Here is a 57,671-nt window from a genome sequence, read left to right on the forward strand (position 1 = left end):
TGAAAGTGGAATTGTGTCAGTAACAACCAATTCATCAATTACAGATTTGCTTAAATTTTCGAGTGCTTTACCTGATAGTACAGGGTGCGTTGCATAAGCAACCACTTTACGAGCACCAAAAGTTTTTAGTGCATCGGCAGCTTTACACAAAGTACCAGCTGTATCAACCATGTCATCGACAATCACACAGTCACGATCACGTACATCACCAATCAAATGCATCACTTGTGATTCATTCGCTTTTTGACGACGTTTATCAATAATTGCAAGGTCGATATCCCCCATTTGTTTTGCAACAGCACGTGCACGAACTACACCACCAACGTCAGGTGAAACCACCATTAGGTTGTGATGTTGTTGTTGACGTAGGTCAGCAAGCAAAGCAGGCGTACCATAGATGTTATCTACAGGAATATCAAAGAAACCTTGGATTTGGTCAGCATGCAAATCGATCATTACAACACGGTCAATACCAACAGTGGTGAGCATGTCTGCTACAACTTTTGCAGTAATTGGAACACGAGTTGAACGAGGACGACGGTCTTGGCGTGCATAACCGAAGTATGGAATTACAGCAGTAATACGACCAGCACTTGCACGACGCAAAGCATCTGCCATTACTAAGATTTCCATAAGGTTATCATTCGTAGGGGCACAAGTGGGCTGTACGATAAACACGTCTTTACCACGCACATTTTCAGTAATTTCGACAGTGATTTCACCATCAGAAAATTTACCTACAGCAGCAGCTCCCAAAGGGATGTGCAAATGGCTAACGACTTTTTGGGCGAATTGTGGATGCGCAGTTCCACTAAAAACGACAAGATTGGGCATGAAGCACCCTTGGCGGTTGGCAGATTTGAATTAGATGGCAGGGGCGGCTGGATTCGAACCAACGGATGCCGAGATCAAAACCCGGTGCCTTACCACTTGGCGACGCCCCTAATGCGGCAGAATTTTAGTGTTTTTGCATGTCTCTGTCAAGGTAAATCAACATTAAATACAAATTACTATGTTCTGTCTTTTTTGAGAAAATGGCAGGGGCGGCTGGATTCGAACCAACGGATGCCGAGATCAAAACCCGGTGCCTTACCACTTGGCGACGCCCCTAATTTGATGTTGTATTTAATGGCAGGGGCGGCTGGATTCGAACCAACGGATGCCGAGATCAAAACCCGGTGCCTTACCACTTGGCGACGCCCCTAAAATACAACGATCTACAGATGAAAAATGATGGCAGGGGCGGCTGGATTCGAACCAACGGATGCCGAGATCAAAACCCGGTGCCTTACCACTTGGCGACGCCCCTATCATTACACTGTAAAATGAGTGAGTGGTGATTCATTCAAACTGTTGACCAAATAGGCTTTACAGGGTGAATACTTTAAAACATCATCAATCTTCATTTGTTCAGTGACTTCAACAAAAACACAAGCACCTGTACCTGTAAGCTTTGCTGTACCGAACTGATCTAAATACTGCATTGCTTCATCAACTTCAGGATATAAATTTCTTGCCAGTGGCTCAAAATCATTTCTAAAATTGGATGGCTTTAGCTGATAGGCGCAAAATTTAGTAGGCTTCGTATCTCTTGTCAATGTTTTTTGCGAAAAAAGTCGTTGAGTGCTGATAAAACAATCAGGTTTTAACACAATGTATTGTTTTTGATCTAAGTCTATGAATGTTAAGTGTTCACCTATACCTTCAGCCCAAGCATTACGACCATGAACAAAGATTGGAACATCTGCCCCCAATTTCACCCCAAGCTCAGCCAGTTGCTCAGTATTTAAACCGCACTGCCAAAGTTGATTGACCACGATCAATGTAGTGGCAGCATTGGAAGAACCACCACCTAGACCTGCACCCATTGGAATATTCTTTTCGATACGAATTTTTAAACCAGATGGCTGTGTGGCATAAGGTTTTAAAATTTGAACCGCTTTATAAATCAGATTATGTTCCAAATCGACGTTACTAAAACCTTCAAGACTGATTTCTGGTTGAGAATGTTCTGTTTGGGTGAATTCTAACCAGTCATACAAATCAATCAGCTGAAAAATACTTTGCAACTCGTGATAGCCATTTTCACGGCGACCTGTGATATGCAAAAACAAATTCAATTTTGCTGGAGAGGGAACACGAATCATAGATTTCATTGTCTAAGGTAAAGATTTAGCGGTTTTGAATCACCATTGTAATACGATTTTCCTGACCAGATTCAAGTTGTTGTTTTAAAATCAGCTTGTTGGGCAAGCTTGCTTGATTATTATAACTAAAATCTACAGTCCAGCCATCTTCAATGATTTGAGCAATACGTTGAGTATTGTCTCTTGTGATTTGTGCATTTTCAGTGGCAGGGTAGGCTTGAACCCAATCGACAATATGCGTAATAGGTGCATTCCAGCCTGTGGCTTTTTCAAGCAGTTCTTCTGGTGTTTCAGCCGAAATTGACCCTGTTTTAGCGCTGTTTAGAGTAACTTCCCCAGATTTTCCTTCAATAATGGTTTTGCCAATGCCTAAGATCCCATTCAATTGGATGTTAAAATCTTGTTGGTCTTGCGTCCATGTATAGAACGCACTGCCAGACTGTTTAGGTGTTTTTACCCCAATTTTCCCTTCAAGATTAAATTGATTTGACGGTTTTTGCTGAGGCGCTGTGGCATCAGTGGGTGCCGTAAGCGTTGGTGTGGTTGGTGCAGGCTTTACGACTTGCTGACAACCCGTGATTGTAAAAACGGTTGCTGCAGTTAGGCTACAAAAGATCTGTGGAATGTGACGCATACAAGTCATTAACTCTTTTTAATATGTTGCGGTAATATTAATGAATCTAATTGATTTAATTGAGGATCATTTGGGTGATTTTGTTTGAGTTGTTGTAACACTTCATTAAATTGAGCTAACGCACCTTGCATATACAAGGATTTTGCATATCGAATACCGATGTTTACACTATGACTCAAATTATAAGCTTTCGATAAAATGTTTGAGGCAGCATCAAAATCATTTTGCAAGAATGTGATATATCCCAGCGTATCTAAAATCGAGGCTTGATCTGGTGCAGAGTCTAAGGCATGTTCAGCATACTTTCGCGCTTCATCTAAACGTCTATTTTGTAGTGCAAGCGTATAGGCATAAGCATTTAAATAAGCAGGATTATTGGGCTCTAAAGTTAAAAGTTGTTTCAGTGCTTTATCAAGTAAATCACGATCCTCAAATGGATCAAGAAGCAGTATTTCTGAATAGAGAATTTCAGGATCATCAGGCAAGTTCTTCACTGCTTCAGTGAGTAATCTCAATGCTGCTTTTTTATTGCCCATGCGTTTTAAAATCTCAGCTTGAGCCTGATATAAGAAACTTGCATGTTGTGGATAATTGACACGTTCTTGGGTTAAAAACCGCAAAGCATCATTCATCTTGTCTTGTCTTTCAAAAATCGAGACCAGATTACGGCGTGAAACCGTATATAAGTTCCCATCAACCAGACGATAATAGGCTTTTGCCGTTTCATCATTTTGCTTTCGTTCAGCATTTACTGCCAAATAAAAATAAGCTTCATTTTGATAACGTGACGAATAACGTAATTCCACCAAATATTGTTCAGCTTGATCTAGCTTTTTTAAATCAATCGCAGTTAAACCTGCGATAAATAGGGCTTCTTCAGCATCCGGCCAAGTTTGGATAATAGATTCTAATTTAGTTAAGGCCAATTCAGATTGATGAATCTTGATCAAATATTTAACTTCAGCTAGACGGATATCATAGTTATATTTGTTTTTACGACTACTTCGATCATACCATTTTAAAGTCGCTTCTTGGTCACCCAAAGCCTCTAATAAATTGGCTTTCATCAAAATAAAGCCAGTCACTTTTGAACGTTTTCTTAATGCTTTATTGACAGTTTTTAGCGCTTGCTCGATTTCATCGTTTTGCGCTTCCAAACCTGCAATTAGAATAAGCACAGAAGGGTTATTTTTTTCTTTACTTGCTCTCAGTGTACTGAGCAGATTTTGACGATCTACTTCTGATTCTGGTGCAATTCCTTCTAAAATCTTTTCTAAATCAGCGTTAGGGTCAATGTTGAGAATACTGTCTAGGGTTTCTGCAGCAAGTTCGTATTCATGTGATTTGAGCGCAATATGTGCCAAGTAAAATTTTGCAGGAACATCTTCAGGTTCTTGTACAACCCAATGGGTGGCAATGTCTAAAGCGGCTTTTAAATCATTTTGTTCAATTGCAACATTCAAGGCACGTTGCTTAATGGTGGTTGAATTACTACGAATTGCGAGCACAGTATAATTGTGTAAAGCAGTTGCTGTATCATTATAAGCCAATGAAAATTCAGCAATAATACTTTGTTTTAATGCATTAGTATTATATTTCGCATGATAAAATTCTCCAGATGCTCTAATATGAGCACTAGAAGCCATGCTACCAACCAGTAAGAATGTGGTAGAATATTGCTTAATTGTCATGCCGCTTAAGCGGTTGTTTATTTGACGCAATTTTTCCGAATCCAAGTATGCTTTTTATGACACCGTTATTGCACAATAGCACAAATTTAACGAAATGATGATCTGATATGTCTTTCTTTGCATTGGGTGTCAACCATCAAACTGCCTCTGTTGAGCTACGTGAGCAAATCGCTTTTAATCCAGAACGATTAAAAGATTTATTTGCTGTAGAAAGCCTTCGCCAGAATTTGAATGATATGGTGGTGGTCTCAACATGTAATCGTACTGAAGTCTATGCCATGGCTGAAAATGCCGATATGGTATTAAATTGGCTCGCCCAAACCAATGGTATTGATGTAAAGCAATTGTCAAATCATGTATATCGTTATGAAAATACCGATGCTGTTTCGCACTTGATGCGAGTCGCAAGTGGTTTAGATTCGTTGATGCTAGGTGAGCCACAAATTCTTGGGCAGGTTAAAACAGCACTATCAATCTCAAAAGATGCTGAAATCGTCTCGCAAAACCTAAATCAAATATTTGAATATGCATTTTATGCAGCCAAACGGGTACGTTCTGAAACTGCAGTGGGTAGCCATGCTGTTTCGATGGGATATGCAGTTGCTCAACTTGCATTGCAAGTGTTTAGTAAGCCTGAACAGCTTACAGTCATGGTGGTTGCCGCAGGTGAAATGAACAGCTTGGTGGCGAAACATTTGGCTGAAATGGGTGTTGCAAAAATCCTGATTTGTAATCGAAGCCGTGAACGGGCAGAAAAATTAGCACAAGAAATAGCACATCGTGTTGAAGTAGAAATTATTCCATTTGATGAATTAACTTCGAATCTCTATCGTGCGGATGTAATTTCGAGTTGTACAGGCAGTTTGCATCAAGTCATTGCTTATGCAGATGTGAAGTTTGCTTTAAAAAAACGTCGTTATCAACAAATGCTTATGGTCGACTTAGCTGTACCTCGTGATATAGATCCAAAAGTTGAAAGTTTGGATGGTGTGTATTTATACGGTGTGGATGATCTACAAAGTGTAATTGATGAAAATTTAGCACAACGACGTCAAGCTGCGGTTGAAGCTGAAGTCATGGTTAATCAACTGGTGACCCAGTTGGTGACTCAGCAAAAAGTAAAAGAAGCGGGGAGTACAATTCAACAATTTCGTGAACACGGTGAAGAACAACGTCAGATGGAATTGTCGCATGCTTTAGAACGTATTCAGGCAGGTGAGGATACTCAACATGTACTTGAGGATTTTGCGCATCGTTTGACCCAAAAGTTATTGCATCCTTCTTCAATTTTATTACGCAATGCGGCGCAAGATGAAGATCCATCACATTTTGAGTGGATGAAAGAAAATATTCAGGATATTTTTGAACAAGAAAGAAAACCAAAAGCGAAGTGATTATTTTTTAAAATAATGTGATTTAATGTTTTTGCTTCGCCAGCTATTATTGGTGTATCTATTCGTGCGATCAAATTAGAATAATGTAATTAAGGTAATTAAAATGCTTAAAACTTTATATATTCATATTATTGTGTTTGTCAGTAGAATACTTTTCAAAGCCTGTAAAAGACAGTGATGTATTATTGAACCAAGCAATTAAGGATCTACATCGCCTCTCTATTTCGGGTGGAGTTATGGGGGTAATTGATTCAGTTGATCGATGCTATAAAAATCTCAAAAAACTAAACTATATAGCTTTTATCTAGATTATTCAGGGCGGTTATTGGATGCACTTATGGTCGAAAGTATAAATGCACACTCAGACTCTAATTTCCCTACTACCGTGTTGTTTAGTGATGAAAACTTTCAAAAACGTATATTTATAAACCTATATAAGCCTCATGACTCCTCAATGGAAGAGGCCAATAGCCATATGAATTTTTTGTATTACAAAATACTCGATAAGCTCAATGAAGCGTTTATTAAAAATTAATGATGTACCAGCTTTAAACTAATTTGTTTAGTCAGTTCATTGAGTTGTTTACGTAAATTACGTGATTCACTTAACGAAGTTGGGGCTTTAAGCTTTAATTTTAAATATTTCTCTTGCAAGGCTAAAGAGTAATCTGAAGCCAATTTATCTGCCATTTCAGGCGCTTCAGCCAAAGCCTGAATATTAGTGCGTTGGATGATTTCAGATAATTCCAAATGATAAGCGCCACATGCACCTAAAATATAATAGGTTGCAAGTTCTTGATCGTCTGGTAGCTCGTCAAAGACACGGTCAAATACGGCTAAGATCTGCGCCAATAGTTCATCTGGATGAATCAATGCGCGTAATACTTCAAAATGAATATACAAAAATGGGTGTTGCATCAAAATCGCAACAGCAAAGTCTTCATCTTTAGTACGAATATTAAATGACAATGAGGCATCTAAGCTGACTTGAGGTTGCCATTTTCGATTAAAACCTAATTTTTCTTTAAAGAATTGTCTTAATAAATAGCGATAAGAACCTTGCTTAGGCAGTAATTCCGTTAGTTGATTGAGTTCAGCCATCACCTGACTTTTGCCTTCAGGTGTAGCAACATCATAATTTTGACTTAACAATGCAAAGACAAAATCTGATAATAATGGGGATTGTTGCCATATACGTTGAAAAGTTTCAAAACCCTCTTTACGAATCAACGAATCTGGATCATGCTCTTTGGGTAGAACAAAGAATTTAAGTTCACGACCATCATTTAATAATGGCAGGGCAATTTCTAAGGTTCGACGTGCTGCTTTTTGTCCCGCGGCATCACCATCAAATGCAATTGTGATCTGATTGTTCTGCTTAAATAAAATATTTAAGTGATCAGCATTGCTGGCTGTACCTAATGTTGCTGTTGCCCCAGAAATCCCATTCTGTTGTAAGGCGATCACATCCATATAGCCTTCTACCATGAGCCAATTTTGCGCACGGTCTTTACGCCCTTCATACAAGCCGTAAAGGAGTTGATTTTTGTGGAAAACTTCAGAATCAGGTGAGTTAATATATTTCGGTTTGATTTCATCATTCAATGCGCGACCACCGAAACCGACAACACGACCTTTGTTGTCTCGAATTGGGAAAATCACCCGATCACGCAACAAATCGAAGTCACGACCACTATCACTGGTACGAATTAACCCCAGCAGTTTTAAACCTTCAATATCTTGTGGAAAGGCTTTTTCCAAATGTTGCCAATCTTCTGGTGCATAGCCTAAACGCCAATATTGGATGGTTTCGCTACTTAAGCCACGATGTTTAAAATAATTCTGCGCGACTTTACTGTTTGGCAATTGCCGTTCATAAAATTGTGCAATATTTTCTAGAAGATCATAAAGGTTACCATCTTGAGGGATTTGGTTAAAACCAGTTGGATCAAATTGGGTTGGATCGAAATGCTCTGGATCTGGATATTGGCTAAAAGCTTCGAAAGGATCAACTTCAAGTGGCTGAACAGAATCTATTTTTTGCTCAGCGGGTTTAGAATCTACTAATTTATCTTCTATAGCCTTCACTGCTGGTTTAGGCTTGGATACTTCACGCTTATACGACAGCTTTTTATTGTCATGATTGTCTTTGGGAAGTTCGACACCTGCATGGCTGGAGAGTTCTTTCATGACATCGACAAAGTTTCGATTATCAATATCCATTAAGAAGCGAATGGCATTGCCATTTGCCTGACAACCAAAGCAGTGATAATACTGTTTATCACGGTAAACATGAAAAGAGGGGGACTTTTCCTGATGAAAAGGGCAACAGCCTGAATAGGTGCGACCAGTTTTTTTCAATTTCACACGTTGACCAATCAGATCGACAATATCTGTGCGATCCAAAACTTGATCTATCGTGTGCTGAGGAATAGCCATAAATTTAATGTCATGTATCGTTTAAACTAATTTAAAGTTTAACGTAGTTTTGCTTCTAAAAATATCGATGAATAAAAAAGACGGGTAAAAACCCGTCTTGATTTGTCGCAATCAATATTTATTTACGTTGTCCATCATACAAACTTTCATCTGCGCGTGCGGGTTCTTTAGATACTTCACGATTTGGACGGTCAAGTAAGCCAAAACTCACTTTATTCAACAAGCTTGATTTTTGTTCTGCTTGATCAGACGTTTCAGAACTCGCTTCTTGTGATACTTCTGCTTTATCACCACGACCTAAAATACCTAATGTTGCACGGTTCCACCAGCTGGCTTCTTTACGTGCTGCGCGTATATTCACTTCACCATTTGATTTAACAAGGTTCGGGTAGTTTTGCTTAAGCACGCCAATGTACTGTTGTGATGTTTCTTTATCGCCCAACTTATCATAACCATATGCCATAGTTGCTAAGGCTTCAGGAACTTGAGGGGTTTGAGGATAGTGTTCAATCACCCATTGTGAACGTTCAATCGCAGCCAAATATGCTTTACGTTTAATATTGAAACGTGCAGTATTCATTTCACTTTCAGCCAATTCTTGACCGATGTATTTCATTCGCTGTGCGGCATCAACTGAATACTGGCTTGAAGGGTAGCGACGAATTAAGTCGACAAAATTTTGATAGGCAATTTTTAAATAACCTACATCACGATGCGCTTGTTTTAATGAGGTATAGCGAAGCAAACTGTCATAGTTTTGCTCCATATTGGCTACACCACGGACATAGTAGGCATAGTCTAAATTCGGATGTTGAGGATTTAAACGGATAAAACGATCTGCCAGTGCAATTGTACCTTCATAATCTTTTTGCTTAAATTTTGTGTAAAGCAATTCAAGCTGAGCTTGTTGTGCATATTGCCCAGTCGGAAAATAAGTATCCATTGCTTCTAACGCTTTTGCAGCATCGCCATATTGCCCACGGTCTAATGATTTTATCGCATTATTGTAATAAGTCTGCTCATTTGATTTCGGGCCTGTATCAACAACATCCTTCTTCGGATTGCTGCTACAGCCGACAAATGCAGTTGCTAAGCCTACAGTTAAAGCAAGCATTGTGACTTTATAACGTGGTAGCGACATAAAAATTCCTCTGTTTATACGGGCAATAGGCTACAATTGCGCTATTAAACCACTTTTGTCCGAATGAGCAAATGACTTCAGCACACTCTTCTAATTCTAATTTCCCAGAAAACGATTTCAATTTACTTGAAGATTCTGAGGATGCAGATAATCATAATTCTGCACCAACTGCAACACGTTTATCGTTGCAATTTCAACTGGATGAAAGCTATTTAGGGCAACGTATTGACCAAGTCGCAGCACTGGTTTGGAACGAGTTTTCTCGTGAAAAACTCAAGCAGTGGATGAAAGAAGGTCATTTGTTGGTAAATGGTAACATTGTCAAGCCTAAGTATAAATGTGAAGGCAATGAACTTCTATGTTTAGATGTTGAGTTAGAAGCACAAACTTCTGCACAACCTGAAAATATACCTTTAAATATTGTTTATGAAGATGACGATATTATGGTCATCAATAAACCAGTAGGTATGGTTGTACACCCTGGGGCTGGTAATCCAAATGGTACTCTAGTCAATGCCTTGCTTTATCATTATCCAAAATCTGCCGAATTAACTCGCGCGGGTTTAGTGCATCGTATAGATAAAGATACCAGCGGCTTATTAGTTGTTGCTAAAAATCTGGAAGCTCAATTTTCTTTAAGTAAGCAATTGGCTAAAAAAACAGTTTACCGTGTATATGACTTGATTTGTTATGGTCATATTATTGCAGGTGGTACGATTGATGAACCGATTAAGCGCCATCCTGTAGATCGTGTAAAAATGGCTATTTTACCAGGTGGCCGTGATGCAGTGACGCATTACAATGTTAAAGAACGTTTTCAAAATTTTACCCGTGTACAGGCGCAACTTGAAACAGGGCGTACTCATCAAATCCGTATTCATTTCACCTATATTGGTTATCCATTGGTGGGTGATCCAGTATATGTTAGCCGTGTTAAAGTTCCAGCAGGCGCTTCTGAAAAACTGAGCAGTGCATTGCGTAATTTTAAACGCCAAGCTTTACATGCGTCTAAATTGGGCTTAGTTCATCCACGTACAAAAGAAGAAATGATGTTTGAAGCACCATGGTCAGATGATTTCGTTGAGTTGGTAGAAGTTCTACGTTCTGAAAATCAAGCGTATTGATTGATTTGTATTATAAAGCTGCTCAATGAGAGCAGTTTTATAAAGTTATTGGGTAACCACAACTATCTTTTGTCCTGTTGAAAAAATCGGCGTATATTTTGATTGATCCCTTACTCATTCTGATGACATTATTCTGTTTTGATAGGCAGAGTTGACCTGAAAATCTTCGAAAATAGAAGTGATTCGACTATGAAATCTTTTGCTTAAGTAATCTTTTGCAAGGTAATGATGTTGCGACATACGCTAAGTTATTTTATTTATAATAAGTTCGATTGAGGTGGTATTTTGATTAAAATAAAGACCAAAATTTTGTAGTGATATCCCTCAATAGGCATTTCATAACCACTCAAGCGTTTCTATTTTTAAAGTATCCAGAAGGATTGACGTAATGGATATAAATACTACAACTTATTAATATCCATGTTTAATTCAAGTCGAATAAGACATTAGGATCTAATTTTTTAGGGATTACCCGCTATTCAAGTTTTAATTGATATTGTTAATTTTGATTAAAGAAATAATAGTAAATTTGGTTGAAATTTTTAGCTTTACTAATCAATTAAATTAATTAAAGTATTGATCAAGGGTTGATTGAATTTGTTATAGTTATAGAGTCGTGAAATGATTTAAGTAGGAAATGTGCCAGATGCAATTTGTTCAAGGATTACCTCAAGGTGTATATGTCGGACAGACACATATACAGCACCCAAAGGCTTTGCCATCTGTACAGCCTGAACTTGAAGGTTTTAATTTGGCATTGCATGTAAATGATGATCCTAAACGTGTACAACAGCATCGTATGATTTTATTAGATGAATTTGCTGAATGGGGTGTCAATAAAATCACGTGGATGACTCAGACTCACAGTACAATTTGTCATACTGTCAATGAAGAAATGACCTTTACAGCGTTGGTCGGTGACGGATTAGTTACACAGAATCAAGGGCATGCTTTGATGATGATGACCGCTGATTGTTTGCCTGTTGTATTAGGCAATAAGATGGGTACTGAAGTTGCAAACTTACATGCAGGTTGGAGAGGGTTAGCTGGAGGGATTATTGAAAATACAATTGCCAATATGAAATCTCAACCTACCTGGGCTTGGTTAGGTGCAGCGATTAGTCAAGCTTGTTTTGAAATTGGTATAGAAGTAAAAACTGCTTTTTGCTCTAAATATGCTGAATTAGAAACAGCATTTATAAAGAGTGAGCAACAAGGTAAGTATTACGCTGATTTATATGCGATTGCACGTTACATTCTCAAACAGCATGGGGTCGATGTGATTACAGGCGGGGACCAATGTTCTTATCGACAAGATCAAGATTTCTATTCTTACCGCCGTCATGCAAAAACAGGTCGTATGGCAACTTTTGTATTTATTCATAATTAATTCTTTATTTTTAAATAGATTTATTGCAGTTTAAAAAATCTATTAATGCGTTTTCTGAACATTACAAGAATTGTTTAAAATTGAATAGATGTTAAACTTGAGCAAATTTGTTTGTTTTCAATTGATATGTCTTTATCTGCTAAATCTATCGCGATCGTTTACCACAGCCCATTTGGTCATACTGCAAAAGTTGCGAGTTATATTGCACAAGGCGCAGTAAAGATTGGTGTAACTGTCCATACCATGGATATTGAGCATATTGACTGGGATATTTTGGATCAGGCGAATGCTATTATTTTTGGTTCACCTACATATATGGGAAGTGTTACAGGTCCATTTAAAATGTTTATGGACTCGACATCTAAACGTTGGAAAAATCGTGATTGGCAGGGCAAGCTTGCTGCCGCATTTACCAATTCAGGTGGTTTAAGTGGAGATAAGCTTTCCGTCTTACAACAAATTAATATTTTTGCTATGCAACATGGCATGTTATGGTCTGGATTGCCTTTAATGCCTACAGGTGTGAAGCCTACAGATTTAAATCGTATGGCGGGTTACTTAGGGTTAATGACACAATCAGATAATGCACCTGTTGAAATTACACCGCCCTCAGGTGACTTGCAAACTGCAATATGGTTTGGAGAATATATAGCATTACTCATAAATAAAATTGCGGTATAATGATGCATTGTAATTACATAAAAAAACAAAAAAATCATAAATAAAAATCCTTTAGAATCATTGTGAAAGTTAGCTGATATAGAAAAATACTGGATTCATTGAGTTATTGACTGTGTTAAGCCTATTTTTTACTATCATTTTCATATAGTTTTGACCAATAATAAAAAATTGAGCATATGATATGGATATTAAGGCTAGAAAAATTATTAAAATCATGAAGATGATTTTAATAAATGGTCTGTTGGTTACTCCGATTTATTGTTTTGCAAACACTTTGCAGTCTGAAGGATTAACCGAATTAACAGACAAGGAGCTTTCTAAAGTCAGTGGTCAGGCATTGATGAGTTTGAGTTATATTGCACCCAATGACTCGGTGAATAAGATGCAAGGACTAGGAGTTGGTTTTTATAAACTGGGCCTTGAAGCTGATCTTGAACTGAATGCCAATATTAAAAAACTACAATTGGGTTGTGGGGGCGCAAATGGTGCAGGTGGATGTGATATTGATATTGATAATTTGAGCCTTTCTGGTCTAGCAGATACCCGTGAAGGTCGTGTAGGTTCAAGTGCAAAACTGACTAATCCATTTATAGAATTTGCGATTAAAAATCCTGATACTGCTTCGACAAGAGAAGTGGTGGGTTTACGCTTAAGTGCTGAAAAAGCATTGGGTTTGTTAACAGCAGGTACTGAAAATTCAAACTCACCAAATGGTATTAATAGTCTAAGTGGTGCTTTAAAAATTAAAGCAACAACAGGCATTGCTAATACAACTGCAAGGAATTTACAATATGCTGATACAGATATGTCTATTAAAGGTAATATCAAACTAGGCATTCTTCCAACAGCAAGTTTTCAGACAAATGACTATAATCTAGGGCTACAATCTACTGGCGCTACATTAGCAATTAATGGGAAAACTTTATACGGAAATCGTATGAATAGTGCCCTTTTAACTGGAACAGCTAAAATTGATGAGCTATTTTTCAATGGTTCAATTAAGCCAATTCTTGCAGGTATTGATTTATCTTTTTTAACATTAAATGCCAGTGGGAGTATTTCTGGTTTAACTGCAAATTTAGATATTAATCAAAGCTTAGGATACATTCACAAGCTACAATTGAATAATCCATTTTCTTTATCATTACAGCAACAATCAGTGTGGTGGCCAAACGCGGAAATTGCAGCACAAAGAGGATGGTGGCTAGCAATTGAAGATGAAATTGATATTGGCAAAGTGACACCATCGAATACAATTGATGTGACGAATGATGTTTTGAAACAAGTTGTACCTAGTTTAAATGAATACCTTGCTAAATCTGAGAATACAGTGAAATGTCCTGGTGTAATAGGTTTATCTTGTATTGCGAGTGAGGTAGCAATTGGGGAAATTAATTTGTCGGGCTCAAATCCATTATATTTTCCGATTAAAGATTTGAAATTGGCAACTCAGGATTTTGCTCCTAACTGTTATGGTTCTTTAAAATTTTGTTAAAAGACTGCTGCAAGAAAAAACCTCCATTTGGAGGTTTTTTATATTAATAAGGCATTATTTATGCATGATTCTCGATTTATCACGTTGCCAATCACGATCTTTTTCAGTTGCACGTTTGTCATGTAACTGCTTACCTTTTACCAAAGCAATCTCCAGTTTTGCCAAATGACCTTTCCAGTAACATGCTAAAGGGACACAGGTATAACCTTTTTGATTGACAGCACCAAGTAACTTTTCAAGTTCACGACGCGAGAGCAACAGTTTACGCGTGCGTGTTGCTTCAGGGACTACATGAGTAGATGCTGAAAGTAAAGGTTGAATTTGAGCACCGAAGAGAAATGCCTCGTTATTTTTAAAGGTGATATAGCTTTCAGTAATGGTCATCCGTCCAGCACGTAATGACTTGACTTCCCAACCTTGTAAAGAAAGCCCAGCTTCAAATTTTTCTTCAATAAAATAATCGTGGCGTGCACGTTTATTTTGTGCAATCGTCCCACTATTATTTTTTTTAACGACAATGTTTTTCGACATAATACAAATATTCCAAGAATAGCCTTATTTTGCCTCAAACTTGGCTTCAGGTGAAGTCATTTCACAATTAAACCCCAAGCTAAATCAAAAGAGGTTATTCGCTAATATTTAAGTTTTTGATAAACTATAGCCCTACATAACAAACTAGAGTACAAATGGATGTCTAAAACTCGTGTCATCTATCCAGGAACTTTTGATCCAATTACCAATGGCCATGTTGACTTAGTCGCACGTGCTTCAAGAATGTTTGATGAAGTTGTGGTCGCAATTGCAATTGGACATCATAAAAACCCAGTCTTTAGTTTGGAAGAACGTGTAGAGTTAGCAAAGATATCCCTCAAACATTTACCCAATGTTGAGTTTGTCGGTTTTGATGGGTTATTGGTAAATTTTGCACGTGAACAACATGCTACAGCAGTGTTACGTGGCTTAAGGGCTGTTTCAGATTTCGAATACGAATTTCAACTTGCGAATATGAATCGTCAGCTTGATCATGATTTTGAAACAGTATTTTTAACACCATCAGAGCAATTTTCATTTATTTCTTCGACGATGGTTCGAGAAATAGCACGATTGAAAGGTGATGTGGCAAAGTTTGTTCCTCAATGCGTTGTCGAAGCCTTCCATCGTAAACATCAACAAGGTTGGTAGTGTGTCTTTAATTATCACTGATGAATGTATCAATTGTGATGTATGCGAGCCTGTATGTCCAAATGATGCCATTTTTATGGGGGAGGAGATTTATGAAATCCATCCGAACCTATGTACAGAATGCGTTGGGCATTTTGATCAACCACAGTGCGCGCTTTTCTGTCCAGTCGACTGTATTCCGCTCGATCCGAACCATGTAGAGAGCCAAGAAGATTTGATGGAAAAGTATAAAAAACTAATTGCTCAAAAAAGCGCAAGCAATTAGCCAAGAAATTTGTTAGGATACGCCCCGAAGTGAGCCAGACGATCGCTGCTGTGGAGATCTCCGTGATTGAAGCAGGGGAGGAAAGTCCGGGCTTCATAGGGCAAGGTGCCAGGTAACGCCTGGGCGGTGTGAACCGACGGAAAGTGCAGCAGAGAGTAGACCGCCTTCAATATCGTTTCTTTTCGGAGAAATGGAAGGTAAGGGTGAAAGGGTGCGGTAAGAGCGCACCGCATGGCTGGTAACAGTTTATGGCATGGTAAACCCCACCGGAAGCAAGACCAAATAGGGATCCTATAGGCATGGCCCATGCTGGATCCGGGTAGGTCGCTTGAGCGTATGAGTAATCATGCGCCTAGAGGAATGATCGTTCTAGACAGAACCCGGCTTATCGGCTCACTTCGATGAATTTTATTTTAATTAGTGCTTGACGTAATATTGTTTACAGCAGATAATGCGCGCACAGTTTTAGGCTATGTAGCTCAGTTGGTTAGAGCACCGCACTCATAATGCGGGGGTCACAGGTTCAAGTCCCGTCATAGCCACCATTTTTATAGACCATGTTTCCAAAAACGTGGTCTTTTTTTATCTTCCAGATTTAAACTTTACAAATGGGACTTGGTTTTGTTAAAAACCAAGGTTCAATCCCGTACTATCTCCAATATAGGTTAGGCTACTTTTATGTGTCTTTTTATAATCATAAAGTGTTGTTTTTGATAATTTGGCCAAACCAAATTGATAAGAAAAGTTAAATTGCACCTGATTGATCTTGTATTGCGTTAAAACTTCAGCGTGTTGTCGATCAATTTTTTCTAGCAATGTTTCAGCGCTATCAATGTTATCCAGATAATCTGGCTGATTTACATTTAAAATTAAAACCTGATTTGTGGATTCAGCCTCTCCGATGAAGGTATGACGACTTTCAACTTGAGCATTTTTAATGTCATGGGAGATTAAAGTAAAATCATTGGCTGACATTGCTTTGGTTTGGAAATAACCCCATAAATTGACGGAAAAAATAACAATTGTTAGCAGCGCAATGATGTAGTAATGAATATTCCATACAGCTTGACGTGGAATATTGGATTGAGCGTTTCTGAGTATTTGAGTTTCACTGAGTAGATCGTGAAGAGATTGTTGGCTATTTCCATTAAAAATTGCCAAATAGAAGCAGGCAAAAACGATACTTTGAAAAAAAGCCACAAGCAGACTGAGTAAAAGATGCTGAGTTGAATATGTTTGTAAATAACCTGCAAAGCAAAATGGAATGATAAAGATGCTTGATCTAACTAGAGAGCGCACAAATGGAATTGAAGCACCATTTAAGTCTTTTACCCTAATTTTACAAAGGATTTTCCCAATGGTTTTACCATTTCCTATCTGACTGTTAAAAGCAGCAAAATAAAATAGACAGAGGAGCGTGCCTATACATTGGAAAATAAAAGGAGAATTTTCAAAATAGGGGTACAGTATTTTGCCCGTCACTAAACAGGCTACGCCGACGGTAATACAGTCGATGATAAATGCGAATAATCGAGGAAATATAGGGGCGGCTTTTTGAGTTTCAGTAGTAATTTTAGACATGGGTTTGGTTTAATTAAGTTTATGAAAATATTAATAATTAATGTAAATTTAACGTATTATAGGGTTTTTAATGAAAAATAACCAGAAAAATATTACTGAGCTATCACGCTTTTTAGCAAGATGTATTGAACTTTGAGTTATATTTTAAATTAGCAATTTATAGTTGATTTACAAATTTAAGGCATAAAAAAACCAGCTTATCGCTGGGTTCTTTATTGCACCATTTTAATAAGACTTAAAATGGTGCCCGAGGCCAGACTCGAACTGGCACGCTTTGTGGGCGGGGGATTTTAAATCCCCTGTGTCTACCGATTTCACCACTCGGGCATGTGCGCAATAATAAAGGACAGTTTTTCTCTTGGCAAGCGTATTTATGTCGATTTGCTTTCTTTTCAATCAATTCATGTGCTTATGTTTGAAAATAAAGCATTTTAAGCCGTTAAATGAGTATTTTGTCATGATTTTTTCATCAATTTGAGATTAAAGCGAAATATTAAGCCTTTAAATTGATTGGATAAAAAAACTTAGAGGAAATCAACTTCAATGCCAAACTCAATTTCACGCCGTGAACTTATTCAAAAGTCATTAGCCAGTTTTGGGGCATTATCTATACCAGTGTCGTTGACTGCTTGTGGCAGTGATAATAACGATTCAACATCTCCTACAATAAAAGTTGAATTTTTGCATGGTGTTGCCAGTGGAGACCCGTTAAAAGATCGTGTGATTTTGTGGACACGTATTACGCCACAGGATACGTCTTTGCGTTTAGAAGTGGTTTGGGAAATTGCCACAGACGATAAATTTACTCAAGTGATCAATACTGGAAAAGTACAAACAGCATCAGCTCAGGATTTTACTGTTAAGGTCGATGCAGACAAGCTTAAGTCTGGGCAAACTTATTATTATCGTTTTAAATTTGGTTCGGTGATTTCGCCAGTAGGACGTACCAAAACATTACCTGAAACTGCCAGTTCTGTGCAGTTTGCGGTGTGTTCATGTTCAAATTATCCTGCTGGCTATTTTTATGTATATAAAGAAATGGCAAAACAAGAGGTCGATGCGATTATCCATTTGGGGGATTACATCTATGAATATGGTAAAGATGGGTATGCCACAGAAGAGGCGGTAAGGCTGGGTCGTACACTGGCTGCAGACAATGATAAAGAAATTATCAAGTTGGACGATTACCGTAAGCGTTATGCTCTTTACCATACTGACAACGATCTACAGGCTGCGCATGCACGACATCCTTTTATCGTGATTTGGGACGACCATGAACTGGCAAACGATGCATGGAAAGAGGGTGCAGAGAATCATCAAGCCAATGAGGGAAATTTCTTAGACCGTAAATTGGCAGCTTTACAGGCTTATTTTGAATGGATGCCGATTCGTCCTGTATCTGCAACAGATCATTTAAATATTTATCGCCAGTTTGATTTTGGTTCATTGGTACAATTAACTATGTTGGATACGCGTATTTTGGCACGCGACAAACAACTCAATTATGCCAACTATATGACGGCTTCTGGTTTAGATATTGCTAAATTTCAGACAGATTTAACCAGTACTACGCGTACACTAATGGGGTATACCCAGCGTGAGTGGCTACAAAAGAAACTGGCACAATCTACAGCTACTTGGAATGTGTTGGGGCAGCAAGTTTTGATGGCAAAAATGTTAATTCCTGCAGAATTGCTATTGTCATTATCTGCAATTACCAGTGGAAATGTTACTGCCGAAACTTTAGCAAAAATGAATCAACAGATCATCGAGTTAGTTACTTTAAAAGTCCGTTTGAAAGGTGGTGATCCAACATTAACTGCTGCAGAAAAAGCCCGTGTGACCACAGTTGCACCCTATAATTTGGATGCTTGGGATGGCTACTATGCAGAACGTGAAATTTTATATGGCACACTCAAAGCATTAAATAAGAAAGTTGTAGTGTTGGCTGGGGATACGCATAATGCATGGTCTGCTGACTTGCATACTCAAACGGGTGATTTTGTTGGGGTTGAATTGGCAACCAGTTCGGTCTCTTCACCAGGGATGGAAAAGTATTTAAGTATTCCTTTGGCACAGCTACAACAATTTGAAATGGCATTCACCACGCTCATTGATGAATTGAATTACACCAATTTAAATCAGCGTGGTTACTTAAAAGTCAGCTTTACAGCACAGCAAGTGCAAGCGGATTGGATTTTCGTAAATAACATCAAGGAAAAAACCTATTCAGTGGATACGGCTCGTGCCCATCAAGTGGTTTTAAATAACAATTTGGTTGATGTAAAGACTATTCAGAAAAGTGCATAAATTTTCTAGCCTAAAAAAGCCGAGTTTAGATCGCTCGGCTTTTTAACGTGATAGATGGATTACATCATACTGTCCATATAGGCATCTAAATCTTCATATTTATAGGTTTTACACATTTCATTTTCATATTTTAATAGTTCTAAATGTAACTCTAAAAACTTCACTAAACGCTTTTGATAAAATTGATATTTCTCAGAATCTTTAGTCAAGAATCGCATTTTGAATTTTGCTTTTTTAGCCTGTTTATAAGCCCATAAACAGGTTTTTCGAATTTGTTGTAATTGATAATATTCGGTGTCTTTGGTGCTATCTCTAAATAAATTTTCTTTATAAAATTTGACAAAACCAAAGCTCATTGCAAAGAAAAATAACAGACCTTGCAGCAGGGTACTTTCTATAAAATAAAGATTGAGTGCTTGGAGGACGATCAGTACCGCAAGCTTAAGCGGAATATTATTGAGTTGTTGGTATAAATGAGTCGAACTGTGTTTTATTTGTTTGATAATGATGGGAACAATAATCATAAAAAATAACATAATCGCTAAAGCGGCAATGCCATTGGCTTGAAAGCTATCGAATTTAGGAAAATGATTTGCAATATACTGACCTAAACTAAAGTAGATGCTGCAAAAAATCATAATCGACAAAATCCAAGGAATAAACTCCTTTGCTTCATCTAAAAGCCCTTTGGTTTTAATTTGACTATAAAATAGAAAGTTGCGCTTAAATGCTTGTGGGTATTGTTGTTGTAATTGATTTAAATAGAGGGAAACTTGCTTGTTTTGAATCATATAGGCTTCGCTTATCTAAATTTCACTTTGGATATTAACATAAAAAACAATATAAAATTTTAGGCATAAAAAAACCAGCTTATCGCTGGGTTCTTTATTGCACCATTTTAACAAGAATTAAAATGGTGCCCGAGGCCAGACTCGAACTGGCACGCTTTGTGGGCGGGGGATTTTAAATCCCCTGTGTCTACCGATTTCACCACTCGGGCTTTACAAGATTGGAGGCGGAGGTCGGAATCGAACCGGCGTACACGGAGTTGCAGTCCGCTGCATGACCACTCTGCCACCCCGCCATGTCTTGGTGATGCACATATTAGCAATCTTTGAAAAAAAAACAATACTATAATTCATGCATATGCACATAAATTCAGCATATGGAAGAAAATTGTCTAAATAATCATGTATTATTTGCAAAATTGATTCATATCTACTTTGGAGATGTGCCGTGGCATTGGTATTGGATGGTCGCGCATTAGCGAAACAAATTGAAGCAGACTTGTTGACTCGTGTTGAAGCTATAAAAGCAAAAACAGGTCGTACCCCAATTTTAGCGACTATTTTAGTGGGTGATGATGGTGCATCTGCGACATACGTACGCATGAAAGGAAATGCTTGCCGTCGTGTTGGTATGGATTCTTTAAAAGTAGAGTTAGGTAAAGAAACCACGACTGAACAATTGTTAGCTGAAATTGAAAAATTAAACGACAATCCTGATGTTCACGGGATTTTGCTACAACATCCTGTGCCTGAACAAATTGATGAGCGTGCTTGTTTTGATGCCATTTCACTTGAGAAAGATGTAGATGGCGTAACTTGCTTAGGTTTCGGCCGTATGGCAATGGGTGAGGTTGCTTATGGTTCGGCAACACCTGCAGGTATCATGACAATTCTTGAAGAAAATAAGATTGAAATCGCGGGCAAACATGCTGTTGTGGTGGGGCGTTCGGCTATTTTAGGTAAACCGATGGCAATGATGCTACTTCAAGCCAATGCAACAGTTACAATCTGTCATTCTCGCACACAAAATCTTGCTGAATTGGTAAAACAAGCGGATATTGTTGTTGGTGCAGTCGGTAAAGCTGAATTAATCCAAAAAGATTGGATTAAGCAAGGTGCTGTTGTGGTTGATGCCGGTTTCCATCCTCGTGAAGGTGGTGGTGTGGGTGATATCCAATTGGTTGGTATTGAAGAGGTAGCTGCAGCTTATACGCCAGTTCCAGGTGGCGTAGGCCCGATGACGATCACAACGTTGATTCGTCAAACTGTGGAAGCTGCTGAAAAGGCGTTAACTTAAGTTCTAATTTATTCTGAGTACAGTGAAAGCCATGCATTCACTGTGCTTAAATCTAGCCTACATTTACACAGCGATATTTATTTTTCAGTAAAAGTAGGCAACATTGTCATTGGCTTAACGCGTTTAAGATGTACTTTTAAGTATTTATATTCGAGATTCAATAAGAAGTATTGTCTCAAACCTTAGCACATGACGTTACTGTCTATCGAATATGAGGAAGAAGCTGTATTTCCTCAATATCAAAATAATAATTTTGGTCATATTTTGCATGAGCTGTACTTATCAATTTCCTAAAGCCCCACAACATTTACTTGATGCTTTGCATGAAGTAATTCCTCAATGCGAATTATTGGCGCAGCAGTTGCCTGAAAGCCCAATTTCGTTATGGTTGATTCCACCTGTTTTTCCAACAGATCGTTTGGATGATGAGGTGATTCGCCGTATTTGGAATGATACACCGTATTGGATTTTTTGCTGGGCTTCAGGTTTAGCAATGGCACAATGGCTGATTGCAGAGCCACAGCATGTAAAAGATAAAATAGTGCTGGATTTTGGTGCTGGATCAGGCGTCGTTGCAATTGCAGCCAAAATGGCAGGTGCAAAACGTGTCATCTGTTGCGATATCGACCCAATTAGTTTGGATGCTTGTCGCGAAAATGCTTTGCTTAATGATGTAGAGCTTGAATATCTAGATGATTTATATAAATCAGAACAGGTTGATGTCTTATTAGCAGCAGATGTTTTATATGATCAATCTAACCGTTTCTTTTTAGATGAGTTTTTAAAATTTTCAACAGAAGTATGGGTGGCAGATAGCCGAGTGAAAAACTTTAGTCATCCAAATTACCAAAAATTGGATGAACGAAGCGCCACCACTTGGCCTGATTTAGATGAAGCCAAAGAATTCAGAAATGTGAGTTTTTATAAGACGCTATGACAGCGTCTTATTTTATTCTGTGATTTACACCTATCTAAAATCAAGAACAGGTATAACGTACAACATGTAAAGTGCTTGGACGGGTATCTAATGCTTGGCGTGTTGCATAATCTTCACTGTTATTTAGACTTGGTGTATTAGAAAGCCCAAATGATGTACGGCTATGTCCAAGTTGAACGCCAGCCTGATCTTTTGCTATTTGCGGATTGATAATTTCATTGGTGCTTAATACAGAAATTTTATAGTTTTTGTTTGCACCCAAAACTTTTTGACATGCACGCTGTAATTTATCAGCATCCAAATCACGATCTGCACGACCTGAAAGGGTGTATGCCAGTGTTGCACTATCTGCTGTTTGATTTTCAATCTGATAACCTGTTACGCCATTGTATTGACGAGGGGTTGTTTGACATGCAGATAAAGCTAAAACGATTAATCCTAAACCTGCATAAGTGATTTTTTTCATCTTTTAAAGTCCTAGCTTTTTGAATTATTTTTAGTATGCCATAGCTTTGCAATTTTCACGATAAGTGAATTGCGTAAATAAAACAGCTTTTTCATGTAAATAAAAAAGCTGTTTTAAATGAATTAGATTGCAAACTATAGTTTGAATTAATCATCCGTAATCAGGCTATGTTTTTTGCTATCTTTCATAAAAACATAGGTGATTAGAGATAAACTGATCATAAAGGTAATGTAATAGAAGAAATAGTTTTCATGCCCAGCATTTTTAAAGCTTAACGCAACTAATTCAGCCGTACCACCAAACACAGTGTTGGCAAGTGCATAAGGTAAGGCTACACCTAAAGCACGAATATGCGGTGGAAATAATTCAGCTTTTACAACCGCATTAATGGCTGTATATCCAGTTACAATGACCATACCACTCATACATAAGAAGAAAGCCGTTTTAGGATCCGTTGTCGAGCCTAAACTATTGAAAATAGGAACGGTAAATAACACACCGAGTACACCAAAAGTGATCATAATCGGTTTACGACCAATTTTGTCAGAAAGTGCACCCACTGCAGGCTGAATCAACATAAAAATAAAGATTGCGGCTGTGGTAATTTCAGTTGCGGTGGTTTTTTCAAAGCCAGAAGTGTTAACTAAATATTTTTGTAAATAAGTCGTAAATGTATTGAAAGCTAAGGTGCCGCCCGCAGTTAGCATAATCACTGTAAATGCTTGTTTAGGATACTTGGTGAATAAAGCCAAAGCACCAGATGTTTCACCGCCATTTTTTGCTTGTTGTTGCGCTTGTTTAGATGATTCTGTTTCAACGAGACCACGACGAATCCAGAACACAACAATTGCGAGTAATGCACCAATAAAGAAAGGAACACGCCATCCCCAAGCATGTAAGGATTCTTCAGAAAGATTATGTTGCAGGATAATCAGTACGCAGAGTGCAAGTAATTGACCTGAGATCAGAGTAACATATTGGAAACTTGAGAAAAAGCCACGATGATTTTTACCCGCCATTTCAGTTAAATAGGTGGCACTTGAGCCATACTCACCACCAACACTTAAACCTTGTAATAAACGCGCAAATAAAAGCAGTGCAGGAGCAAACATCCCAACTGAATCATAAGATGGCGCACAAGCAATGATTAATGAGCCAATACACATCAATGAAACAGAAAGTGTTAAGCCGGCTTTGCGACCTTTACGGTCAGCATAAATGCCCATGATCCATGCACCGATCGGACGCATTAAAAAGCCTAAAGCGAAAACTGCAGCAGCTTGGAGAAGTTTGACGGTTTCATTACCTTCAGGAAAGAACACAGGCGCAAAATAGAGGGTAAATGCGGCATATACATACCAATCATACCATTCGACTAAATTACCAGCTGAGCCACCTAGTATAGATTTGAAACGAGTTTTTCTATCAAGTTGCGAAGTGGCAGCTTGAGGAGATGAATTGGACAAGGCAATTCTCCAAAAGAATATGCAAAATACAGCCTGTTTAACTTTCATTTTGGATGAAAATCAAAGAAGAAAATCAAACAGAGAGAATTTAAGTAAGTATGACGAGGGGATACAAATAATTACAATGGTCGTTATACGCTTGAATGAAAGCAGACCTTATTAGACTTTGGTCTTAGCTGTGTTGAGAGCTCATTATTGTTCCAAGATGAGAAATTCTATAAATAAATGAATATTTTTTTAAAACAGGCATTTAATTTTAAATATTTTATAAATTATAAGAATTTATCTCAAAGTTAAAGCCTATTTATTTGCGTCTAAATGTATGGAATATAAACAATTTAGTAAGCTGAGTTGGATGAATTTAAGAATTTAATCTAGTCGTACAGTAAGTAGTCATGCTATTTATAGTAGCTAAATGTTCATTTTTGAAAATAAAACAATAAGGTTTCACATCTATGGACTTAATGATTCGACAACAGCAAACATTAGCATTGGTTAAGGCTCGGGGCTACATCAGTATTGATGAGATTGCACAGCATTTTGCAGTTACCCCGCAAACTGTACGGCGAGATATCAATCAATTGGCAGATGCCGGACTATTACGTCGTTATCACGGTGGTGCTGCAGTAGACTCAAGCGTTACCAATACAGCATATAGTCAACGGATCAGCCATAATTTAGCTGCAAAACAGCGCATTGCAACAGCTGTTGCAAAAGCAATTCCAGATCATGCATCTTTGTTTATCAATATTGGTACAACGACCGAAGCTATTGCCCATGCTTTATTGCAACATCGCGGTTTAAAAGTGATTACCAATAATTTAAATGTGGCAAAAATTTTGAGTATTAACGATGATTTTGAAGTGCTGATCGCCAGTGGGAAAGTGCGCCCTGATGGAGGCGTGATTGGGCAAGCCACCTCCGAATTTTTTAAGCAGTTTAAAGTTGATTATGCCTTGATTGGTATCAGTGGAATTGATGAAGATGGAACGATGCTCGATTTCGATTTTCAAGAAGTGTCAGTCTCGCAAGAAATTATTCTAGGTGCTCGGCAGGTATTTTTAGCAGCAGATGAGAGCAAGTTCGGTCGCCATGCAATGATGCGCTTAGGCCATCTTTCTGAAATAGATCGGCTTTTTACCAATAAAACCCCCACTGAAAATTATTTAAAACAAATTCATGCAGCAGAAGTAGCTTTAACTGTGGTTTAGGCTAAGTTTTAAACCCATAGTGAAAACATGATAAACGTGAAATTGATCATTTTTTGATAGACATTGATTAAAAAACTATCTATTATTTTCTTAAATGAAAACAAATGAAAATATATTTTCAAAAATGATTGTGAATATATGCAAATGATCAAAGGTGGTGGCGTTTATGACACAAATCAATGAGCAACAAGCTTACTATGATATTGCTGTAATTGGTGGTGGAATAAATGGTGTTGGTATTGCCAATGATGCTGCTGGGCGTGGTTTATCTGTGTTCTTGTGTGAAAAAGATGATTTAGCCAGCCATACTTCGTCTGCAAGCAGCAAGTTGATTCATGGTGGTCTGCGTTATTTGGAACATAAAGAATTTCGTTTAGTCCGAGAGGCTTTAGCGGAGCGAGAAGTCTTACTAGCAAAGGCACCACATATCATTCGCCCTATGCGTTTTATCATGCCACATCAGCCTCATTTACGTCCTGCTTGGCTGATTCGTACGGGTCTGTTTTTATATGATCATTTGGGTAAAAGAGAGAAGCTTGCAGGTTCACATTTGGTTGAGTTTGACCCTAATACCAGCCCACTAAAAACAGCGTTCAAACGGGGTTTTGAATACTCAGATTGTGCTGTAGATGATTCACGCTTAGTGATTTTAAATGCAATGCAAGCACGTGAGAAAAATGCCACTGTGGTGACCCAAACACGCTGTATTTCAGCACAACGAGAACATGGCTTGTGGACTATTCAGTTTGAAAATGAACAGGGTATTTATCACATACAAGCGAAGGCTTTGGTCAATGCTGCAGGACCTTGGGTTGCACAATTCATTAAGCAAGAGCTTCAGTTAAAATCACAATATGGGATTCGTTTAATTCAAGGCAGTCATATTATTGTGCCGAAAATCTATGACGGTGATAAAGCCTTTATTATGCAAAATGATGATCAACGTATCGTGTTTGCAATTCCTTATCTCAATCAATACACCATGATTGGCACAACTGACCGTGAATATTTAGCAGATCCGAATAATGTTGAAATTAGTCAGCAAGAGATTGATTATCTGCTTGATGTATCCAATGATCATTTTAAAGTGCAACTAACTCAAGCCGATATTATTCAGACATTCTCAGGGGTACGCCCGTTGTGTGATGATGAGTCTGATAATCCAGCAGCAATTACCCGTGATTACACTTTGGCTTTATCGCAAGATCATGAAAATGATGCACCATTACTTTCTGTGTTTGGTGGGAAGTTAACCACCTATAGACGCTTGGCTGAATCTGCAATGGAGCATTTGCAGAAGTTTTTCCCTAAAGCTGGAAAACCTTGGACTGGAAAATCCTTGTTGCCAGGTGCTGAGAATTTAATTTCTGTTGATGGGTTGGTTTTAGAAATTCAAAATAAAATCAAAGGGCTTGATCATGAAACTTCAAGCCGCTGGGCACATGCCTATGGAACCTATACATGGAAATTTTTAAATCATTCGACATCTGTTCATGAACTTGGTCAAGATTTTGGACATGGTTTATATGCCCAAGAGGTTGATTATTTGGTTGATCATGAGTGGGCGATCACCAGTCAGGATATTTTAAAGCGCCGTACCAAGTTATATTTAAAATTTACAGAAACTGAAATTCAAGTACTGGATGAATATTTGCTTGAATTGCATGAACGCCGCGTACAGAGAAATGTTGCCTAAGCAAAAATGGAAATATATTGCTTTGCTGAGGATGTGTTATGACCAATCAAAGGTATATAAAACGCGTCGGGTTTCAGGTTGGTAATACAATAAAATCGAATCTGCACCATGTGAACAATATTCCCAACCTGCAACAGCTGCAATAAAATAATAACGATTGCCATCGCGGTCAGAAATATGAACTTCTTGATCATCACGGTCTGCGTTGATGTAGCGTAAATCAAAATGTTGATCAATCGGATAAGTCCAGTTTCCACCGCCACATTCGCCGCCTAATTGGTCAAGCAAGGTTGTTGGAGAATTATTTTGATATTCAATGCGGGATGTTGAAATGATTTTTCCAGTTTCGGCAAAGCGCTGTTTAAGCTGCAAGTAATCTTCATGCATTTCTTTGTGATGGGTTTTTAGATCAGCCTCGCAATCAGGATTTTCTAAAGCAAAATATCTTTTGTTTGCTAACCATTCATATTGATTTTGTTGATTTAATTGCATAATGAACCAATTTTCATTGGCAAAAGTATCTGAAAATTCTGTGGTATCACTTCCGATATAGCCTTCATAAGGTTCAATAGCATTCAGCAAATGAATTTTTCCTTGCCATGCAGTATTTATTGCGGATAAATCAATTGAAATAAGCGGAAGTAAATGCTGTGCTAGAAATAGACTTGAAGGGGCGAAGACGACTTCATGGTCAGGTAACAATGTTAGATAAGGTTGAGCTGTGGTGATGTTTTTAATAGGTGTCATTACGCTTATTTTTAGATCATTGAATGATTAGATTAAATCATAAAAAAGACCGAACTCGTCGGCCTTTTTGCTCGGTTTAGTCAGTTAGCCATAAAGCGCCTAATTTTTCATCCCACTCACTTGGGGTGATGACCATACGACCTGCATTGGGGGTTAAGGTAATCTCACTGAAGAAAACATCGTCTTGAGATAATAAGAAATCAATTCGGCTATAACCATATTTAAAACAAAGATCTTCTGACAATTGAAGCATTTTATTTAATTTTTGCGGTCGTGCTAAACAGCTTGGCGTATTGTTTTTTAGATCAACGGTAAAGGGTTGCAGAATCCAAGATGTGTCATACATATTTGAATAATCTATACCTTTGCTATCTTGTACATCGACTTCGAGATATCGAGGCTGACCTTCAAAACAATGAACACGACATGTTGTAATGGTGAACTTATTGTTTTGATCAGTAAATAAATCAATATGTTGTTCGGCCAAAATTAAAGGAACAATATCTTTGTAATGCCATTCTCGTTTTCTAAAATACATATTTTGTTTAAGGTGGTGATTGAGTTTGTGCTGCGCTTTTTTGATATCAAATTGCGCTTTATCGTTACAGACAATCGCACTGCCACTGTCATGATTGCATTTTAAAACAAACTTGTTGGGAAGTTGATTAAAGTCAATTTCCTCAAAGCATTTATATACGCCAATCAGTGGAACGAAATGGGAACAACAAATTTTATCTGAAATGATTTCTCGTACTGCAAATTTATCCGCTAATTTTGTATGTAAGGGTACTCTTTCATAGATCATTCTGGCGGTGACTTTTTCATTGAAACTTTTAGGCTGATCAAAGTTCGGGGTATAACCCAATTTAGCAATAAATCTTTTGGTGAGATAGCGTCTATCTGAGACAAATTTGGCTCTAATCACTTTTGCCGAATAAATAATATTTTCAATCATGATTAAAAAAATCAATAAAATAATGAATGTTTGAATTATAGAGAAAATATGAATTTTGTATATGGAAATAGTAATCATTTATATTTTTATTACATAATTGTAATGAATATCTAAACAATAAAGTGAAAAGAATCACTTTAATAACAAAAAGACCGCTATATGGCGGTCTTTTTGTATCACTTAATCAGAGGACTAAGCAGATTTCTTAACAGCTTCTAAAAGCTCATTTTGACGAGTTTTAAGTGCAGCTGGTAAACGTTCACCAAGTTTATCAAATAACTCAGTGTGGCTTTCAATTTCTTTGATCCACTGATCTTTGTCTTGAGAAGTCACAAGATTAAATTGGTCTTTAGTGAAGTCAGAACCTGTCCAGTTCAATTGCTCATAGGTTGGAACAAAACCAATTGGTGTTTCTACTGCTTCAGCACGACCTTCACAACGGTCAATGATCCACTCAAGCACACGCATGTTTTGACCAAAACCAGGCCAAACAAAGTTGCCTTCAGCATCACGACGGAACCAGTTTACGTTATAAATACCTGGAAGTTTATTGCCCGCAGCTTTTGCTTTAGCACCAACTTCTTCGCCCATTTCTAACCAATGAGAGAAATAGTCAGCCATGTTGTAGCCAGCAAATGGAAGCATGGCAAATGGGTCACGGCGTACAACACCTTGTTGACCTACTGCAGCTGCAGTTGTTTCAGAACCCATTGTTGCTGCTTTATAAACACCATCAACCCAGTCAAAAGCTTCTGAGATTAAAGGTACTGTATCTGCGCGACGACCACCGAAGATGAATGCAGAAATTGGTACGCCAGCTGGATTTTCCCAGTCAGCATCAATAGAAGGGCATTGACCCGCTGCAACTGTGAAGCGAGCATTTGGATGCGCTGCTTTTTCACCAGCAACATGTGGTTGGCCTTTCCAGTTGGTTAAATTAGCAGGCGCTTCTTTGGTTAGACCTTCCCACCATACGTCACCGTCATTTGTTACAGCAACGTTTGTATAGATGACATCTTTGTGAAGTGTCGCCATGCAGTTTGGATTTGTTTTGATGTTTGTACCAGGTGCTACACCAAAGAAACCAGCTTCAGGGTTGATTGCATATAAGCGACCATCTTCACCTGGCTTGATCCAAGCAATATCGTCACCTACAGTTTCAATTTTCCAACCTTCATAACCCGCTGGTGGAATCAACATCGCGAAGTTGGTTTTACCACATGCAGATGGGAATGCCGCTGCAATGTAATGTTTCTCACCTTGTGGATTGGTCACACCAAGGATCAACATGTGTTCAGCTAACCAGCCTTGTTGACGACCCATAGATGAAGCAATACGTAAAGCAAGGCATTTTTTACCCAATAATGCGTTACCGCCGTATCCTGAACCGTAAGACCAGATCTCACGAGTTTCTGGATAATGCACGATATATTTTTCAGGGTTACAAGGCCATGCAACATCTTTTTGACCTTCAGCCAACGGAGCGCCAACAGTATGTACGCAAGGAACATAATCGCCATCTGTACCCAGTACATCATAAACAGCTTTACCCATACGAGCCATTTTACGCATACTTACAGCAACATAAGGAGAATCTGTAATTTCGATACCGATGTGAGCAATGTGAGAACCTAATGGCCCCATAGAGAATGGAACCACGTACATTGTACGTCCTTGCATTGCACCATCAAACAAACCGTTAAGGCGAGTACGCATCTCAGCAGGAGCTTCCCAGTTGTTTGTCGCACCAGCATCTTCTTGTTTTTCAGAGCAGATGTATGTACGACCTTCAACACGCGCTACGTCAGACGGATCAGAATTCGCTAAATAAGAACCAGGATGTTTTTCTTGGTTCAACGCTTGCATAGTGCCGTTAGCGATCATCAAGTCGATGTAACGTTGATTCTCTTCTTCGCTTCCGTCACACCATTCAATTTTTGCAGGTTTAGTTAATTTAGCAATTTCTTCAACCCATGCAATGAGCTTGGGATGACGAACGAATTCTGGTGCGTTCACTTGGGTCATGGTGAGGCCTATCTAAAATATGTACAATTTTGTGTACAAATAATAATCTGAATGAAGGGATACTACATTCAAATTTAAGTATGAAAAAAAGTGGTGGTATTAAAACATATATTCATAAAAAAAATAAGACTAAAGGCTTAAAAGATACCAATGCTTGAGTTTTTACTAAGTGTTTGATTTTTATTGTCTAACATTGATTATTGTTTGATTTTTATTAGTATTTTAAAACGGAATGTAGGGTATTTTAATTGTAAATAATAATAGTTTACAATAAGTTGAAATTATAAGATTTACTAAATTAATTATTGATTTAATAAATGGACATAATTCGAATTTTACATAAAGGTGCTTTTATTTGTTTAGAAAATCGACGAAATTAGTGCAAATACTTCAAAATAATCAAGCTTATGGACACAGAACTCAAGCCTCTTTCAATGATTTACAATGAAAAGTCAGGTTTTCATGCCAATCAGAAAGATGATATTTATGAAAAACTCATGACCATCTGGACTTCACATGGTTTTGAAATTCAAGTTTTTGATATCAGTTCAGAGCCTGATATAAAAACCCTGATGCAAAAAATCATTCAACGTCATGCACAGTACTCAGATTGCGGTGTCATTGTCGCTGCAGGTGGTGATGGTACGTTGAATGCAGTCGCCTCGCAAATGTTAAATCAAAAAATTCCTATGGGAATACTACCTTTGGGTACTTTTAATTATGTGGCGCGTGTTCTACATATTCCCCTGAATATTTTGGAGGCAGCAAATGTGATCGCCACAGGGGAGCCGCGTGCATCACATGTGGCCTGTATCAACGATCAAATTTATCTAAATAATGCCAGTTTAGGTTTATATCCTTTATTTATTAAAAAACGTGAAGAATATAATCGTAAGTTTGGACGCTTTCCTTTAAATGCTTACACGTCTGGTTTGGATGTACTGATCCGTGACCGTAAAGAACTCAAATTAGAGATCGAAGTAGATGGACAAAAGTATCCTGTAAAAACACCACTGATTTTTTTTGGTAATAATCAACTGCAATTAAAAGAATTGAATTTAAAAATTTCAAAATGTGCAGAGGTGGGTGAGATTGCCGGTGTGGTGATCGCCAAAGGAGATAAAGCCACTTTATTTAAAACCTTGTTTCAAACCATTCGTGGAAAATTGGAAAACGCTTCCGATGTGTATAGTTTTGGTGCACAAAAAGTCATTGTTTATTCAAAAAAGCCTAAACTGACCGTTGCTGTCGATGGAGAAATTGTTTCAATGACGACCCCATTAACCTTACACGTAGAAAAAAATGCTTTAAAAATTATGGTGCCGCATGTTATTGCATCTGTCTGATCTACATTTTGGTACTGAGCGTCCAGAGTGTATACGAGCGATTCAAAAGTTTTGTGCTGTGCATAAACCAGAAGTGGTTGTGGTGAGCGGTGATTTAACTCAACGTGCTAAATTTAAAGAGTTCTATGCATGTAAACAGTTTTTAGAATCGCTAAAAATCCCTTATTTTGTGGTGCCTGGCAATCATGATATTCCTTTATATCATGTCTGGAATCGTGCCTTTAGACCATTTGGCTTATATCAACTGTTCTTTGGTAGTTTAGAACGCACTTTATTTACAGAGCATTTTTATTTAATTGGCATGAACAGTATTCGTCGGCGTTATCATACACGCGGGCATATCTCATTTGAGCAAATTCAAAATGTAAATCAGTTGTTGGTCAATGCACCGAAAAATAAATTAAAAATAATTGTTAGTCACCAACCTTTTTATACTTCAAATGAAGATCATCACTTAAAAGATTGTCCTGCTTTAGGGCAGTTTGCCATTAAAGAATGGGGACAACATCAACTGTATGCTTTATTACATGGTCATTTACATTTAGTTGCGGTCTATGATTTGAATCAAGCCTTTGCGCTAAATTTAAAGCAACCGGTTTATGAAGTTCATGCGGGTACAGCAGTTTCTCGACGCTTACATAAAAATATGCCAAACAGTTTTAATGTGATTCATCAAAATGGTGAGTTTGAGCATTATTTTTTTGATGAGCAATTACAAGATTTTATTGCGAAAAATGAGCTGAAAAATTCTGAATCAGAGCTGATTTGATACAAAAGAAGAAAAAACGTACAAATTAAATAAATTTTTTTTCATTTTCCCCTTGAAGCGTTTATTTCCATCCCCACAAATGTGACATACAAATATTTTGTCGATGACCTAGGAATAAGAAGTCATCTTCGCTGAGTAATCAATGACATTTAAAATGTCTATGGAGTTAGAAATGAGCAAGATTCGTCCTTTACATGACAACGTTGTTATTCGCCGTGTTGAAAAAGAAACTAAAACAGCAGGTGGTTTAATTTTAAGTACTTCAGCAGCTGAACAACCTGCTCAAGGTGAAATCCTTGCTGTAGGTAATGGCAAAATCACTGATAATGGCGTACGCGCTTTAGACGTGAAAGTGGGCGATAACGTATTATTTGGTGCTTACGCAGGTACTAAAGTTAAAGTTGATGGTGAAGAACTTCTTGTGATGAAAGAGTCTGATATTTTAGCGGTATTGGAAGGTTAATCTTCTGCCGTTCAAATGAGTTTTCATCCAAAACATATTGGTCAAAATTTAAAATTTATAAAGATATCTGGAGTTTAGTATGTCAGCTAAAGACGTAAAATTTGGTGATTCAGCGCGTTCAAAAATGATCGCCGGTGTAAACGTACTTGCAGATGCAGTAAAAGTAACTTTAGGTCCTAAAGGGCGTAACGTTGTTATTGATCGTTCTTTCGGTGCACCACACATCACTAAAGATGGTGTAACTGTTGCTAAAGAAATTTCTTTAAAAGATAAATTCGAAAATATGGGCGCGCAATTGGTTCGTGAAGTTTCTTCAAAAACCAATGATATCGCAGGTGATGGTACAACAACTGCAACTGTACTTGCTCAAGCGATCTTAAATGAAGGGATCAAATCTGTAACTGCGGGTATGAACCCAATGGATTTGAAACGTGGTATCGACCTTGCGGTTAGAGCTGTTGTTGAAAATATCAAAGCAACTGCTAAACCAGCTTCTGATACCAAAGCAATTGAACAAGTCGGTTCGATTTCGGCAAACTCTGATGAAACTGTAGGTAAGTTGATTGCGCAAGCAATGGAACGCGTTGGTAAAGAAGGCGTGATTACTGTTGAAGAAGGTTCAGGCTTTGAAGATGCGCTTGATGTTGTAGAAGGTATGCAGTTTGACCGTGGTTATATCAGCCCGTACTTTGCAAACAAACAAGATACTTTGACTGCTGAACTTGAAAATCCATTCATTCTTCTTGTTGATAAGAAAATTGGTAATATCCGTGAATTGATTACAGTTTTAGAAGCTGTTGCAAAAACAGGTAAACCATTACTCATCATCGCTGAAGATGTTGAGGGTGAAGCACTTGCAACACTGGTTGTAAACAACATGCGCGGTATCATCAAAGTATGTGCGGTTAAAGCGCCTGGTTTTGGTGATCGTCGTAAAGCAATGCTTCAAGATATCGCGATCTTGACAGGTGCTACTGTGATTTCTGAAGAAGTGGGTATGTCTTTAGAACAAGCAACGCTTCAAGATTTAGGTACTGCACATAAAATCACGATTTCTAAAGAAAATACTGTGATTGTTGATGGTGCTGGTGATGCAAATCAAATTGCTGAACGTGTAACTCAAATTCGTGCTCAAATCGAAGAATCAACATCTGAATACGATAAAGAAAAACTTCAAGAGCGCGTAGCTAAACTCGCTGGCGGTGTTGCTGTAATCAAAATTGGTGCTGCAACTGAAGTTGAAATGAAAGAGAAGAAAGACCGTGTAGATGATGCGCTTCATGCAACGCGTGCTGCGGTTGAAGAAGGTGTTGTTGCAGGTGGTGGTGTTGCGTTGGTACGTGCAGCTAAAGTACTTGACGGTCTTGTTGGTGCAAATGATGACCAAACTGTAGGTGTGAACATCCTTCGTCGTGCGATTGAAGCGCCACTTCGTCAAATCGTGTCTAACGCTGGCGATGAGCCATCTGTTGTGATCAATGCAGTGAAAAGCGGTGAAGGTAACTTTGGTTACAACGCTGCAACTTCACAATATGGTGATATGTTAGAAATGGGTATCCTTGACCCTGCTAAAGTAACGCGTTCTGCACTTGAGCACGCTGCATCTGTTGCTGGTTTGATGTTAACAACTGAATGTATGATTACTGATATCCCAGAAGATAAACCTGCTATGCCTGATATGGGTGGCATGGGTGGTATGGGCGGTATGATGTAATATCGTTTCAATCTCAGATCATAAAAAATCCCCGCTTTTATGCGGGGATTTTTTATGCAAGTTACTTTATTCTTGTTTTTTGTAGATTTATTATTATCCTTTTCTACTATTCGGTAAATATAAATACAATACGAAAATTGTGAGGGGGGAGTAAAATGAAAAGATTAATTTTCATTATTGTAATTAGCCTGGTGTTAACTGGATGTTTAAGTATGATGGGGCAACGACTTGAAACTAGAAATGATTTAATGCAGTCTTCGGTAGGCGAGACAGAAGAAAAAATGGGGACCACCATCTAGAAGTTATACAGTTCCGAGCGGCGCTAAAATTATTTCTTATAATGATGATTGGGGTTCTTGTGTTGAAAAATTTATGCTAGAACGCGGTAAAGTGACCAAATGGGGATTTACCAATTGTTCAATGAATCTCAATCGGCCTGATAAAATAGACAAGAAAACACCAATTCCAAAACCTTCACTTTAATGAATTATTTATAGAAATAATTTTAAGAGATAAGGAATTTCGTCAAGTTAAAAATATCACAGTGCTTTGACTTGATTAACACAGCAAAGAGAAATTAGGCTTTTATAAATTGACATTTTACGCTCGGTGGAATGTTAATGTTCTCTCTAACTGATTTAAAAACAATAATTTATCTAAAAAGAATAATCACCCAAGTAAAGAAAATAATTGCTTGAGCTACAAACTGCGCAGCACTTCCCATATCTTTGGCATTTTTAGACAGTGGATGGCGTTCTAAAGAAACTCGATCAACGACAGCTTCTAATGCTGAATTAAACAGTTCTACAATGATTGCCAATAAGCACACAGCAATCATCACTGCTTGTTCAACAGAAGAGACATCAACGAAGAATGTAATCGGAATTAAAACAATATTAATCCAAACAATCTGACGGAAAGCAGCTTCATTTTGATATGCAGCTTTAAATCCTGCTAAAGAATAGCCAGTTGCATTGAGAATGCGTTTGAAACCCGTCGTACCCTTAAATGGAGAATAATCACTCATACATCAAAGCAGCTAAATTTTTAAAAAGTGTATTATTTTAAACTTAAATGGGGATTAATTTTAAACAAAAAGCACTAAGTTTAGAAAAAATTAAGCAAACATTTGAATCGTTTGCTTAATTTTTTGAATAAATCAGATGTTACTTTGCATTTGGATTGGTTTTTAAGTACGCATCCAAAGCTTTACGACCCAGCGCAGGATCATCGGTAAATACACCGTCCACACCAGCTTTAAAATACATCTCATATTCTTTATTCGCGCCAGCTTCACAACGCTTGGCTGCATCTGCTTCACCAGTACTACATTTTAAATTGTTGGCAAGGAAATTATTTTCAGGACGGAAAGTATATGGATGGACTTTTAAGTTCACAGCATGAGCATCTGTAACAAAAGAAGAAGGTGCAGTATAGCTATCATTAAAAATATACGGTTTCCATGGACCAACACCATCAGCATATTTGGCAACTTCTTTTAAACCTTGTGCTGTGGCCATATCACCATAGGTGGTTTTAATCCCTTGTACGACATAATCTGCTGGACTGATTTTCTTATCATCATAAAGCTGAATAATTTTGGCATGCTTTAAGCTTTTATGGGCTGTCAATTGGTCTTTAAAGTACTTTAAATTATTTACTTCAAATGACTGTAGATAAATCGGTGCAATTTCACGGCTATATTGGTACTTTGCCAAAGTTTTAAGCAATGGATCTTCCATGGCTAAATTTAGTTTTTGAAAATATGTTGGGTGCTTGGTTTCAATATAGAGCCCAACCACCTTACCAGTTTTTTTATAATTCTTTTCAGCCAGTTCAATGATCTGCTCAAGGGTGGGAATATTAAATTGGTCATTGTATTGGGTATTGTTCGGGCGTAACGCTGGGATACGCTCACGTGCTTTAAGTTGATTCAATTCATTTAAAGTAAAGTCTTCAGTAAACCATCCCGTTAACGATGTCCCATCGATGATTTTTGTTTTCTTACGATCTGCAAATTGGCTGAATGTACTGACATTGGTTGTACCGCCAATTTCATTTTCATGACGTGCAACCAAAACCCCATCTTTAGTCGATACTAAATCTGGTTCAATAAAATCAGCACCATCATCAATGGCTTTTTGATAACTTTCAAGGGTATGTTCAGGACGTAAAGCACTGGCTCCTCGGTGACCAACGATAATAATTTTTGGTTCCTTGTATTCGGGCGTGACGTTATCTATATTTTTATCGTCATCATTACAAGCAGTTAATAAGGCCATGATACTTACCAATAACCCAGTATTTTTTAATCATATTTCTCTCAAATTCTTATAAGTAAACTGAGCGTAGTGTATGTGGTTAAATTGACACTGTGATGACATCAAGATGAAAAGATGATGAAATCTTTTTTGTAGATTTACGATCCGAAGAAATGAATTCTTCACAGTTTCTTCATATTTAAACTTATCATTCGCTTTTCTGTTATTTTTCCTTGAGTTTTTAGTTCAAGTCACAGAATATCCATATAAAGCAGATTTAATTGTTCGAACAGCTTTAACCTCAATCCTTTGACACAGAACCTACTCTGATGCTCTCTAAATTTTTTATTCAACGTCCTATTTTTGCCTGTGTACTCGCAATTATTGTTATGGCTTTAGGCGTATTTTCAGTCTTAAATTTACCTATAGAGCGATACCCTGATATTGCTCCACCACGAATTACTGTTTCGACAACATATACAGGCGCAGATGCTGAAACGGTTGAAGAGAGTGTTACACAGGTTTTAGAACAACAAATTAAAGGGATCGACCATCTACTGTACTTTAGTTCGAGTAGTGACTCATCAGGTCGTGCCAGAATTAGTATCAGTTTTGAAAATGGAACTGACCCAGATACCGCACAAGTACAAGTACAAAATAGCATTAATGGCGTACTTAACCGTTTACCTGACGATGTACAGCGTCAAGGTGTAACGGTAAATAAATCACTTGGCGATACATTTATGGTGGTGGGTTTATATGATGAAACGGGTAAAAGTAACAATATCGAGTTAGGTGACTATTTATCTGATCATATAGAACAAGAATTATCACGGATTGAAGGGATTGGTGAAGTTGATGTATTTGGCTCACAATATGCCATGCGAATTTGGCTCAATCCGAATTTGCTTCGACAATATCAATTGATGCCCAGTGATATTCGGACAGCAATTGAGGCACAGAATACACAGGTTGCCGCTGGTGGTGTCGGCGATTTACCAGTAACTGCTGACCAATATTTAAATGCAAAAGTCACTGCTGGTTCACGTTTAAGAACTGTGGACGAATTTAAGAATATTATAGTCAAATCCAATACCGATGGAGGCTATATCTATTTAAAAGATGTGGCGCGTATTGAATTGGGCGCAGAAAACTACCAATCTTTTAATACCATCAATGGTTATCCTTCATCAGGTATGGGGATTTCTTTATCCTCAGGTGCAAATGCACTAGCAACATCGGCATTAATCAAAGCCGAGTTGGCAAAGATTTCTGAAAAACTACCACAAGGTTATAAGATTGTTTATCCACGTGATAATACGCCGTTTGTGCAAGAATCCATTAAAGAGGTGGTAAAAACATTATTAGAAGCCATCGTATTGGTGGTTCTGGTCATGTTTATTTTCCTACAAAGCTGGCGTGCAACGTTGGTTCCTACTATTACTGTTCCGATTGTAATTTTAGGTACTTTTGCGGTACTCAATGTGCTCGGTATGAGTATTAACACATTGACTTTATTTGCCTTAGTGTTGGCAATTGGTCTGTTGGTCGATGATGCGATTGTTGTGGTGGAAAATGTCGAGCGTTTGATGCATGAGCAGGGTCTAACTGCAAAACAGGCATCTATCGAGTCTATGCAGGAAATGACAGGGGCTTTGATTGGAATTACAGTGGTCTTGACGGCTGTATTTATCCCGATGGCATTCTTTACGGGTTCAACAGGTGTGATTTATCGTCAATTCTCCATTACCTTAGTGGCGGCAATGGCCTTGTCACTGTTGGTTGCATTGATATTAACCCCTGCACTGTGTGCCATTATTTTAAAACCGAACCCCAAACCCATGCGTTGGGCCACTTGGTTTAATCGCAAACTTGAAAATCTAAGACAACGTTATATTCGACTGATTCAAAAGACCTTAAATTTGAAATGGGTGGTTTTGACGATTTTTGTGGCTTTGATTGCTGTGTTTTCACTGATTTATCGGACTTTACCTACTAGTTTTATTCCAAGTGAAGATCAGGGTATGTTGAGTGTACAGTTCCGTTTAGCCGATGGTGCACCGATGTCAAGTAGTCAGGTGGTTGGAGAAAATATTCGAAGATATTTCCTTGAAAATGAAAAACAAAATGTAGATATTGTATTGATTCGTTATGGGCGTAATTTTTCAGGTACAGGACAAAATTTAGGAACAGGCTTTGTAGCCTTAAAGCATTGGGATGATCGGTCAGGTACACAAAATTCTGCGCAAGCAATTCGTGAACGTGCAACAAAATATTTTAGTCAAGATCGCAATGCTCGGATTACAGTGAGTTTGCCTGCTTCTGTAAATGGTTTGGGAGATAGTGATAGCTTAGAATTCTGGATTCAGGATATTAATGGTCAAGGTCGAAAATATTTAGACCAACAATTCAATACATTGCAGGCGCAAGCCAAACAGTTCCGATCCTTTGAGAATCTGGATAAAAAGTCCAATCCCGATAAATCTAAGTTAAAAGTTGATGTTAATCAAAAATTGGCATTGGCAAATGGACTGAGTCAAACCGCGATTAACAACACCTTGTCAGCAGCATGGGGTGGTTCTTATGTAAATGACTTTATTGATCGTGGGCGAATTAAACGAGTAATGATGCAAGGCGATGCAGAATTTCGTTCCAAGCCAGAAGACCTACAGGTATGGACGGTGCGTAATGCACAGAACCAGATGGTGCCATTTAGCAATTTCGCAACAACGCGCTGGGAAGGTGGGCCAGATGTAGTGAATCGTTTCCAAGGTTATACCGCCTTGCAAATGGAAGCCAATGCTGCGGCGCATACTAGTTCAGGTCAAGCCATGAAAGATATTCAGACCTTGATTAGTCAACAAGAGGGAATAGATGTTGCGTGGAGTGGCTTGTCATTTGAAGAACAAAAATCCAGTAGCCAAGCATGGTTACTCTATTTGATTTCAATCGGCTTTATTTTTCTTTGTCTAGCAGCTTTATATGAAAGTTGGTCGATTCCAACTGCTGTGATTGCGGCAATTCCTTTGGGGATTGGAGGCAATATTATTTTCAGTAAATTGATAGGTTTTCCAAACGACATTTATTTTCAAATTGCATTGTTGACCACGATTGGTTTGTCTTGTAAAAATGCGATTTTGATTGTTGAGTTTGCTGCTCTGTCTCAGGAAAAAGGTAAAACAGCTATTGCAGCTGCATTAGAAGGTGCAGGGCTGCGGTTACGTCCAATTCTAATGACATCATTAGCCTTTGGTGCGGGGATTATTCCATTGGTTGTTGCATTTGGTGCAGGTGCTGCCAGCCGTCAAGAAATTGGTGTAAGTGTGTTAGGTGGGGTGATCTTTGGAACAGTTTTGGTTTTACTGTTTATCCCATTTATGTATGTGTTGGTTCGCTCAATTTTTAAATCAAAAGCGCCCTCTGAGTAATGGTGTCGATTGATGGCCTTAGCTTGATCAATGTTCTTAGATGAGGATTGATCAAGCTTAAAATCATACAGAACCGTTAAAACATGTTTCACAACAAAAAACATCTTTATTTTCGTGGGATTGCAGTCCAACATGTGGCAAAAGTTTGATGGAATTTGGATCATCCTATGCAATTTTCTTTGGCACTCGTTTCAGAAATAGAAAAAGCCATTCAAAACCATCAATTTGATATCATCGAAAAACAATTTGAACAAATCAATGACGCTGATATCGCAAAAATTTTGGCAGACTTATCTTTAAATGAACAGCTGACATTGGTGGAGTATTTGCCCAATGCTGCGTACATTCTTGAGTTTTTATCACTCGAACAACAACTTAAAATTTCTGAGCATTTACCAAAACAAATACTGGTCAATATCATTTCTGAGATGCACTCGGACGATCGTACAGATTTATTTAAGTATTTGCCTTATGCATTACAGCAAGCTGTTTATGCTGATTTAAGCACTGAAATACAACTGCAGATCCAACATTTAGCCAGATATCCAGAAGAGTCTGCTGGTGCAATCATGAGTTCAGATTATGTGACATTGTCACCTGATTTGAACATGACGCAAGCCATCAAGCAGATCAGAGCAATTGCTACAAATCGTGAAACAGTCTATTTGATTTATGTGATCAATCCTCAAGGTACGTTACTTGGGGTTGTGTCCTTACGTGAAATTATTCTTGCTGAGCCTGAACAAACCATTGCTGAAGTTATGAGTACGGATTTGATTGTAGGGGATGTTAATGAAGACCAAGAAAGTATTGCAGAGAAGTTGCATTATTATGACTTTATTGCGCTGCCTATCGTTGATGAGCAACAGCGTCTTTTAGGTATTGTCACTTATGATGATGCGATGGATGTTGTCACCGAAGAAGCCACTGAAGATTTTTTAAAATCCAGTGCAGTCTCATCTTCTCCTAAAATGAGTATTAAGACAGCGCCGATTCATTACCTATATAAGAAACGGGTATTTTGGTTGGTGATTTTAGTTTTTGGCAGCTTATTGTCTGGATTTGGGATTGCCCATTTTGAAGATATTATTGCAAAAAATATTGTGCTGGTATTCTTTTTGCCGCTTTTGGTCGGGAGTGGTGGGAATGCCGGTTCACAGTCGGCCACGTTAATGGTGCGGGCATTGGCAACGGGTGATGTACATTTAAAAGATTGGATGTACCTGATTGGGCGTGAAAGCTTGGTCGGTTTATGCTTGGGCGGAACAATGGCAATTGCTGTGTCCATTCTTGGCTACTTTAGAGGGGATGCAATGGTCGCCTTGGTTTTAGCTTTAAGTATGATGGGTATAGTATTGATGGGCTGCTTAATAGGGATGAGTCTGCCATTTATATTAAATCGTTTAAAGCTGGATCCAGCAAGTGCTTCGGCACCTTTAGTCACTTCGATTTGTGATGCAACAGGTGTTATCGTTTACTTATGTATTGCATCGATTATTTTATAAGACATGGCTGAAGGGTATAAGCTTTAAAAATGCTTGGCTGATCATGTTTAATTAGCAATATCTTTTCTTAAATCACGACAACTGGGAATATCTGTATAGCGATATACCTGATAACCTGCTTGCTCTAACATCTCGTCACGTTGTGCATCGATATGCTCTTTGCCAAGGTGACTGGGATCATCGAGTTCAATAATAGCAATTACTTCAAGCTGTTTATCGAGTAAAACAAAATCGGTCACTTTACGATTGAATTTGGAACGCAATTTAAATTGATTGCAATCAATTAATGCGCTAAACGCGACTTGCGCAAGTACATGATGTTGTGGAAAGGCTTCATTTAAACGGAAAAACATTTTCTGTTCAAAAGGGGGTGATCACACGTTTTGCATAATAATGTTTATTTCGAAATAAATACTGACCAAAGCAGGCAAGCAATAAAGCAATGGTTGCGATACTGCCAATCAATAAAAATAAAATTTGATGTAAATCGAGAGACATAAGCGATCGGTATCATATAGACAAGAAAAAACCCACTCAATCATGAGTGGGTTTTTAAAATCTGGCTCTCCAACCTGGGCTCGAACCAGGGACCTGCGGATTAACAGTCCGTCGCTCTACCGACTGAGCTATTGGAGAATCTGGAACGCATTTTAGGGATGAAATGGGAATGGGTCAAGGAAAAATTGTTAAATCCATCATAAAAAAGCATTATTTGCTAAATATTTGATCATTCTGAATAAAAGTAAAGTTGTTTTAAGCGTTCTGAAATTGAGAGTGAAATCAATTATAGTCAACCTGTCAAAAAAACTCAGACTCAAGAATATAATTTCTATTAATATTTTTAATTAAATCAATTTTATGGAAAAAATAAATTGTTAATTATAAAAGCTTGCATCACCACATCTTACATTCAAAGTTTAAATACCTTTGCGTAGGCGATGCCAAAACTTGCGCTGCCAACAAAGCAGTGCTTTGTTTTTGCTCATGGGCGAGGGGGACGTCCTGTACCCCCGCCCAACGGCGACATCTCTGTCGCCCCGCGGTAGGATCACCATCTAGGATTCAAAAGACAAAAATGAATTGATAATCAATAGTTTCTAAAATTTGATACAAAAACATAAGCTTTATTTATAATCAATGACTTGTATGAATAATTAAATGATTTGACCCTACATCTTTTCTTTATAGAAAATAAAGATATAAAAAAGCCCACTGCATGATGAGTGGGCTTTTTAGAATCTGGCTCTTCCACCTGGGCTCGAACCAGGGACCTGCGGATTAACAGTCCGTCGCTCTACCGACTGAGCTATGGAAGAATAGATGGCTCTCCAACCTGGGCTCGAACCAGGGACCTGCGGATTAACAGTCCGTCGCTCTACCGACTGAGCTATTGGAGAATCTGATGCGCATTTTATGGATGAAAGCCAAAGTGGTCAAGTGAAATGATAAGAAAAAAGGCTTAAATGTTTTTTTATTGTCCGAATTTAAAGAGTTTGTATATATATTGATTATTTTTAAAGTTTTCTAGTTCTTTATTCGAGATTAAATGATCATAAGTGATTAAATTTTGTTGCAGTTGGAGAAGGGTTTGTATTCGTTGTGATGGTTTCATTCGGACTAAAGCGCTAAAAATAATCGCGATTTCTAAGATTTGAATATTTTTAAAACGCAAGTTTGATGAAATCACTATATTTTTAGCCCTATAGGCTTTTTTCCACAAAAAATGTTGTTGCATAATTTGATCAATAAACATTAAGTCAAGTTCGTAACACATACCAAAAGAAAAGCCTCTATGTTCTTGCTGTATTTTACGCATGTTGAAAGCGGAAATTTGCGCATAATCGAAGGTGATTTTTATTGCATGCATTTGAATTTGACAAAACTCGGAATGAAAACGTATCTGTGGTCGTCCATGTTTGATCAGCAAAGACAATGAAATAAGTTCAAACAACACAATAAACAGCCAAAACAGGACCACAAAAATGAAAGTGAAGCTGATATCGTCCGAATTGGTAATATAGAGATAACAGGGGATTTGAATGGCGCTAAGCATGGCATAACTATAAAAGATTTTTATTGGATCTGCTTTTACAGTGTAACTAGGATTGATCATATTAGAATTGAAAAAAATGAATCACATAAAAAGGCCATTCTAAAATGAATGGCCTTTATCCAAAAATAAAATGCTTAGATCTTATTTTTCAACACCAGCTTCTTGGCCTGCATATTTCGCGTTTGCATAGTCCCAGTTTACAAGGCTTTCTAAGAAAGTCGAAATGTATTTAGGACGAGCATTACGGAAGTCGATGTAATATGCATGCTCCCAAACGTCAATTGTCAGTACCGCTACTTTGTCATGTGCAAGTGGAGTATCTGCATTTGAAGTTTTAAGAATAGAAAGCTCGCCATTCACTTTATCAGCAACTAACCAAGCCCAACCTGAACCGAATTGAGTTGTTGCAGCAGCAGCGAATTCTTCAGCGAATTTTTCGTAAGAACCGAAAGCCTCATCAATTTTAGCAGCTAAAGCGCCAGTAGCTTTACCGCCACCGTTTTTAGCCATACAGTTCCAGTAGAATGTGTGGTTCCAAACTTGTGCAGCGTTGTTGAATACACCTGCTTTAGATGCATCGCCAGCTACAGCCACAATGATCTCTTCTAAAGTTTTACCTTCAAGATCAGTACCCTTGATTAAGTTGTTTAAGTTTACAACATAGGTATTGTGGTGCTTGTCATGATGATATTCTAAAGTTTCTTTACTGATGTGCGGCGCAAGATCTTCATAGCCGTATGGTAAAGCTGGTAAAGTAATGGTTGTCATGTTTTAAATTCCTTGCATTTAGCTGGGTTTTAACATTAAGTGGCTTTATTGTAATGGATTCTTTCAACAATTGTGCAAGATGTTAAATAACAATACACAATTTATTTCGATTTAATACGTATAAAGAAAATGTAAAAAATGCATCGCATTTTTATGAAAAAATGTCTAATCGGCAAGCCAATATTTGTCTACAAATGAGCTACATTTTTAGGATAACACTTAAATTGGATTGTTGAGTTCGAAATAGCGATAATCAATCTTGAATTGTTCAGCGATCGCTTGACCAAGTTGTTGAACACCGTACCTTTCAGTTGCATGATGACCACATGCATAGTAATGCACATCTAATTCTTTTGCTTCATAAAAAGTACGCTCACTCACTTCACCTGAAATATAGGCATCACAATTCATTGCTGCCGCTTTGCCTATAAAATCCTGTGCTCCGCCTGTACAAAATCCAACTTTTTGGATCAGCGTTTTTTCTGCGGTTAAATGTATGGTATTGAAGCCTAATTTTTCAGTAAGAAGGTGTTTAAAATCTTCTGGTGAGATTGGAGCTTTTAAATAACCGATATTACCAATCGGATTGCGTTCGCTTGGGTCTAAAGCTTCAATATTTTCCAGTCCAAGGATTTTGGCAATCATTGCATTATTCCCTAGTGTTGGATGTGAATCTAAGGGGAGGTGGTATCCAACAAGTGAAATATCATTTTGGATTAATGCTTTGATTCGTTTGCCACGCATGCCTGTGATTGGATAGGGTTCGCCTTTCCAGAAGTAGCCATGATGAACCAAGAGAAGGTCTGCTTGTTGTGCAATTGCTGCATCAATTGCATCCTGTGACGCCGTGACTGCACACAGGATTTTTTTTACTTCAGATCGTCCTTCGATTTGTAATCCATTGGGCGCGTAATCTTTAAATTCATGCGATTTTAAGGTTTGATCAGACCATTGGATGATATCTTTGAGTAAAGCCATGAATAACCTTTAATTAAATTAAGTGTGTTAAGAACATCAAAACATATTTTAAATTGTAACTAAAGCTGAACAAAACTCTTTGTGTTTTTTATGTTTCTTGATTGAATTGCTTTACAATATACAAATTGCTTTTGCATCAATGAATTAAAAAATTCTTAGAGGAATAAAAACGTGCGGCGTTCATTTACTTGGCTCCCTTGGGTTTTACTGATACTGGTTATTATTTGTTTTGTGGTTTGGCAAAAACTTCAACAGCCCAAAGCGCCTATTGCTGCTGATGGTGTGAAAATGCCAGCTGAGAAAGTTGAACCTTTGGTCAATACATCTCGAACGGGCGGTGTGGTGTCCTATAGTGCTGCGGTCAAAGTTGCCGCACCAGCAGTAGTCAATATTTTTACAACTCAAAAAGTAAAACAAAATCATCCATTACTCAATGATCCTGCGTTTAGAGAATTTTTTGGAAATCAGATTCCTGAACAAAATCAAAACCAGAATGAAAATAGTTTGGGTTCAGGGGTAATTGTTCGTCCAGATGGTTATATTTTGACAAATAACCATGTGATTGCTCAAGCAGAACAAATTGTTGTTGCCTTGCAAGATGGTCGTCGTGCTGAAGCAACTGTAATTGGCACAGATCCTGATACAGATTTGGCTGTGATCAAAATAGAATTGAAAGAATTACCTGTATTACCATTTAAATTGAGTGGGAATGAGGTAGGAGATGTTGTACTGGCAATTGGAAACCCATTTGGTGTAGGGCAAACTGTAACTCAGGGTATTATCTCTGCGACAGGCCGTTCTGATCTTGGTATTAATACTTATGAAGATTTTATTCAAACAGATGCAGCAATTAATCCAGGTAACTCTGGTGGTGCATTGATTGATGTGGCGGGGAATTTGATTGGCGTCAATACTGCAATTTTCTCTCAGTCAGGTGGTTCATTGGGCATTGGCTTTGCCATTCCTGCGAAAATCTGTCAACAAATTTTAAATTCGATTTTGAAAGATGGTCGTGTGATTCGTGGATGGATGGGTATTAGTTTAGTCCCACCAACCCAAGCGGATGTATTGCAGCCACGTCAGCCTGGTGTTGTAGTTGCTGATGTATTGAAAAAAGGTCCTGCGGCGGAAGCGGGAATTAAAGTCGGTGATCGTATTATTAAAGTGAATAATGAAGATATTACTTCAACCTCACATTTAATTAATTATGTTGCACTTCAAGCACCAAATACCGATATTCAAGTTGAAGTCATTCGTGGTGAACAAACTGTCAATCTCACTGTTAAAGTGGGTGAACGAAAAGTTCAAAGTGCTGATTCACAGTTTATCCCTTTACCACGACGTTAAGTATCGCAAAAAATTTAGCCCTGATGAATCAGGGCTTTTTTATTTCGAAAATGAAGGTTTTCCTTAGTTCAAAAGACTATTTAGTGTTAGTGAGGCCAATTGGCACAGGGATTAGGTAATAGACTATGGATTGCGCCAACTTCTTCATTTGAGAGCTTTGTATCTTTATTTTTATCTAAGAATTTAAATAATTTAATGTTTTTATCTTGACCTTTAAAGCGTCGGTCATCTGGCCATGGGAGTGGATCAAAGTCTTTGACTTTTAAGAATTCATTGAGCTCAAAGGTACCATTTTTATTTAAATCATAGGTTTTATGGAATTTCTCCCAGTCTAAAGAAGCAGGATCACAGGCAAAGCTAAAGCTTGAAAGTGCGCTACAACTGAGAATTAGACTATAGATTATTTTATTCATTTGTTTTATCCCATTTTTTTAATTAGCTTTGATTATAAAGACAAAGTGATTTTAAACGAATGGCTGCATCTCAACAAAACTATTTCCGTCTTGATTCAACCTATTCGATAGAAAATACTATATTTTTAAAACAAAAAAACAGTGCCGAAGCACTGTTTTTATTGCAATAAAACGCTATTCAATTAACTTTCTTGTTGAATTCCAGCAACTAACCAATCTTGAGTAGACCCTGCTGGTTTAACAAAGTGCCATACTTCTGAGAACGGTACAGGTTGACTATTTAAGTCTTCGCTGACAGTTCCTGTAAAACGAACACTCACCACGTATTGTCCATTTTCTGTTGCACTATCCAATACCAATGCATTTAAGTTCGAAAACTCAGCCACATCTTGATCTTGGTTTGCCATGATATCGCTGTACATTGACTGATAAAGATCAGCTGTTAAATAGCGCTGAATTTCAGCAATGTTGCTCACAGAGTTCATTGACTGAATATGGTTAAAGCGTTGACGAGCAACACGTAAGAAAGCAGCAGGTTCCGTTCCATCTGGAAGTTGATTGCCGCTTTGCATTGACGCTGCACCAAAAGGTGCTTGTGTTGCAGTACCACCATTCACCGACTGACCAAAAATATTGGTAGAGTCATTCGAACTACGTGTCGCATTGTTTTGCCCAAATGGCGTAGATGTTGAACCTGCGCTATTTGGTGCATATGGATTATTACTGGCTAATTTTTTTTTTGCACCGAATTTACGGAATAAGAAGAATGCAGCACCAGCAATCAGGATTAACCAAATCCAACTTGGAATTCCACCTTGTTTCTCTTCTTGTTGAGCAGCTGCTTGTTGTTTCGCTAATTCAGCATCATTGGTCTGAGCTTGTGCGTTACCATTATGATCATCAGCCATCGCATTTGCCGCAATCGCACCTACTGCTGCACCTGCAACACCAGCAGCAACCATTTTACCTACACCAGAACCTGATTTTTGTTGACCAGGTTGAGCAGGCGTTGGTTGTTGAGCAGGCGTAACTTGTCGAGGTTGAGAATAAGACTGACTTGAACTCGAAGAACGGCTCATGCCATGGCTTTTACCACCACCTGCACGTTTTGCTTCAGCTAAAGGTGCTACAGCCAAAGTTGCCATTAAAATACCTGCGATCAAGCCGCGCTGTCGAACTTCCATTGAATCTACCTATATTAAAAAATATGTTGATGAATATGGGTGCAAGCATATTACTGTATTGCTTTCCATAGTTCTCTTTATGCAGTCTTTTTAAGAGAATTTCAATGTTTTTAAGATTTATTTGCACATATATTCACATAAACATAACGAATATATTGCTGGGCTTTTAAAGCTCAATACAGATTTTCTAATCTATTGAAATAATTAAAACAATCAAATTAAAAAGGCTTTTATCATATCGGTGGAATTGTCTTGTGATATACAAATTTAGCGAGGCAATTTATGATAAAAATTCTCATGATTTAAAAGATAATTTAAAGCGTCCAGTAGATAGCTTTTATCTTTTAATTATTTGAATACATATTGATCGCTCAATCCGTTATATAAATGATTAAACCAACTATTGTTTTAGTTTTAGTCAAACATTTAATTTTTATTGGATTTGTGAGGGTTCATTTAAATAAGGGATAAGATACAAATTTTTATTTAAACTATCTATCAACGCAAGTTTACTTCCTTGTAAGGCTTGATCTTATTTTATAACGTGATAATTAGACCTCATCACTCAATTGCATGGCTTCTGTTAACGCCTCATGCAGTCGAGCTACTGCAATGATTTGTACACCTGCAATAGGCTTTTGTGGTGCATTGCCTCTAGGTACGATGATGTATTTAAAACCATGTTTTATGGCTTCTTTTAAGCGCTCTTGTCCATTGGGAACTGGGCGTATTTCACCTGATAACCCTACTTCACCAAATACAGCCAATTGTTGTGGTAAGGCTTTAGAGCGTAAACTTGAAGCACAGGCCAAAAGTACCGCAAGATCAGAACCTGTTTCGGTAATTTTCAAGCCACCCACGACATTGACATAAACGTCTTGTCCAGAGGTCTGTACACCACCATGACGATGCATGACTGCAAGCAACATATTTAAACGGTTTTGTTCTAAGCCCAGTGCAACCCGACGTGGTTGTCCATGCGCATCATCAACCAGTGCTTGAACTTCAACCAATAACGGACGTGTCCCTTCACGACTGATCATCACCACTGAACCGGGAATCGCTTCATCATAACGACTTAAAAAGATGGCAGACGGATTGGCGACTTCTTTTAAGCCCTTATCGGTCATGCCAAATACACCAAGTTCGTTGACCGCACCAAAGCGGTTTTTGACAGCACGAATCATACGGTAGCGGGAGTCAGATTGGCCTTCAAAATACAGTACGCAATCGACCATATGTTCAAGCACACGAGGCCCCGCCAATGCACCTTCTTTGGTGACGTGACCAACAAGAAATAATGCTGTACCACTATTTTTTGCAAACCGAGTCAAGAGTGCAGCTGACTCACGAATTTGCGAAACACCGCCGGGAGCAGATTGTAAGGTTTCAGTATATAAGGTTTGGATTGAGTCAAGGATGGCAACAGCAGGACGTAATTGTGCGAGGGTATCACAAATTCGTTCTACGCAGGTTTCTGCCATGACTTGTAATTTATCGGTAGCTAAGTCAAGACGATTGGCACGTAAAGCTACTTGTGAAAGTGATTCTTCACCAGTGACATAGAGCGCTGAATTCTTCGCAGCAGCCATATGGGTTGCGGTTTGTAAAAGAATGGTAGATTTACCAATACCGGGGTCACCCCCAATCAGGACGACAGAACCTGTGACTAAACCACCACCTAGCACACGATCAAATTCGCCAATACCCGTAGCTAAACGTGTTTCATTAGACACTGTAATCTGATTGAGTAAAGTGACATTGGCTGCTTGTCCTGCATATCCACCGCCCATAGGTTTGGCGCGATGTGATACGACAGGTTCTATTCGCACTTCAGTCAGAGAATTCCATTCACCACAGTCGGAACATTGACCTGCCCATTTTGGATGGTCTGTACCACATTGTTCACAACGATAAACAGTTTTAACTTTGCCCATTTTGAGTGCGTTCACCTTTTGAATGATCTGCTGAATGTACCAATAGCGCTATTGAAATACAATTTTTTGTGCAACATCTCGCCAAAAACTATTTTGGCACGTAAACTGCAAATCGAAGGAACGGTAAAAATAAGAAAGGTAAGGGATAGTCATTTGACTATTAAATAAGCTAAAAGATGAAAAAACTTAGTTATTTTAAGTATTCATTGAAAAAGGCTTTTTTATTTTTTTTGTTTTAAGCTACTTTTAAACAACGAAATCTGAGAGAAGAATATAACAATGTCAAATGAAAACCTCAGTTCTTCTGCGGAAACAGGTGAACTAGCAAGAAGTTTATCGAATCGTCATCTACAATTAATTGCAATTGGTGGTGCGATTGGTACAGGCTTATTTATGGGTTCAGGAAAGACGATTAGTCTTGCAGGACCATCCATATTATTTATTTACATGATCATTGGTTTGATGGTTTTTTTCGTCATGCGTGCGCTTGGTGAACTGTTACTTTCAAACTTGCAATACAAGTCATTTATTGATTTTTCTACAGATTTGATCGGACCATGGGCAGGCTATTTTGTCGGATGGACTTATTGGCTGTGCTGGATCACTATTGGTATCGCAGATTTATCTGCAATTATCTATTACTTACAGTTCTTCAATAATGGGGTGCCCTTTACCCCGACTGAAGGGGCCATGATTAGTGTTGCCGCAATCTTCTTTATTTTAGGATTGAACCTAGTCACAGTAAAACTGTTTGGTGAATTGGAATTCTGGTTTGCGCTGATCAAAATTATTGCCATTGTGGTGTTAATTTTGGTGGGTTTCTGGATGATTTTTACTGGCTTTACCTCGGCAGCAACAGGTCAAGTGGCGTCATTTACTCATCTTTGGGATCATGGTGGAATGTTCCCGAAAGGTTTTGAAGGCTTCTTAGCAGGCTTCCAAATTGCCATATTTGCTTTTGTCGGTGTTGAACTTGTTGGTACCACCGCAGCAGAAACCAAAGATCCAGAGAAGAACTTACCTAAAGCAGTTAACTCAATCCCAATCCGTATTATTTTCTTCTATGTATTGGCGTTAGTGATTGTTATGTCAGTTACACCATGGAATATGATTGATCCTAAAGTTAGCCCATTTGTGAACTTGTTTAGTCAAGCGGGAATTGCTGCGGCTGCAATCATTATGAACTTGGTGGTTCTTTCTTCTGTAATGTCTTCAATGAACAGTGGTGTATTCTCAACAAGTCGTATGCTATTTGGTCTTTCTCGTGAAGATCAAGGTCCTAAAGCATTTGGTCTGTTAAATAAACGCGCAGTTCCAGCGAATGCTTTATATTTCTCTGGTGTATGTCTATTGGGTGGTGCGGCATTACAATACTTCGTTCCTAATACTGTCGAAGCATTTACTTTAGCAACCACACTGTCCACGATCTTGTTTATCTTGGTATGGATTATTATTTTGTGGAGTTACTTGGTGTATTACAAAACACGCCCAGAACTTCATGCAAAATCAGTGTTTAAATTACCAGGTGGACCGATTACTTGTTATATCGTGATCATTTTCTTTGTCGGTACGATTGGTATTCTTGCATTAGAACCAGATACAATGAAATCATTGATGGTCAGTCCAATCTGGCTCATTATCCTTGCGATTGGTTATTTCTGTTTTTATAAGAAAAAATAGTTATTAACGATTTCAATGATATTGATAAGAAAACGTCAGTAATTTACTGGCGTTTTTTTTATTCTCATTTTAAGCTTTAATGCTTCCGCTTTGGTCTATATTTTAGATTCAAGGTATAAGGTATACTGACGAAAATTTTGGAAATAGGTGAACAAATGCGTTTTGCAATTTGTGGCATCGGTTTAGTTTTAGCAAGTGCTGTGTTGGTGGGTTGTGGTCAATCAGGCAATTTGCAATTGGCAAACAGTCAAGACTATGACAAACGTGCCAAATATTTGCTCTATTCAAAAGATGCCAATAAAGCTGCCCAAAGCAAGGCAAAAGTGCAAGATCAGACAGCTGTTGCAGATCAGTCTGTGCCCGCATCTCAAGCTACTTCAAACTAAACCTAATTACACTTTCATTGAAAGGATAGATTCATGAGTTTCTCCCGCATTCATGGGGTATTGCATGCAGAGCAATGTTCTTTAGATCAACTCGCGCAGCAATATGGCACACCGCTTTATGTTTATTCAAAGGCAACTTTTGAAAAGCATTATTTGGATATGGATCAGGCATTTAGCTTTATCGATCATCAAATTTGTTTTGCGGTGAAGTCAAACTCAAATCTTGCGGTATTGAATGTATTGGCAAAATTAGGCTCAGGCTTTGATATTGTCACAGGTGGTGAGCTTGCGCGAGTCCTTGCCGCAGGTGGAGATGCTACAAAAATCGTATTCTCAGGTTTAGGCAAACAAGAAGCAGATATTCAAAAAGCCCTAGAAGTGGGGATTGCGTGCTTTAATGTGGAATCTCATGCTGAGCTTGATCGAATTCAGAAAGTTGCGGCAGCTTTAGGTACAAAAGCTCCGATTTCGTTACGGGTAAACCCCGATGTAGATGCGAAAACCCATCCTTATATTTCGACAGGTTTAAAAGAAAATAAATTTGGTATTCCATCAGATTCAGTTTTTGAAACTTATCAATATGCAGCGTCTTTACCTAACCTTGATGTGATTGGAATTGATTGTCACATTGGTTCGCAATTAACTGAAACACAACCTTTCGTAGATGCGCTTGACCGCGTCATTATGATGATTGCAAAATTAAAAGAATTGGGCATCCAGCTGAAACACATCGATATTGGTGGCGGTTTAGGGGTGACCTATAAAGATGAAACACCGCCAAGTGTTGCAGAATATGCCAACGCAATGCGTCCAGCTTTAGAGAAATTAGGCTTAAAAGTTTATATGGAACCGGGTCGCAGTATTTCAGCAAATGCTGGGGTATTGGTGACGAAAGTTGATTTGTTAAAACCAACCAATCATCGTAATTTCGCAATTATTGATGCTGCAATGAATGACTTGATTCGTCCCTCGCTTTACCAAGCGTGGATGGACATTCAAGCTGTGGTATCGCGTACAGATCTTGAAGCAAAAACATGGGATATCGTGGGTGCCATTTGTGAAACAGGCGATTTCCTCGGTAAAGAACGTGAACTTGCCATTCAGGAAAATGACAATCTTGCTGTTTTAGGTGCTGGTGCGTATGGTTTTGTCATGAGTTCAAATTATAACAGCCGTGGTCGTGCTGCTGAAGTCATGGTCGATGCTGACCAGTCGTATGTGATTCGTAAGAGAGAAACGATTGAATCACTTTGGGAAAATGAAAGCTTATTGCCTTAAGGAGCCATTTTAAATGTTATTAGAATTTACCAAAATGCATGGTCTGGGCAATGACTTTATGGTGGTTGATTTAATCAGCCAGCGTGCATTTTTTGATGCAATGACCATTCGCCGTTTGGCTGATCGGCATTTCGGGATCGGTTTTGATCAACTGTTAATTGTTGAAGCACCAGATTTTCCCAATGTTGATTTTAAATATCGTATTTTCAATGCAGATGGTTCAGAAGTAGAGCAATGCGGCAATGGCGTACGTTGTTTTGCTCGGTTTGTTTATGAACGTCAGTTGACCAATAAAAAGCGTTTTAAGGTTCAAACCAGTGCTGGTATTGTCGAACCTGAATTGGGTGAAAATGGTTGGGTACGAGTCAACATGGGCTATCCAAAATTTTTACCCAATGAGATTCCATTTCTTGCAGAAGAAGCAGATGCATTGTATGACATCGCATTGAAAGATAATGAATCGCTGACTATTGATGTGGTCAATATGGGCAATCCACATGCGGTCACAATCGTTCCCGATGTTTTAACTGCAGATGTTGCCAAAATTGGTCCTCAAGTGGAAGCGCATGCGCGTTTTCCGCAACGAGTAAACGCAGGCTTTATGCAAATTGTTGATGAAAAGCATGCGCGCTTACGTGTGTTTGAACGTGGTGTGGGCGAAACGATGGCATGTGGTACAGGCGCTTGTGCAGCCGCAGTCTCTGGAATGCGTCGTGGTTTACTTGCCAATAATGTAGAAATTGAGTTAGCTGGTGGTAAATTACAAATCGAATGGAAAGAAGGCGATGTGGTTTGGATGACAGGCCCGACTGCAACCGTTTATGAAGGCCGTTTAGATTTACGTTATTTCCAAGGTTGATCTCCTTTTCTCTTATCAGCTTACAAAAAAGCCCTGAATTAATTTCAGGGCTTTTTTATCTCTAACTGCATAGTTTTTGGATTAAAAAATATAAAATAAGTGTTTATACTGCTTAAAGATCTAAATAAATAATCACAAGGAAAAATAAATAATGGCAATAGATCGTATTGATTGGCATGGCGAATCGGCAGAGCAAGCAGGCTTTCCATATGAAAATGGTGGGACGCATATTGGAATTTATTTAGCATGGATTATCAATAATCAATTAGAAGGTGAGTTTCACCAAGAAGAAAGTGTTGATGAATTAGAACAAGTCCGTACACGTCAAATAACTGGGCGAGATTTTTTGATCAATATGTGCGATGAAAAATTTTGGGAAGAAGATTTAAATCCACAGGGTTTTGAATTTACCCAAGCTTATTATGAGAGTCATCAGTATTTAAAAGATTATGATGAGATATTAGTCAATGCTCAAGGTTTGATCGATACTTATGCTGTAGATGATACATGGGAAAACTATGACTTAATGGCTACGATGATTAGCCAAAAATATCAACAATGGAAGCGCAATCGAAAATAAATCAGCATTGTATGTACATTAACAAAATATACTTTTTCATTGATGGGCTTTTGTCAGCATACTCAAATTTAATCATAAAAAAACACAGTCCAAAATGGGTCGGACTGTGTTTTAACGTTGACCTGTCTGGAGACCAAATCGACGTTAAGTAACCACACTTACAGCGCGCATAGTTATATAATTTATATATGAGGATGACAGCGTATTTTTCAACCAGCAAAGTTGCCAATTTTAAATTGGTCATTCTATTTGTACTCCCACCCAATTAATTCATTGAGTGAATACCAAATATATTGCCTTCAGTATCAACTGCTAAAACAATATGACCATGAGGTCCGATCGACATTTTTGTTTGATGAATTTGACCACCAGCAGCTTCTACTCTGGCTTCTTCAATTGCACAATCTTCACTGGAAAAATAAATAATGGTACTGTTACCCCCAGCAGATATACCCTCCATTTTAACCAATGAGCCAGTTGCGCCATATTGGTTCATATCTGATGGAAATACCCACATTTCTACTGATGAATTGCTGGGATCACTTAATAAACTAAGCTCCGTGCCGATTACAGTTTGATAAAATAATTTAGCTCGCGCCATATCATTGACATAAATTTCGAACCAACACACTGGATTTGACATAAAAGCGTCCTTTTATTTTGCTGTTATCTGTTTTATGACCATACATGGCTGTATTCATAAGCCTAAGGGCAATTGAGCCTTTAACTTCTATTTTAGACTTTATCCTGATTAGCTTATGACAAACTTAACTTAAGATCAGCTGTATTTTGTAAGAAAGTATATTTTTTGATCACTATCCGGGGAGTCATTAAAAAAAAGAACGCCGAAGCGTTCTTTTTTTCGATCATTGGATTAATGACGTGCAGCTTTTTTGCCTTCATCCACTGCTTTAACGATGGGTGCTTTGACCAATGGTGTAGGATGCTCAACTAAAGCAAGTGGAAGAATCTCATCGATACTTTTCACCGCTTTAATTTCTAGACCATCTTTCACGTTCTGAGGAATTTCAGCTAAGTCACGTACGTTTTCTTGTGGTATAAATACCAGTTTAACTCCACCACGATGTGCTGCTAAAAGTTTCTCTTTTAAGCCGCCAATACGCATTGCTCGGCCACCTAAACTGGTTTCACCTGTCATTGCAATATCAGGACGAATTGCAATCCCAGTGAATGCCGAAACAAGAGCAGTCGTTAAAGCCAAACCTGCTGATGGTCCATCTTTCGGTGTTGCACCTTCAGGTAAATGAACGTGTACATCAGTTTCTTCAAAACGAGAAGCTTCGATACCCAATTCATCAGCACGTGTACGAACCACAGTCATTGCCGCAGTAATGGATTCTTTCATTACATCACCGAGTGAACCCGTAGTAATAAATTTACCTTTACCTTTTACTGCCGCTACTTCAATGGTGAGTAACTCACCGCCAACAGAAGTCCATGCCAAACCGTTTACACGACCTACTTGAGCTTCTTCTTCAGCCATGCCGTAATCAAACTTATGCACGCCTAAATATTCAGGTAAGTTTTCAGCAGTGACATCAATATGTAAGTTTTTCGCTTTCTTACTGACGGACTCTTTTACTACTTTACGTGCAATCTTAGAAACTTCACGTTCAAGACTACGTACACCAGCTTCACG

The 57,671-nt window shown here is 38.1% G+C and carries 49 protein-coding genes, 11 tRNA genes, 1 other RNA gene and 1 pseudogene (2 of these 62 cut by a window edge); 27 read left to right on the forward strand and 35 right to left on the reverse strand.

The features are described from left to right. The 8 genes from AC4CUY_RS04040 to AC4CUY_RS04075 all read right to left on the reverse strand — a co-directional run. Window positions 1-834, reverse strand: partial view of a ribose-phosphate pyrophosphokinase gene (locus AC4CUY_RS04040; protein WP_004722497.1) — the 5' portion only. 120 nt of this gene lie to the left of the window's left edge; 834 of the gene's 954 nt are visible here — the first part of the coding sequence; it begins with the start codon at window positions 832-834; its stop codon lies off the left edge, out of view. A gap of 35 nt (window positions 835-869) precedes the next feature. Beyond that, window positions 870-944 (reverse strand) — tRNA-Gln (locus tag AC4CUY_RS04045). Window positions 945-1,035: 91 nt separating this feature from the next. Further along, a tRNA-Gln gene (locus AC4CUY_RS04050) sits at window positions 1,036-1,110 on the reverse strand. Between the two features lie 19 nt (window positions 1,111-1,129). After that, window positions 1,130-1,204: transfer RNA gene (locus AC4CUY_RS04055), tRNA-Gln, on the reverse strand. Between the two features lie 30 nt (window positions 1,205-1,234). Next, window positions 1,235-1,309: transfer RNA gene (locus AC4CUY_RS04060), tRNA-Gln, on the reverse strand. Between the two features lie 4 nt (window positions 1,310-1,313). After that, on the reverse strand, window positions 1,314-2,147 hold the full coding sequence (gene ispE, locus AC4CUY_RS04065; RefSeq protein WP_419327617.1) for a 4-(cytidine 5'-diphospho)-2-C-methyl-D-erythritol kinase: 834 nt from the start codon (window positions 2,145-2,147) through the stop codon (window positions 1,314-1,316). 25 nt (window positions 2,148-2,172) lie between these two features. Beyond that, window positions 2,173-2,781, reverse strand: coding sequence for a lipoprotein insertase outer membrane protein LolB (gene lolB, locus AC4CUY_RS04070; RefSeq protein ID WP_490773696.1), 609 nt, complete (start codon window positions 2,779-2,781; stop codon window positions 2,173-2,175). Window positions 2,782-2,789: 8 nt separating this feature from the next. After that, window positions 2,790-4,502, reverse strand: coding sequence for a tetratricopeptide repeat protein (locus AC4CUY_RS04075; protein WP_336952756.1), 1,713 nt, complete (start codon window positions 4,500-4,502; stop codon window positions 2,790-2,792). 77 nt (window positions 4,503-4,579) lie between these two features. On the opposite strand from AC4CUY_RS04075, the gene hemA reads away from it, so the two are divergent. Then, on the forward strand, window positions 4,580-5,866 hold the full coding sequence (gene hemA / locus AC4CUY_RS04080) for a glutamyl-tRNA reductase (RefSeq protein ID WP_336952753.1): 1,287 nt from the start codon (window positions 4,580-4,582) through the stop codon (window positions 5,864-5,866). 531 nt (window positions 5,867-6,397) lie between these two features. On the opposite strand, the gene AC4CUY_RS04085 is transcribed toward hemA, so the two are convergent. Next, complete coding sequence (locus tag AC4CUY_RS04085) at window positions 6,398-8,305, reverse strand: DNA primase (RefSeq protein ID WP_490773697.1); 1,908 nt, start codon at window positions 8,303-8,305, stop codon at window positions 6,398-6,400. Window positions 8,306-8,423: 118 nt separating this feature from the next. After that, on the reverse strand, window positions 8,424-9,446 hold the full coding sequence (locus AC4CUY_RS04090; protein ID WP_004819623.1) for an outer membrane protein assembly factor BamD: 1,023 nt from the start codon (window positions 9,444-9,446) through the stop codon (window positions 8,424-8,426). Between the two features lie 71 nt (window positions 9,447-9,517). Here AC4CUY_RS04090 and rluD point away from each other — a divergent pair, with 71 nt between their 5' ends. From rluD to AC4CUY_RS04110, 4 genes are all read left to right on the forward strand, one after another. Next, window positions 9,518-10,570, forward strand: coding sequence for a 23S rRNA pseudouridine(1911/1915/1917) synthase RluD (gene rluD / locus AC4CUY_RS04095; RefSeq protein ID WP_419327619.1), 1,053 nt, complete (start codon window positions 9,518-9,520; stop codon window positions 10,568-10,570). Between the two features lie 646 nt (window positions 10,571-11,216). After that, window positions 11,217-11,960 carry a peptidoglycan editing factor PgeF gene (gene pgeF, locus AC4CUY_RS04100; protein ID WP_490773698.1) on the forward strand — a complete coding sequence of 248 codons (744 nt, stop codon included), beginning with the start codon at window positions 11,217-11,219 and terminating at the stop codon, window positions 11,958-11,960. Between the two features lie 126 nt (window positions 11,961-12,086). Continuing rightward, window positions 12,087-12,641, forward strand: a complete 555-nt coding sequence (locus AC4CUY_RS04105; RefSeq protein ID WP_419327634.1) for a flavodoxin family protein — start codon at window positions 12,087-12,089, stop codon at window positions 12,639-12,641. A 181-nt stretch (window positions 12,642-12,822) separates the two neighbouring features. Continuing rightward, window positions 12,823-14,136, forward strand: coding sequence for a hypothetical protein (locus tag AC4CUY_RS04110; RefSeq protein WP_336952744.1), 1,314 nt, complete (start codon window positions 12,823-12,825; stop codon window positions 14,134-14,136). 54 nt (window positions 14,137-14,190) lie between these two features. On the opposite strand, the gene smpB is transcribed toward AC4CUY_RS04110, so the two are convergent. After that, window positions 14,191-14,667, reverse strand: coding sequence for an SsrA-binding protein SmpB (gene smpB / locus AC4CUY_RS04115; RefSeq protein WP_004722477.1), 477 nt, complete (start codon window positions 14,665-14,667; stop codon window positions 14,191-14,193). Between the two features lie 159 nt (window positions 14,668-14,826). Here smpB and coaD point away from each other — a divergent pair, with 159 nt between their 5' ends. From coaD to AC4CUY_RS04135, 4 genes are all read left to right on the forward strand, one after another. Continuing rightward, window positions 14,827-15,318 carry a pantetheine-phosphate adenylyltransferase gene (gene coaD / locus AC4CUY_RS04120; RefSeq protein ID WP_004722475.1) on the forward strand — a complete coding sequence of 164 codons (492 nt, stop codon included), beginning with the start codon at window positions 14,827-14,829 and terminating at the stop codon, window positions 15,316-15,318. Between the two features lies 1 nt (window position 15,319). Further along, entirely contained in the window at window positions 15,320-15,583 is a 264-nt protein-coding gene (locus tag AC4CUY_RS04125; RefSeq protein ID WP_336952742.1) for a YfhL family 4Fe-4S dicluster ferredoxin, read from the forward strand. 26 nt (window positions 15,584-15,609) lie between these two features. After that, window positions 15,610-15,987: RNase P RNA component class A (rnpB, locus tag AC4CUY_RS04130), an RNA gene on the forward strand. Window positions 15,988-16,051: 64 nt separating this feature from the next. Next, window positions 16,052-16,128 (forward strand) — tRNA-Met (locus AC4CUY_RS04135). A 79-nt stretch (window positions 16,129-16,207) separates the two neighbouring features. Here AC4CUY_RS04135 and AC4CUY_RS04140 read toward each other — a convergent pair. Together AC4CUY_RS04140 and AC4CUY_RS04145 are read right to left on the reverse strand one after the other, a co-directional pair. Next, on the reverse strand, window positions 16,208-17,164 hold the full coding sequence (locus AC4CUY_RS04140) for an RDD family protein (protein WP_419819537.1): 957 nt from the start codon (window positions 17,162-17,164) through the stop codon (window positions 16,208-16,210). A gap of 241 nt (window positions 17,165-17,405) precedes the next feature. Further along, window positions 17,406-17,491 (reverse strand) — tRNA-Leu (locus AC4CUY_RS04145). A gap of 216 nt (window positions 17,492-17,707) precedes the next feature. Here AC4CUY_RS04145 and AC4CUY_RS04150 point away from each other — a divergent pair. After that, entirely contained in the window at window positions 17,708-19,474 is a 1,767-nt protein-coding gene (locus AC4CUY_RS04150) for an alkaline phosphatase D family protein (protein WP_483770220.1), read from the forward strand. A 59-nt stretch (window positions 19,475-19,533) separates the two neighbouring features. Here the strand turns inward: AC4CUY_RS04150 and AC4CUY_RS04155 are convergent, their stop codons facing one another. The 3 genes from AC4CUY_RS04155 to AC4CUY_RS04165 form a co-directional block, all read right to left on the reverse strand. After that, window positions 19,534-20,265: a hypothetical protein gene (locus AC4CUY_RS04155; protein ID WP_336952736.1), complete on the reverse strand. Its 732-nt coding sequence runs from the start codon at window positions 20,263-20,265 to the stop codon at window positions 19,534-19,536. Window positions 20,266-20,388: 123 nt separating this feature from the next. Further along, window positions 20,389-20,474 (reverse strand) — tRNA-Leu (locus AC4CUY_RS04160). A gap of 10 nt (window positions 20,475-20,484) precedes the next feature. Next, window positions 20,485-20,558: transfer RNA gene (locus AC4CUY_RS04165), tRNA-Cys, on the reverse strand. 152 nt (window positions 20,559-20,710) lie between these two features. Here AC4CUY_RS04165 and folD point away from each other — a divergent pair. Continuing rightward, window positions 20,711-21,559, forward strand: coding sequence for a bifunctional methylenetetrahydrofolate dehydrogenase/methenyltetrahydrofolate cyclohydrolase FolD (gene folD, locus AC4CUY_RS04170; protein ID WP_490773699.1), 849 nt, complete (start codon window positions 20,711-20,713; stop codon window positions 21,557-21,559). Window positions 21,560-21,827: 268 nt separating this feature from the next. Further along, complete coding sequence (locus tag AC4CUY_RS04175) at window positions 21,828-22,496, forward strand: class I SAM-dependent methyltransferase (protein ID WP_336952733.1); 669 nt, start codon at window positions 21,828-21,830, stop codon at window positions 22,494-22,496. Between the two features lie 40 nt (window positions 22,497-22,536). Here the strand turns inward: AC4CUY_RS04175 and AC4CUY_RS04180 are convergent, their stop codons facing one another. Together AC4CUY_RS04180 and AC4CUY_RS04185 are read right to left on the reverse strand one after the other, a co-directional pair. Continuing rightward, window positions 22,537-22,962, reverse strand: coding sequence for a hypothetical protein (locus AC4CUY_RS04180; protein WP_336952731.1), 426 nt, complete (start codon window positions 22,960-22,962; stop codon window positions 22,537-22,539). 146 nt (window positions 22,963-23,108) lie between these two features. Continuing rightward, window positions 23,109-24,428 (reverse strand): MFS transporter, encoded by a 1,320-nt coding sequence (locus AC4CUY_RS04185; RefSeq protein WP_336952729.1) that lies wholly within the window; start codon window positions 24,426-24,428, stop codon window positions 23,109-23,111. 455 nt (window positions 24,429-24,883) lie between these two features. Here AC4CUY_RS04185 and AC4CUY_RS04190 point away from each other — a divergent pair, with 455 nt between their 5' ends. Both AC4CUY_RS04190 and glpD read left to right on the forward strand, forming a co-directional pair. Next, window positions 24,884-25,639 (forward strand): DeoR/GlpR family DNA-binding transcription regulator, encoded by a 756-nt coding sequence (locus AC4CUY_RS04190; RefSeq protein WP_336952728.1) that lies wholly within the window; start codon window positions 24,884-24,886, stop codon window positions 25,637-25,639. Window positions 25,640-25,805: 166 nt separating this feature from the next. Continuing rightward, window positions 25,806-27,335: a glycerol-3-phosphate dehydrogenase gene (gene glpD / locus AC4CUY_RS04195; RefSeq protein WP_483770217.1), complete on the forward strand. Its 1,530-nt coding sequence runs from the start codon at window positions 25,806-25,808 to the stop codon at window positions 27,333-27,335. A gap of 36 nt (window positions 27,336-27,371) precedes the next feature. Here the strand turns inward: glpD and AC4CUY_RS04200 are convergent, their stop codons facing one another. The 3 genes from AC4CUY_RS04200 to AC4CUY_RS04210 all read right to left on the reverse strand — a co-directional run bounded on the left by AC4CUY_RS04200 (window position 27,372) and on the right by AC4CUY_RS04210 (window position 31,062). After that, the gene (locus tag AC4CUY_RS04200) at window positions 27,372-28,082 is read right to left on the reverse strand and encodes a hypothetical protein (protein WP_419327626.1); all 711 of its coding nucleotides are present in this window, start codon (window positions 28,080-28,082) and stop codon (window positions 27,372-27,374) included. A gap of 76 nt (window positions 28,083-28,158) precedes the next feature. Beyond that, the gene (locus tag AC4CUY_RS04205; RefSeq protein WP_336952724.1) at window positions 28,159-29,037 is read right to left on the reverse strand and encodes an ATP-grasp fold amidoligase family protein; all 879 of its coding nucleotides are present in this window, start codon (window positions 29,035-29,037) and stop codon (window positions 28,159-28,161) included. A 192-nt stretch (window positions 29,038-29,229) separates the two neighbouring features. After that, complete coding sequence (locus AC4CUY_RS04210) at window positions 29,230-31,062, reverse strand: phosphoenolpyruvate carboxykinase (GTP) (RefSeq protein WP_336952722.1); 1,833 nt, start codon at window positions 31,060-31,062, stop codon at window positions 29,230-29,232. Between the two features lie 407 nt (window positions 31,063-31,469). Between AC4CUY_RS04210 and AC4CUY_RS04215 the strand changes: the two genes are divergently transcribed. From AC4CUY_RS04215 to AC4CUY_RS04235, 5 genes are all read left to right on the forward strand, one after another. Continuing rightward, entirely contained in the window at window positions 31,470-32,408 is a 939-nt protein-coding gene (locus AC4CUY_RS04215) for a diacylglycerol/lipid kinase family protein (protein WP_336952720.1), read from the forward strand. Further along, on the forward strand, window positions 32,389-33,177 hold the full coding sequence (locus AC4CUY_RS04220; RefSeq protein ID WP_336952719.1) for a metallophosphoesterase family protein: 789 nt from the start codon (window positions 32,389-32,391) through the stop codon (window positions 33,175-33,177). Before AC4CUY_RS04215 ends, AC4CUY_RS04220 begins: the two co-directional genes overlap by 20 nt. 172 nt (window positions 33,178-33,349) lie before the next feature. After that, a complete protein-coding gene (locus AC4CUY_RS04225) occupies window positions 33,350-33,640 on the forward strand; it encodes a co-chaperone GroES (RefSeq protein WP_004722444.1) in 291 nt (96 codons plus the stop codon). A gap of 79 nt (window positions 33,641-33,719) precedes the next feature. Beyond that, window positions 33,720-35,354 carry a chaperonin GroEL gene (gene groL / locus AC4CUY_RS04230; protein WP_004819670.1) on the forward strand — a complete coding sequence of 545 codons (1,635 nt, stop codon included), beginning with the start codon at window positions 33,720-33,722 and terminating at the stop codon, window positions 35,352-35,354. 155 nt (window positions 35,355-35,509) lie between these two features. Further along, window positions 35,510-35,653 carry a lipoprotein gene (locus tag AC4CUY_RS04235; RefSeq protein WP_419359894.1) on the forward strand — a complete coding sequence of 48 codons (144 nt, stop codon included), beginning with the start codon at window positions 35,510-35,512 and terminating at the stop codon, window positions 35,651-35,653. A gap of 353 nt (window positions 35,654-36,006) precedes the next feature. Here the strand turns inward: AC4CUY_RS04235 and AC4CUY_RS04240 are convergent, their stop codons facing one another. Both AC4CUY_RS04240 and AC4CUY_RS04245 read right to left on the reverse strand, forming a co-directional pair. Beyond that, window positions 36,007-36,381: a diacylglycerol kinase gene (locus AC4CUY_RS04240; RefSeq protein WP_004819673.1), complete on the reverse strand. Its 375-nt coding sequence runs from the start codon at window positions 36,379-36,381 to the stop codon at window positions 36,007-36,009. 139 nt (window positions 36,382-36,520) lie between these two features. Next, window positions 36,521-37,636 carry a glycerophosphodiester phosphodiesterase gene (locus AC4CUY_RS04245; RefSeq protein WP_490773700.1) on the reverse strand — a complete coding sequence of 372 codons (1,116 nt, stop codon included), beginning with the start codon at window positions 37,634-37,636 and terminating at the stop codon, window positions 36,521-36,523. Between the two features lie 308 nt (window positions 37,637-37,944). Here AC4CUY_RS04245 and AC4CUY_RS04250 point away from each other — a divergent pair, with 308 nt between their 5' ends. Then, a complete protein-coding gene (locus AC4CUY_RS04250) occupies window positions 37,945-41,043 on the forward strand; it encodes a multidrug efflux RND transporter permease subunit (protein ID WP_336952714.1) in 3,099 nt (1,032 codons plus the stop codon). 167 nt (window positions 41,044-41,210) lie between these two features. After that, window positions 41,211-42,548: a magnesium transporter gene (mgtE, locus tag AC4CUY_RS04255; RefSeq protein WP_419327630.1), complete on the forward strand. Its 1,338-nt coding sequence runs from the start codon at window positions 41,211-41,213 to the stop codon at window positions 42,546-42,548. Window positions 42,549-42,595: 47 nt separating this feature from the next. Here mgtE and AC4CUY_RS04260 read toward each other — a convergent pair. From AC4CUY_RS04260 to AC4CUY_RS04290, 7 genes and pseudogenes are all read right to left on the reverse strand, one after another. Continuing rightward, window positions 42,596-43,046 (reverse strand): annotated as a pseudogene (locus AC4CUY_RS04260) (DUF2726 domain-containing protein). 62 nt (window positions 43,047-43,108) lie between these two features. Further along, a tRNA-Asn gene (locus AC4CUY_RS04265) sits at window positions 43,109-43,184 on the reverse strand. Between the two features lie 604 nt (window positions 43,185-43,788). Further along, window positions 43,789-43,864: transfer RNA gene (locus AC4CUY_RS04270), tRNA-Asn, on the reverse strand. 5 nt (window positions 43,865-43,869) lie between these two features. Further along, window positions 43,870-43,945 (reverse strand) — tRNA-Asn (locus AC4CUY_RS04275). Window positions 43,946-44,019: 74 nt separating this feature from the next. Next, window positions 44,020-44,415 carry a hypothetical protein gene (locus tag AC4CUY_RS04280; protein WP_490773701.1) on the reverse strand — a complete coding sequence of 132 codons (396 nt, stop codon included), beginning with the start codon at window positions 44,413-44,415 and terminating at the stop codon, window positions 44,020-44,022. Between the two features lie 327 nt (window positions 44,416-44,742). Beyond that, window positions 44,743-45,369 (reverse strand): superoxide dismutase SodB, encoded by a 627-nt coding sequence (gene sodB, locus AC4CUY_RS04285; RefSeq protein WP_490773702.1) that lies wholly within the window; start codon window positions 45,367-45,369, stop codon window positions 44,743-44,745. Between the two features lie 219 nt (window positions 45,370-45,588). Further along, a complete protein-coding gene (locus tag AC4CUY_RS04290; RefSeq protein ID WP_490773703.1) occupies window positions 45,589-46,347 on the reverse strand; it encodes a Nif3-like dinuclear metal center hexameric protein in 759 nt (252 codons plus the stop codon). 171 nt (window positions 46,348-46,518) lie between these two features. Between AC4CUY_RS04290 and AC4CUY_RS04295 the strand changes: the two genes are divergently transcribed. After that, a complete protein-coding gene (locus tag AC4CUY_RS04295) occupies window positions 46,519-47,694 on the forward strand; it encodes a S1C family serine protease (protein ID WP_336952703.1) in 1,176 nt (391 codons plus the stop codon). Window positions 47,695-47,780: 86 nt separating this feature from the next. Here the strand turns inward: AC4CUY_RS04295 and AC4CUY_RS04300 are convergent, their stop codons facing one another. From AC4CUY_RS04300 to radA, 3 genes are all read right to left on the reverse strand, one after another. Continuing rightward, complete coding sequence (locus tag AC4CUY_RS04300; RefSeq protein WP_490773704.1) at window positions 47,781-48,107, reverse strand: EF-hand domain-containing protein; 327 nt, start codon at window positions 48,105-48,107, stop codon at window positions 47,781-47,783. Between the two features lie 182 nt (window positions 48,108-48,289). Beyond that, the gene (locus AC4CUY_RS04305; RefSeq protein WP_419329027.1) at window positions 48,290-49,291 is read right to left on the reverse strand and encodes a Tim44 domain-containing protein; all 1,002 of its coding nucleotides are present in this window, start codon (window positions 49,289-49,291) and stop codon (window positions 48,290-48,292) included. Between the two features lie 551 nt (window positions 49,292-49,842). Then, window positions 49,843-51,228 carry a DNA repair protein RadA gene (gene radA, locus AC4CUY_RS04310; RefSeq protein WP_004722416.1) on the reverse strand — a complete coding sequence of 462 codons (1,386 nt, stop codon included), beginning with the start codon at window positions 51,226-51,228 and terminating at the stop codon, window positions 49,843-49,845. 279 nt (window positions 51,229-51,507) lie between these two features. On the opposite strand from radA, the gene AC4CUY_RS04315 reads away from it, so the two are divergent. The 5 genes from AC4CUY_RS04315 to AC4CUY_RS04335 all read left to right on the forward strand — a co-directional run bounded on the left by AC4CUY_RS04315 (window position 51,508) and on the right by AC4CUY_RS04335 (window position 56,011). After that, complete coding sequence (locus AC4CUY_RS04315; RefSeq protein WP_004819689.1) at window positions 51,508-52,908, forward strand: amino acid permease; 1,401 nt, start codon at window positions 51,508-51,510, stop codon at window positions 52,906-52,908. Window positions 52,909-53,063: 155 nt separating this feature from the next. Then, window positions 53,064-53,294, forward strand: coding sequence for a hypothetical protein (locus tag AC4CUY_RS04320; RefSeq protein ID WP_034617490.1), 231 nt, complete (start codon window positions 53,064-53,066; stop codon window positions 53,292-53,294). Window positions 53,295-53,327: 33 nt separating this feature from the next. Beyond that, window positions 53,328-54,572, forward strand: a complete 1,245-nt coding sequence (gene lysA / locus AC4CUY_RS04325; protein WP_336952695.1) for a diaminopimelate decarboxylase — start codon at window positions 53,328-53,330, stop codon at window positions 54,570-54,572. A gap of 13 nt (window positions 54,573-54,585) precedes the next feature. Then, window positions 54,586-55,431 carry a diaminopimelate epimerase gene (dapF, locus tag AC4CUY_RS04330; protein ID WP_336952693.1) on the forward strand — a complete coding sequence of 282 codons (846 nt, stop codon included), beginning with the start codon at window positions 54,586-54,588 and terminating at the stop codon, window positions 55,429-55,431. 151 nt (window positions 55,432-55,582) lie between these two features. Beyond that, a complete protein-coding gene (locus tag AC4CUY_RS04335) occupies window positions 55,583-56,011 on the forward strand; it encodes a DUF7832 domain-containing protein (protein ID WP_336952692.1) in 429 nt (142 codons plus the stop codon). 265 nt (window positions 56,012-56,276) lie between these two features. Here the strand turns inward: AC4CUY_RS04335 and AC4CUY_RS04340 are convergent, their stop codons facing one another. After that, on the reverse strand, window positions 56,277-56,654 hold the full coding sequence (locus tag AC4CUY_RS04340) for a VOC family protein (RefSeq protein WP_336952690.1): 378 nt from the start codon (window positions 56,652-56,654) through the stop codon (window positions 56,277-56,279). A 231-nt stretch (window positions 56,655-56,885) separates the two neighbouring features. Next, on the reverse strand, window positions 56,886-57,671 hold the 3' portion of the coding sequence (gene lon / locus AC4CUY_RS04345) for an endopeptidase La (protein ID WP_336952688.1). Its footprint extends 1,644 nt past the window's final position; the window shows 786 of its 2,430 coding nt (coding positions 1,645-2,430); its start codon lies off the right edge, out of view; the stop codon is at window positions 56,886-56,888.

The sequence above is a fragment of the Acinetobacter sp. 778_lipA genome (assembly GCF_058242985.1).

Excerpts from the sequence above, each read along its gene's own strand:
- AC4CUY_RS04300 (WP_490773704.1), bottom strand. The coding sequence starts at position 48,107 with ATGAATAAAATAATCTATAGTCTAATTCTCAGTTGTAGCGCACTTTCA.
- ispE (WP_419327617.1), bottom strand. The coding sequence starts at position 2,147 with ATGATTCGTGTTCCCTCTCCAGCAAAATTGAATTTGTTTTTGCATATC.
- AC4CUY_RS04280 (WP_490773701.1), bottom strand. The coding sequence starts at position 44,415 with ATGCATGCAATAAAAATCACCTTCGATTATGCGCAAATTTCCGCTTTC.
- AC4CUY_RS04240 (WP_004819673.1), bottom strand. The coding sequence starts at position 36,381 with ATGAGTGATTATTCTCCATTTAAGGGTACGACGGGTTTCAAACGCATT.
- smpB (WP_004722477.1), bottom strand. The coding sequence starts at position 14,667 with ATGTCGAAAAACATTGTCGTTAAAAAAAATAATAGTGGGACGATTGCA.
- AC4CUY_RS04245 (WP_490773700.1), bottom strand. The coding sequence starts at position 37,636 with ATGGCCTTATTAACTGCTTGTAATGATGACGATAAAAATATAGATAAC.
- AC4CUY_RS04150 (WP_483770220.1), top strand. The coding sequence starts at position 17,708 with ATGCCAAACTCAATTTCACGCCGTGAACTTATTCAAAAGTCATTAGCC.
- mgtE (WP_419327630.1), top strand. The coding sequence starts at position 41,211 with ATGCAATTTTCTTTGGCACTCGTTTCAGAAATAGAAAAAGCCATTCAA.
- AC4CUY_RS04205 (WP_336952724.1), bottom strand. The coding sequence starts at position 29,037 with ATGATTGAAAATATTATTTATTCGGCAAAAGTGATTAGAGCCAAATTT.
- AC4CUY_RS04190 (WP_336952728.1), top strand. The coding sequence starts at position 24,884 with ATGGACTTAATGATTCGACAACAGCAAACATTAGCATTGGTTAAGGCT.
- AC4CUY_RS04210 (WP_336952722.1), bottom strand. The coding sequence starts at position 31,062 with ATGACCCAAGTGAACGCACCAGAATTCGTTCGTCATCCCAAGCTCATT.
- lysA (WP_336952695.1), top strand. The coding sequence starts at position 53,328 with ATGAGTTTCTCCCGCATTCATGGGGTATTGCATGCAGAGCAATGTTCT.
- AC4CUY_RS04155 (WP_336952736.1), bottom strand. The coding sequence starts at position 20,265 with ATGATTCAAAACAAGCAAGTTTCCCTCTATTTAAATCAATTACAACAA.
- groL (WP_004819670.1), top strand. The coding sequence starts at position 33,720 with ATGTCAGCTAAAGACGTAAAATTTGGTGATTCAGCGCGTTCAAAAATG.
- AC4CUY_RS04320 (WP_034617490.1), top strand. The coding sequence starts at position 53,064 with ATGCGTTTTGCAATTTGTGGCATCGGTTTAGTTTTAGCAAGTGCTGTG.
- lolB (WP_490773696.1), bottom strand. The coding sequence starts at position 2,781 with ATGCGTCACATTCCACAGATCTTTTGTAGCCTAACTGCAGCAACCGTT.
- AC4CUY_RS04110 (WP_336952744.1), top strand. The coding sequence starts at position 12,823 with ATGGATATTAAGGCTAGAAAAATTATTAAAATCATGAAGATGATTTTA.
- AC4CUY_RS04225 (WP_004722444.1), top strand. The coding sequence starts at position 33,350 with ATGAGCAAGATTCGTCCTTTACATGACAACGTTGTTATTCGCCGTGTT.
- AC4CUY_RS04200 (WP_419327626.1), bottom strand. The coding sequence starts at position 28,082 with ATGACACCTATTAAAAACATCACCACAGCTCAACCTTATCTAACATTG.
- AC4CUY_RS04340 (WP_336952690.1), bottom strand. The coding sequence starts at position 56,654 with ATGTCAAATCCAGTGTGTTGGTTCGAAATTTATGTCAATGATATGGCG.
- AC4CUY_RS04105 (WP_419327634.1), top strand. The coding sequence starts at position 12,087 with ATGTCTTTATCTGCTAAATCTATCGCGATCGTTTACCACAGCCCATTT.
- AC4CUY_RS04085 (WP_490773697.1), bottom strand. The coding sequence starts at position 8,305 with ATGGCTATTCCTCAGCACACGATAGATCAAGTTTTGGATCGCACAGAT.
- AC4CUY_RS04180 (WP_336952731.1), bottom strand. The coding sequence starts at position 22,962 with ATGAAAAAAATCACTTATGCAGGTTTAGGATTAATCGTTTTAGCTTTA.
- AC4CUY_RS04215 (WP_336952720.1), top strand. The coding sequence starts at position 31,470 with ATGGACACAGAACTCAAGCCTCTTTCAATGATTTACAATGAAAAGTCA.
- AC4CUY_RS04250 (WP_336952714.1), top strand. The coding sequence starts at position 37,945 with ATGCTCTCTAAATTTTTTATTCAACGTCCTATTTTTGCCTGTGTACTC.
- AC4CUY_RS04090 (WP_004819623.1), bottom strand. The coding sequence starts at position 9,446 with ATGTCGCTACCACGTTATAAAGTCACAATGCTTGCTTTAACTGTAGGC.
- AC4CUY_RS04235 (WP_419359894.1), top strand. The coding sequence starts at position 35,510 with ATGAAAAGATTAATTTTCATTATTGTAATTAGCCTGGTGTTAACTGGA.
- rluD (WP_419327619.1), top strand. The coding sequence starts at position 9,518 with ATGACTTCAGCACACTCTTCTAATTCTAATTTCCCAGAAAACGATTTC.
- AC4CUY_RS04315 (WP_004819689.1), top strand. The coding sequence starts at position 51,508 with ATGTCAAATGAAAACCTCAGTTCTTCTGCGGAAACAGGTGAACTAGCA.
- hemA (WP_336952753.1), top strand. The coding sequence starts at position 4,580 with ATGTCTTTCTTTGCATTGGGTGTCAACCATCAAACTGCCTCTGTTGAG.
- AC4CUY_RS04140 (WP_419819537.1), bottom strand. The coding sequence starts at position 17,164 with ATGTCTAAAATTACTACTGAAACTCAAAAAGCCGCCCCTATATTTCCT.
- AC4CUY_RS04290 (WP_490773703.1), bottom strand. The coding sequence starts at position 46,347 with ATGGCTTTACTCAAAGATATCATCCAATGGTCTGATCAAACCTTAAAA.
- AC4CUY_RS04305 (WP_419329027.1), bottom strand. The coding sequence starts at position 49,291 with ATGGAAGTTCGACAGCGCGGCTTGATCGCAGGTATTTTAATGGCAACT.
- coaD (WP_004722475.1), top strand. The coding sequence starts at position 14,827 with ATGTCTAAAACTCGTGTCATCTATCCAGGAACTTTTGATCCAATTACC.
- AC4CUY_RS04335 (WP_336952692.1), top strand. The coding sequence starts at position 55,583 with ATGGCAATAGATCGTATTGATTGGCATGGCGAATCGGCAGAGCAAGCA.
- dapF (WP_336952693.1), top strand. The coding sequence starts at position 54,586 with ATGTTATTAGAATTTACCAAAATGCATGGTCTGGGCAATGACTTTATG.
- AC4CUY_RS04220 (WP_336952719.1), top strand. The coding sequence starts at position 32,389 with ATGTTATTGCATCTGTCTGATCTACATTTTGGTACTGAGCGTCCAGAG.
- AC4CUY_RS04175 (WP_336952733.1), top strand. The coding sequence starts at position 21,828 with ATGAGCTGTACTTATCAATTTCCTAAAGCCCCACAACATTTACTTGAT.
- sodB (WP_490773702.1), bottom strand. The coding sequence starts at position 45,369 with ATGACAACCATTACTTTACCAGCTTTACCATACGGCTATGAAGATCTT.
- glpD (WP_483770217.1), top strand. The coding sequence starts at position 25,806 with ATGACACAAATCAATGAGCAACAAGCTTACTATGATATTGCTGTAATT.
- radA (WP_004722416.1), bottom strand. The coding sequence starts at position 51,228 with ATGGGCAAAGTTAAAACTGTTTATCGTTGTGAACAATGTGGTACAGAC.
- pgeF (WP_490773698.1), top strand. The coding sequence starts at position 11,217 with ATGCAATTTGTTCAAGGATTACCTCAAGGTGTATATGTCGGACAGACA.